At 60.3% G+C, this 57,136-nt stretch carries 48 protein-coding genes, 4 tRNA genes and 1 pseudogene; 27 read left to right on the top strand and 26 right to left on the bottom strand.

The annotated features are described in order from the left end of the window. The 3 genes from AB5Y86_RS09065 to astB all read right to left on the bottom strand — a co-directional run bounded on the left by AB5Y86_RS09065 (window position 1) and on the right by astB (window position 1,788). A tRNA-Tyr gene (locus tag AB5Y86_RS09065) sits at window positions 1-85 on the bottom strand. Between the two features lie 39 nt (window positions 86-124). Next, window positions 125-209, bottom strand: a tRNA-Tyr gene (locus tag AB5Y86_RS09070). Window positions 210-450: 241 nt separating this feature from the next. Further along, complete coding sequence (astB, locus tag AB5Y86_RS09075) at window positions 451-1,788, bottom strand: N-succinylarginine dihydrolase (protein ID WP_368192658.1); 1,338 nt, start codon at window positions 1,786-1,788, stop codon at window positions 451-453. 355 nt (window positions 1,789-2,143) lie between these two features. Between astB and topA the strand changes: the two genes are divergently transcribed. Then, window positions 2,144-4,765, top strand: a complete 2,622-nt coding sequence (topA, locus tag AB5Y86_RS09080; RefSeq protein ID WP_005362158.1) for a type I DNA topoisomerase — start codon at window positions 2,144-2,146, stop codon at window positions 4,763-4,765. 108 nt (window positions 4,766-4,873) lie between these two features. Then, complete coding sequence (locus tag AB5Y86_RS09085; protein ID WP_005334891.1) at window positions 4,874-5,038, top strand: hypothetical protein; 165 nt, start codon at window positions 4,874-4,876, stop codon at window positions 5,036-5,038. 16 nt (window positions 5,039-5,054) lie between these two features. Here AB5Y86_RS09085 and AB5Y86_RS09090 read toward each other — a convergent pair whose 3' ends face one another. The 11 genes from AB5Y86_RS09090 to AB5Y86_RS09140 all read right to left on the bottom strand — a co-directional run bounded on the left by AB5Y86_RS09090 (window position 5,055) and on the right by AB5Y86_RS09140 (window position 21,371). Further along, window positions 5,055-5,411, bottom strand: coding sequence for an MGMT family protein (locus AB5Y86_RS09090; protein WP_219264291.1), 357 nt, complete (start codon window positions 5,409-5,411; stop codon window positions 5,055-5,057). A 66-nt stretch (window positions 5,412-5,477) separates the two neighbouring features. After that, complete coding sequence (locus AB5Y86_RS09095; protein WP_236367469.1) at window positions 5,478-7,031, bottom strand: PAS domain-containing methyl-accepting chemotaxis protein; 1,554 nt, start codon at window positions 7,029-7,031, stop codon at window positions 5,478-5,480. Between the two features lie 212 nt (window positions 7,032-7,243). Then, entirely contained in the window at window positions 7,244-9,109 is a 1,866-nt protein-coding gene (locus AB5Y86_RS09100) for a beta-N-acetylhexosaminidase (protein WP_368192661.1), read from the bottom strand. Then, window positions 9,094-9,966: a BadF/BadG/BcrA/BcrD ATPase family protein gene (locus AB5Y86_RS09105; RefSeq protein ID WP_005362149.1), complete on the bottom strand. Its 873-nt coding sequence runs from the start codon at window positions 9,964-9,966 to the stop codon at window positions 9,094-9,096. The genes AB5Y86_RS09100 and AB5Y86_RS09105 overlap by 16 nt, the downstream gene beginning before the upstream one ends. After that, on the bottom strand, window positions 9,959-11,674 hold the full coding sequence (locus AB5Y86_RS09110) for a glycoside hydrolase family 9 protein (protein ID WP_201933101.1): 1,716 nt from the start codon (window positions 11,672-11,674) through the stop codon (window positions 9,959-9,961). Before AB5Y86_RS09110 ends, AB5Y86_RS09105 begins: the two co-directional genes overlap by 8 nt. A 114-nt stretch (window positions 11,675-11,788) precedes the next feature. After that, the gene (locus AB5Y86_RS09115) at window positions 11,789-12,781 is read right to left on the bottom strand and encodes an ABC transporter ATP-binding protein (protein ID WP_005353824.1); all 993 of its coding nucleotides are present in this window, start codon (window positions 12,779-12,781) and stop codon (window positions 11,789-11,791) included. Between the two features lie 11 nt (window positions 12,782-12,792). Next, complete coding sequence (locus AB5Y86_RS09120; protein ID WP_005334876.1) at window positions 12,793-13,812, bottom strand: ABC transporter ATP-binding protein; 1,020 nt, start codon at window positions 13,810-13,812, stop codon at window positions 12,793-12,795. Beyond that, window positions 13,809-14,729: an ABC transporter permease gene (locus AB5Y86_RS09125; protein ID WP_368192663.1), complete on the bottom strand. Its 921-nt coding sequence runs from the start codon at window positions 14,727-14,729 to the stop codon at window positions 13,809-13,811. The genes AB5Y86_RS09120 and AB5Y86_RS09125 overlap by 4 nt, the downstream gene beginning before the upstream one ends. 1 nt (window position 14,730) lies before the next feature. Next, window positions 14,731-15,714, bottom strand: a complete 984-nt coding sequence (locus AB5Y86_RS09130) for an ABC transporter permease (RefSeq protein ID WP_005334871.1) — start codon at window positions 15,712-15,714, stop codon at window positions 14,731-14,733. Window positions 15,715-15,832: 118 nt separating this feature from the next. Further along, entirely contained in the window at window positions 15,833-17,518 is a 1,686-nt protein-coding gene (locus AB5Y86_RS09135) for an ABC transporter substrate-binding protein (RefSeq protein ID WP_047439982.1), read from the bottom strand. A gap of 415 nt (window positions 17,519-17,933) precedes the next feature. Next, entirely contained in the window at window positions 17,934-21,371 is a 3,438-nt protein-coding gene (locus AB5Y86_RS09140; RefSeq protein ID WP_368192665.1) for an ATP-binding protein, read from the bottom strand. Between the two features lie 249 nt (window positions 21,372-21,620). On the opposite strand from AB5Y86_RS09140, the gene AB5Y86_RS09145 reads away from it, so the two are divergent. Beyond that, a tRNA-Gly gene (locus AB5Y86_RS09145) sits at window positions 21,621-21,696 on the top strand. A 57-nt stretch (window positions 21,697-21,753) separates the two neighbouring features. Next, a tRNA-Cys gene (locus AB5Y86_RS09150) sits at window positions 21,754-21,827 on the top strand. A 48-nt stretch (window positions 21,828-21,875) separates the two neighbouring features. On the opposite strand, the gene AB5Y86_RS09155 is transcribed toward AB5Y86_RS09150, so the two are convergent. Beyond that, window positions 21,876-22,169, bottom strand: coding sequence for a hypothetical protein (locus AB5Y86_RS09155; RefSeq protein WP_005347702.1), 294 nt, complete (start codon window positions 22,167-22,169; stop codon window positions 21,876-21,878). Between the two features lie 212 nt (window positions 22,170-22,381). Between AB5Y86_RS09155 and AB5Y86_RS09160 the strand changes: the two genes are divergently transcribed. From AB5Y86_RS09160 to AB5Y86_RS09205, 10 genes are all read left to right on the top strand, one after another. Beyond that, window positions 22,382-22,582 (top strand): YbfA family protein, encoded by a 201-nt coding sequence (locus AB5Y86_RS09160; RefSeq protein WP_005334863.1) that lies wholly within the window; start codon window positions 22,382-22,384, stop codon window positions 22,580-22,582. Continuing rightward, the gene (locus AB5Y86_RS09165; protein WP_368192666.1) at window positions 22,560-22,865 is read left to right on the top strand and encodes a hypothetical protein; all 306 of its coding nucleotides are present in this window, start codon (window positions 22,560-22,562) and stop codon (window positions 22,863-22,865) included. Before AB5Y86_RS09160 ends, AB5Y86_RS09165 begins: the two co-directional genes overlap by 23 nt. Before the next feature lie 153 nt (window positions 22,866-23,018). Further along, window positions 23,019-23,282, top strand: a complete 264-nt coding sequence (locus tag AB5Y86_RS09170) for a DUF2282 domain-containing protein (protein ID WP_005334862.1) — start codon at window positions 23,019-23,021, stop codon at window positions 23,280-23,282. A gap of 72 nt (window positions 23,283-23,354) precedes the next feature. Next, window positions 23,355-24,203, top strand: a complete 849-nt coding sequence (locus tag AB5Y86_RS09175; RefSeq protein WP_368192667.1) for a DUF692 domain-containing protein — start codon at window positions 23,355-23,357, stop codon at window positions 24,201-24,203. After that, complete coding sequence (locus tag AB5Y86_RS09180; protein WP_368192669.1) at window positions 24,196-24,948, top strand: putative DNA-binding domain-containing protein; 753 nt, start codon at window positions 24,196-24,198, stop codon at window positions 24,946-24,948. Before AB5Y86_RS09175 ends, AB5Y86_RS09180 begins: the two co-directional genes overlap by 8 nt. Beyond that, window positions 24,945-25,388: a DoxX family protein gene (locus AB5Y86_RS09185; RefSeq protein ID WP_144715920.1), complete on the top strand. Its 444-nt coding sequence runs from the start codon at window positions 24,945-24,947 to the stop codon at window positions 25,386-25,388. The genes AB5Y86_RS09180 and AB5Y86_RS09185 overlap by 4 nt, the downstream gene beginning before the upstream one ends. Window positions 25,389-25,485: 97 nt before the next feature. Further along, complete coding sequence (locus tag AB5Y86_RS09190) at window positions 25,486-25,965, top strand: GNAT family N-acetyltransferase (protein ID WP_144715921.1); 480 nt, start codon at window positions 25,486-25,488, stop codon at window positions 25,963-25,965. 90 nt (window positions 25,966-26,055) lie between these two features. Beyond that, a complete protein-coding gene (locus tag AB5Y86_RS09195; RefSeq protein ID WP_368192671.1) occupies window positions 26,056-27,357 on the top strand; it encodes a methyl-accepting chemotaxis protein in 1,302 nt (433 codons plus the stop codon). Window positions 27,358-27,537: 180 nt separating this feature from the next. Beyond that, window positions 27,538-28,092, top strand: coding sequence for a DUF3332 domain-containing protein (locus AB5Y86_RS09200; RefSeq protein WP_075114839.1), 555 nt, complete (start codon window positions 27,538-27,540; stop codon window positions 28,090-28,092). An 87-nt stretch (window positions 28,093-28,179) separates the two neighbouring features. Continuing rightward, a complete protein-coding gene (locus AB5Y86_RS09205; RefSeq protein ID WP_368192673.1) occupies window positions 28,180-29,553 on the top strand; it encodes an HD-GYP domain-containing protein in 1,374 nt (457 codons plus the stop codon). A 77-nt stretch (window positions 29,554-29,630) separates the two neighbouring features. Here the strand turns inward: AB5Y86_RS09205 and AB5Y86_RS09210 are convergent, their stop codons facing one another. The 6 genes from AB5Y86_RS09210 to AB5Y86_RS09235 all read right to left on the bottom strand — a co-directional run bounded on the left by AB5Y86_RS09210 (window position 29,631) and on the right by AB5Y86_RS09235 (window position 35,534). Then, a complete protein-coding gene (locus AB5Y86_RS09210) occupies window positions 29,631-30,689 on the bottom strand; it encodes an FUSC family protein (RefSeq protein WP_368192675.1) in 1,059 nt (352 codons plus the stop codon). Between the two features lie 62 nt (window positions 30,690-30,751). Beyond that, window positions 30,752-32,515, bottom strand: coding sequence for a bifunctional molybdopterin-guanine dinucleotide biosynthesis adaptor protein MobB/molybdopterin molybdotransferase MoeA (locus AB5Y86_RS09215; protein ID WP_368192677.1), 1,764 nt, complete (start codon window positions 32,513-32,515; stop codon window positions 30,752-30,754). Beyond that, window positions 32,512-33,156, bottom strand: a complete 645-nt coding sequence (gene mobA / locus AB5Y86_RS09220; RefSeq protein ID WP_368192679.1) for a molybdenum cofactor guanylyltransferase MobA — start codon at window positions 33,154-33,156, stop codon at window positions 32,512-32,514. Before mobA ends, AB5Y86_RS09215 begins: the two co-directional genes overlap by 4 nt. After that, window positions 33,128-33,823, bottom strand: a complete 696-nt coding sequence (locus AB5Y86_RS09225; protein WP_005362120.1) for an energy-coupling factor ABC transporter ATP-binding protein — start codon at window positions 33,821-33,823, stop codon at window positions 33,128-33,130. The genes mobA and AB5Y86_RS09225 overlap by 29 nt, the downstream gene beginning before the upstream one ends. A 34-nt stretch (window positions 33,824-33,857) precedes the next feature. Continuing rightward, on the bottom strand, window positions 33,858-34,565 hold the full coding sequence (locus AB5Y86_RS09230; RefSeq protein ID WP_182969491.1) for an ABC transporter permease: 708 nt from the start codon (window positions 34,563-34,565) through the stop codon (window positions 33,858-33,860). Between the two features lie 126 nt (window positions 34,566-34,691). After that, complete coding sequence (locus AB5Y86_RS09235) at window positions 34,692-35,534, bottom strand: substrate-binding domain-containing protein (protein ID WP_368192681.1); 843 nt, start codon at window positions 35,532-35,534, stop codon at window positions 34,692-34,694. Between the two features lie 255 nt (window positions 35,535-35,789). On the opposite strand from AB5Y86_RS09235, the gene AB5Y86_RS09240 reads away from it, so the two are divergent. Both AB5Y86_RS09240 and AB5Y86_RS09245 read left to right on the top strand, forming a co-directional pair. After that, window positions 35,790-37,145, top strand: coding sequence for a sigma-54 dependent transcriptional regulator (locus AB5Y86_RS09240; RefSeq protein WP_064339669.1), 1,356 nt, complete (start codon window positions 35,790-35,792; stop codon window positions 37,143-37,145). Window positions 37,146-37,170: 25 nt separating this feature from the next. Further along, window positions 37,171-39,273 carry a cache domain-containing protein gene (locus tag AB5Y86_RS09245; RefSeq protein ID WP_323930960.1) on the top strand — a complete coding sequence of 701 codons (2,103 nt, stop codon included), beginning with the start codon at window positions 37,171-37,173 and terminating at the stop codon, window positions 39,271-39,273. Between the two features lie 80 nt (window positions 39,274-39,353). Here AB5Y86_RS09245 and AB5Y86_RS09250 read toward each other — a convergent pair whose 3' ends face one another. From AB5Y86_RS09250 to AB5Y86_RS09260, 3 genes are all read right to left on the bottom strand, one after another. Next, complete coding sequence (locus tag AB5Y86_RS09250; protein WP_013723539.1) at window positions 39,354-40,220, bottom strand: helix-turn-helix transcriptional regulator; 867 nt, start codon at window positions 40,218-40,220, stop codon at window positions 39,354-39,356. Between the two features lie 15 nt (window positions 40,221-40,235). Continuing rightward, window positions 40,236-41,093, bottom strand: a complete 858-nt coding sequence (locus AB5Y86_RS09255; protein ID WP_139730745.1) for a formate dehydrogenase accessory sulfurtransferase FdhD — start codon at window positions 41,091-41,093, stop codon at window positions 40,236-40,238. Window positions 41,094-41,743: 650 nt separating this feature from the next. Further along, the gene (locus AB5Y86_RS09260; protein ID WP_368192685.1) at window positions 41,744-42,820 is read right to left on the bottom strand and encodes an AAA family ATPase; all 1,077 of its coding nucleotides are present in this window, start codon (window positions 42,818-42,820) and stop codon (window positions 41,744-41,746) included. Window positions 42,821-43,191: 371 nt separating this feature from the next. Between AB5Y86_RS09260 and AB5Y86_RS09265 the strand changes: the two genes are divergently transcribed. The 9 genes from AB5Y86_RS09265 to AB5Y86_RS09305 all read left to right on the top strand — a co-directional run bounded on the left by AB5Y86_RS09265 (window position 43,192) and on the right by AB5Y86_RS09305 (window position 52,222). Beyond that, window positions 43,192-43,746 (top strand): DUF3305 domain-containing protein, encoded by a 555-nt coding sequence (locus tag AB5Y86_RS09265; protein ID WP_323930962.1) that lies wholly within the window; start codon window positions 43,192-43,194, stop codon window positions 43,744-43,746. Then, window positions 43,739-44,332: a DUF3306 domain-containing protein gene (locus AB5Y86_RS09270; RefSeq protein ID WP_323930963.1), complete on the top strand. Its 594-nt coding sequence runs from the start codon at window positions 43,739-43,741 to the stop codon at window positions 44,330-44,332. The genes AB5Y86_RS09265 and AB5Y86_RS09270 overlap by 8 nt, the downstream gene beginning before the upstream one ends. Window positions 44,333-44,435: 103 nt before the next feature. Next, window positions 44,436-46,187 carry a 4Fe-4S binding protein gene (locus AB5Y86_RS09275; protein WP_368192687.1) on the top strand — a complete coding sequence of 584 codons (1,752 nt, stop codon included), beginning with the start codon at window positions 44,436-44,438 and terminating at the stop codon, window positions 46,185-46,187. Window positions 46,188-46,197: 10 nt separating this feature from the next. Next, window positions 46,198-46,815: a molecular chaperone gene (locus AB5Y86_RS09280; RefSeq protein WP_368192689.1), complete on the top strand. Its 618-nt coding sequence runs from the start codon at window positions 46,198-46,200 to the stop codon at window positions 46,813-46,815. Between the two features lie 101 nt (window positions 46,816-46,916). Further along, a complete protein-coding gene (locus AB5Y86_RS09285; protein ID WP_005303194.1) occupies window positions 46,917-47,120 on the top strand; it encodes a transcriptional initiation protein Tat in 204 nt (67 codons plus the stop codon). Between the two features lie 23 nt (window positions 47,121-47,143). Further along, the gene (locus AB5Y86_RS09290) at window positions 47,144-50,020 is read left to right on the top strand and encodes a formate dehydrogenase subunit alpha (protein ID WP_042082515.1); all 2,877 of its coding nucleotides are present in this window, start codon (window positions 47,144-47,146) and stop codon (window positions 50,018-50,020) included. Between the two features lie 4 nt (window positions 50,021-50,024). Next, a complete protein-coding gene (gene fdh3B / locus AB5Y86_RS09295) occupies window positions 50,025-50,684 on the top strand; it encodes a formate dehydrogenase FDH3 subunit beta (protein ID WP_005353752.1) in 660 nt (219 codons plus the stop codon). Continuing rightward, on the top strand, window positions 50,681-51,652 hold the full coding sequence (locus AB5Y86_RS09300) for a formate dehydrogenase subunit gamma (protein ID WP_323911516.1): 972 nt from the start codon (window positions 50,681-50,683) through the stop codon (window positions 51,650-51,652). Before fdh3B ends, AB5Y86_RS09300 begins: the two co-directional genes overlap by 4 nt. Window positions 51,653-51,811: 159 nt before the next feature. Beyond that, window positions 51,812-52,222: a DNA breaking-rejoining protein gene (locus tag AB5Y86_RS09305; RefSeq protein ID WP_235674998.1), complete on the top strand. Its 411-nt coding sequence runs from the start codon at window positions 51,812-51,814 to the stop codon at window positions 52,220-52,222. Window positions 52,223-52,309: 87 nt separating this feature from the next. Here the strand turns inward: AB5Y86_RS09305 and AB5Y86_RS09310 are convergent, their stop codons facing one another. Beyond that, window positions 52,310-53,074 (bottom strand): substrate-binding periplasmic protein, encoded by a 765-nt coding sequence (locus tag AB5Y86_RS09310; protein WP_368192691.1) that lies wholly within the window; start codon window positions 53,072-53,074, stop codon window positions 52,310-52,312. 274 nt (window positions 53,075-53,348) lie between these two features. Between AB5Y86_RS09310 and AB5Y86_RS09315 the strand changes: the two genes are divergently transcribed. Beyond that, window positions 53,349-55,064 (top strand): NAD-dependent malic enzyme, encoded by a 1,716-nt coding sequence (locus tag AB5Y86_RS09315; protein WP_368192694.1) that lies wholly within the window; start codon window positions 53,349-53,351, stop codon window positions 55,062-55,064. Between the two features lie 123 nt (window positions 55,065-55,187). After that, a pseudogene (locus AB5Y86_RS09320) lies at window positions 55,188-56,015 on the top strand (integrase core domain-containing protein). A 99-nt stretch (window positions 56,016-56,114) separates the two neighbouring features. Here the strand turns inward: AB5Y86_RS09320 and ompA are convergent. Beyond that, window positions 56,115-57,113, bottom strand: coding sequence for a porin OmpA (gene ompA, locus AB5Y86_RS09325; protein ID WP_368192695.1), 999 nt, complete (start codon window positions 57,111-57,113; stop codon window positions 56,115-56,117). Window positions 57,114-57,136: the final 23 nt, after the last annotated feature.

Here is a 57,136-nt window from a genome sequence, read left to right on the forward strand (position 1 = left end):
TGGTGGAGGGAGAAGGATTCGAACCTTCGAAGGCAGAGCCGTCAGATTTACAGTCTGATCCCTTTGGCCGCTCGGGAACCCCTCCACGGGGTATTTCCTGATTGTCACTACTTTTGCACTTGAATGGTGGAGGGAGAAGGATTCGAACCTTCGAAGGCAGAGCCGTCAGATTTACAGTCTGATCCCTTTGGCCGCTCGGGAACCCCTCCCCAAGTGCGAGGCGCATACTATCAGATCCAGAGGCTTTGTGAACCCCTTGATGAGGCATCTGGCAGTAAAAAATGACTGTTCGTCGATTTTTTGATACATCCAGCTCAAAATTCAAGCTTATCAGCAAGTTGTGCGCTGCTTTTCTGCACAAAACAGCATCCGTGCAAGCTGGCGAGTGCGCTGAAGATGAGGCAGATAGCAGAAGACCGCCAGCGTTGGCGGTCTTCCCGGGCATCACATCTAGCGCTGGAACGGGTAGACCGAACCCAGTTTCAGGATCTGGGTCAGCTCGTCCAGTGCGCTGCGGGACTCCTGCACCAGTGCCGGATCCCGCAGGTCATCGAGGGTCAGGCGGTCGCGGTAGTGGCGATCGACCCAGCCATCGAGGCGGGCAAACTGGCTGTCGTTGATAAGGCAGGCCGGATTGACCGCAGCGAGTTCCTGATCGTTCATGGCGACCCGCAGTCGCAGGCAGGCCGGGCCGCCACCATTACGCATGCTCTGTTTCACATCCATATAGTGGACCGCCTTGATCGGAGTCTCCTGCGTCAGCAGCTTGCCAAGATAGGCCGACACCGCCGGATTATCGCGGCACTCGGTGGGGGCGATAATGGCCATCTCGCCGCTCGGCAGGGTGAGGATCTGGGTGTTGAACAGGTAGGATTTCACCGCATCCAGCACCGATACCTCGGCGGTTGGCACTTCGATAAAGTGCAAATTCCCCTCGCCAAACTTGCCGCGGATCTCGGTCAGTACCGCTTCGGTGTTGAGGAACGCTTGCTGGTGGAAGAAGAGCACGTTCTGGTTGCCCACCGCGATCACGTCGTTATGGAATACCCCCTGATCGATCACCTCCGGGTTTTGCTGAATAAACACCACGCTCTCCTCGCCAAGGCCATGCAGGCGGGCGATGGCCTGGCTTGCCTCCAGGGTCTGGCGGGCAGGGTAGCGCTTCGGCGCCGTGCGGGAGTAGTCAAAGGCGCTGCGGCCATAGACGAACAGCTCGACCCCCGCCTCGCCATAGGCACGGCAGAGGCGGGTGTGGTTGGCCGCCCCCTCGTCGCCGAAGTGGTCATTCTCTGGCAGATGGAGGTGGTGGCTGAAGTGGCGATCATTGTTGAACACGGCTCGCAGGATACGGCCCGTGACGTCCGGCTCCAGGGAGCGGTGAAACTTGTTGGTCAGGTTGGCGGGGGTGAAGTGAATGCGGCCATCCTGGGTATCGGCACTGGGAGAGACGGTGGCGGCATTGGCGGTCCACATGCTGGAAGCCGAATAGCAGGCAGCCAGTACGGCGGGAGCCTGTTTGGCGGCCTGTTCCAGCACCCGGGCATCGTTGCCGGTGAAGCCGAGGCGGCGCAGGGTAGCGAGGTCGGGACGCTCTTGTGGCGCCAGTACCCCCTGGGTCATGCCAAGCTCGGTCAGCGCCTTCATCTTGCGCAGTCCCTGTTTGGCGGCCTCTTTCGGATTGGAAGCCTCCTGGGCATTGCTCTGGGAGGCAACATTGCCGTAGGAGAGGCCGGCATAGTTATGAGTCGGGCCGACCAGACCGTCGAAATTGACCTCGAAGTGCTTCATTGAGTACATCCTTTCGATTTTTATGATGGGTAGCGGTTCCTTCCGCGCACAATGCGTCGGGGTTGGGCCATTATAAAGAGATTTTATGTTTTTGTAACAAGCCGGTAACCAGCAGACGTTTTTATGTCGTTTCAGATATAAAAAGAGGGGCGGTATGGCAGAAAATTGAAAAAGCGGTTGCGTCCGGCCTGTTGCCTTCGCATTAATAAATAAAGAAGCAATAAAAGAAGCCGTGTGGTTCGGGCTGGTCAGGCAAATTTGCTCACAAGATTGCTTTTTCGCGCCAAATCTCTTATACAGCCCCACAAAACCGCACACCAACCCCGTCGGGTGCAATGAGGATAATAGTTACAGCATGGGCAAATCACTGGTCATAGTGGAGTCTCCGGCCAAGGCCAAGACGATCAACAAATATCTGGGCAAGGACTACGTGGTGAAATCCAGCGTTGGTCATGTTCGCGATCTGCCCACCAGCGGCAGCGCCAGCACCGAGCCCAAGAAACCTGTCATTCGCGGCATCAAGTTGAGCGAATCCGAGAAGGCTGCCAAGGATCGCAAGGCCCTGTTTGCCCGGATGGGTATCAATCCGACCGCTGGCTGGCAGGCTAATTACCAGATTTTGCCCGGCAAGGAGAAGGTGGTCAGCGAGTTGCAAAGTCTGGCCGAGAAAGCCGACACCATCTATCTCGCAACCGACTTGGATAGAGAAGGAGAAGCGATCGCCTGGCACCTGCGCGAGATCATCGGTGGCGACGACAGCCGCTACAAGCGCGTGGTGTTCAACGAGATCACCAAGAGTGCCATCAAGGAGGCGTTCGCCCAGCCGTCCGAGCTGAATATTGACCGCGTCAATGCCCAGCAGGCCCGTCGTTTCCTCGACCGCGTGGTGGGTTACATGGTCTCCCCGCTGCTGTGGAAAAAGCTGGCCCGCGGTCTCTCCGCCGGTCGGGTACAGTCCGTTGCGGTGCGTCTCATCGTCGATAAAGAGCGCGAAATCAAGGCGTTCGTTCCGGTCGAGTTCTGGGATCTCAATGCCGACCTGCTGACCGCCGACAAGAGCGATCTGCGGATGGAAGTAGTCAGCCGCAATGGTGCCGACTTCAAGCCGGTGACCCAGGCCGAGACCTTTGCCGCTGTCGCAGCCCTGGAAGGGGTCGACTACAAGGTGGTGAACCGGGAAGACAAGCCAACCGGCTCCAAACCGTCCGCGCCGTTTATCACCTCTACCCTGCAGCAGGCGGCCTCTACCCGGCTGAGCTTCGGGGTCAAGAAGACCATGATGATGGCCCAGCGTCTCTATGAAGCGGGTTACATCACCTATATGCGTACCGACTCCACCAACCTCAGCAAAGAGGCGGTTGAGGCGGTGCGTGAATATATCGGCGAGCAGTATGGCGCGGCCTATCTGCCAGCCGAGCCGAATTTGTATGGCGCCAAGGCCAATGCCCAGGAAGCGCACGAAGCGATCCGTCCCTCCAACGTACAGGTGACTGCCGAGATGCTGGAAGGGATGGAGCCGGATGCCATGCGTCTGTACGACCTCATCTGGCGTCAGTTTGTCGCCTGCCAGATGACCCCGGCTCAGTACGACTCTTCCACCCTGACCGTCAAGGCGGGTGAGTTCGAGCTCAAGGCCCGTGGCCGTACCCTGCGCTTCGCCGGTTGGACCAAGGCTCTGCCGCCTATGGGTCGCAAGGGTGAAGATAGTCAGCTGCCGGCGGTGACCGTTGGCGAGGTGCTGAAACTGGTCAAGCTGGATCCGCGCCAGCACTTCACCAAGCCGCCTGCCCGTTTCACTGAAGCTGCGCTGGTGCGCGAGCTGGAAAAACGCGGCATCGGCCGTCCGTCTACCTACGCCTCCATCATCTCCACCATCGTCGATCGCGGTTATGTGCGGGTCGAGAGCCGCCGTTTCTTCGCCGAGAAGATGGGTGAGATCGTCACCGATCGTTTGGTGGAGAACTTCGTTGAGCTGATGAACTACGAGTTCACCGCCAAGATGGAAGACAAGCTCGATGGCATCGCCGAAGGGAGCCTTGAGTGGAAGAAGGTGCTGGATGCCTTCTACGCCGAGTTTACCCAGGAGCTGGAGAAGGCCGACAAGGCGCCCGAAGAGGGCGGCATGCGTGCCAACCAGATGGTGATGACCGACATCGACTGCCCGGATTGCGGCCGCAAGATGGGCATTCGTACTGCCACCACCGGCGTGTTCCTCGGCTGCTCCGGCTATGCTTTGCCGCCCAAAGAGCGCTGCAAGAAGACCATCAACCTGGTCTCTGCCGACGAGTTTGTCTCCGCCACTGACGGCGAAGAGGCGGAAACAGAAGCGCTGCGCGCCAAGCACCGCTGCGGTGTCTGTGGCACTGCGATGGATGCCTACATCATTGATGACAGCCGCAAGCTGCACGTCTGTGGTCGCAACCCGGACTGCGATGGCTACGAGATCGAGAAGGGCCAGTTCAAGCTCAAGGGCTACGAAGGGCCGAGCATCGAGTGCGACCGTTGCGGAGCCGAGATGCAGCTCAAGAACGGCCGTTTCGGCAAGTACATGGGCTGCACCAACGAGACCTGCAAGAACACTCGCAAGATCCTGAAAAACGGTGACATCGCGCCGCCGAAAGAGGATCCGGTGCCGCTGCCGGAGCTCAAGTGCACCCAGTCCGATGCTCACTTTGTGCTGCGTGACGGGGCTGCCGGTCTGTTCCTGGCTGCCAGCAACTTCCCCAAATCCCGCGAGACCCGCGCGCCGCTGGTGGAAGAGCTCAAGCGCTTCAAGGATCGCATCTCCGCCAAGCACAAGTATCTGGCCGGTGCCCCGCTCACCGATCCGGACGGCAACCCCGCTATCGTGCGCTTCAGTCGCAAGACCAAGGAGCAGTACGTGATGAGCGAGGTCAACGGCAAGGCGACCGGTTGGACCGCTCACTACGACAACGGTACCTGGCAAGAGAGTTTGCCAAAGGCTAAAAAAGCCTGATGAAAAGAGGCCCCGACAAGGGGCCTCTTTGCTTATGGATAGCGGTATACTGAGACAGCTGCAAGGAGTGCAGCTGTCGTCAATCGCGAAGTAGACAAGGAGGTTGAGATGGAGATTAACGAGATCCGGCCGGGCATGAGCTGCATGACCCGTGAAGGGGCGGCCTATGTGCTGGAGGTTGACCGGCAGAGCCTGCTGGTGCTGCTGCAGCGAGCGGATGAGACCATACCGGTGCAGGTGCGCAGCGACGAGATCCTGGCGCCGCTGGAGTGATCCGGCTGTGATCCCCTCAAAACGGCAGTAGAAAAAGCAGCTCGGCCAGATCGGGCTGCCATTGCCACTCCTTCATTCTGACCCGCCCACCGATCACTGGCACCCCCTCTTGTTGCAATCGTCCCATCTGCTCGGCAAAGCCTGGCGATCCTTTCGGTAACGAGATGGTGCCCGCCGCGCCCAGTACCCGATGCCACGGCAGTACCTTGTCGGTTTCCCGCAGCACCTTGCCTACCAGTCTTGCCCGTCCGGGCAGCCCCGCCAGATCGGCCACCTGACCATAGCTGACCACCCGGCCTGCCGGGATCAAGGCGATGATCGCTTCGATACGGGCTGTTTTGTTCAATGGGGATGGACTTGGTTCAATGCTCATAGACCCGATTCGTCAAAAACAACAGAAGCGCCATTGTGGCGCTTCTGTCATGAGGCTGGCAATGATTCAGCCGAAGGTCTGGCTAAGCCCCTTCAGTTGCTTGGCCCGTTCCAGCAGAGCCTGACTGGAGTGATCGACATCCAGCATCTTCTGACTGTTGGCGTGGGAGTACTCGGAGATCTGGTGGATGCTGCGGCTGATCTCCTCCACGACCGCTTGTTGTTGCTCTGCAGCGGTGGCGATCTGGGTGGAGTGTTCGGTGACCAGCTCTATCTCTGCCAGCACGGTATGGAGGCTGCTGGCGCCCTGGCGGGTCATCTCGGCACATGCGCGGGTCTGTTGCAGGTTCTCCTGCATCATCCCCTTCCAGCGTCCCAGCGTGTGCTGGATCTGCTTGATGCTGACCTGGATCTGCTCGGTCGCCTTGTGGGTGCGGGTCGATAGAGTACGCACCTCGTCTGCGACCACCGCAAAACCACGGCCCTGCTCCCCGGCGCGAGCCGCTTCGATGGCAGCGTTGAGGGCCAGCAGGTTAGTCTGCTCGGCGATGCCCTGGATCTCGCCCATGACACTGCCAATCCGTTCGGATTCGCTGGCGAGCTCTACCGCCGAGTTGAACGCCAGCTCTGCCTGTTTGGCGAGTTGTTCGATCTGTTGCTCGGTCTGGTTCAACTGCTGGTTGGTTTGTTCACAACGATTGCGAGCTTCGTTGACCTGACCGTTGGAGTCCTGAATGTTGCGGGCGATTTCGTGAGCTGTGTTGGCCATTTGAGTCATAGCCGTAGCCATCTGCTGGGTCTCGGCATCTTGCTCGTTGATATCGAGACAGGCCTGATGAGAGGCCTGCTTCAGATTGATGGCCAGGGTTTGCAGAGGTGCCGTGGCATCGTTGATCCGCCCCAACACGGTTCGGATGCGGGCCTGCAGCATCTTGATATGAAAATCGGCAATGGCGCCGGGGTTGTCACCGGAGTAGACCAGTCGGGTCAGACTGTCGTATTCACGGCCCAGTTGCTGCAGATAGTGGGGCAGGGCAAAGAGCTCGCGCCAGTAGGCTCCGCCAATAAGCAACAGGGGCAGCAGCATCAGCAGGACGGTCATGGCCCCTTGGCTGGCGAAGGCCCAGCCCATCAGGCCGAGCAGCAGCAGGGTGATGGCCGGGGTGCGCACTTTGACAAGAGAGGGGAGGTTGCTGCTGTTGCCGCGCTCGGCCTTGAGCAGAGCTTGGTAGGTCTGAGCAGCGATGCGCTTGAATTGGGGCTCGGGCTTGCAGCGTACCGACTGGTAGCCGCTGATCCTGTTGCCTTCATAGATGGGGGTCACATAGGCATCTACCCAGTAGTAACGACCATCCTTGCAGCGATTCTTGACGATGCCGCGCCAGGGTTTGCCCTCCTTGAGGCGGGCCCAGAGATCGGCGAAGGCGGCCTTGGGCATGTCGGGGTGGCGTACCAGATTGTGGTTGTGACCGACCAGCTCGTCGGCGCTATAGCCGGCGATGGTGCAAAAAGCCGGATTGGCATAAGTGATCACCCCGCGCAGGTCAGTGGTGGAGACCAGTTGTACGTCGGCAGGAAACTCCACTTCGCTATCCAGGGTATGGACATCTCTGCGGGCCATAGGAATACGCTCCGATGTTCTTGTTGATAATGTTGTCGTTGTTATTGTGGCAGATCTGGAGGTGGCCGCAGGCTCGCGCCAGCAGGAGGCAGACCAGCTTCATTGGGGGCTGGATTTTGCCAATAATGGCGGATGAATGGTAGGGGGAAGTTGATGTTTTGTTGGCTAATCGTAAAAAAGGCGGCCGATTGGCCGCCAAAGTAGAGACAACATTACCTCTGTGGCATCCGGTAGCGCACCTGCAACTGATCGAGGATCTGCAGCTGACCCGGCAGGCGGGCGGCGAAGTGCTCCCAGCCCTTGTGGGCGGGATCGCTCCAGGCCACCTCGGCCGTGGCCAGCATGCGCGGGAACAACATGTAGTCGAGACGATCACGGCTGGTGATCAATTCTGACCACAAGGGGCTCAGCACCCCGAGGATGTTATCGTTGGCATGGAAATCTGCTGGGGCAGGATCGCAAGCATAAACCTGCTCCAGATTGAGGGTCCCCGCCCAGTAGAGGCCGGGTTCATGAATATCGGCGCTCCAGGCCAGATCCAGATAGAGGAACTGGGCGGGCGCCATCACCACCGGATAACCGGCTGCGGCAGCGTCCAGCCCCGCCTGAAAGCTGGTCCAGGCACAGATGGCCGCTTTGCGGCTCACTTTGTCGCCATGCAGTATTTCCTCCCAGCCAATCATCTGTTTGCCTCTGGCGGCCAGATAGCGCTGGCAGTGGCGCAGCAGATGGCCCTGCAGCTCGCGGCAGTCGGCGTAGCCCTGTTCGGTCATCAGCTGCTGGCAGGCGGGGCTGTCGGTCCAGACCCCGGTCGGCACCTCGTCACCCCCCATGTGGATCTGCGGGCCGGGGAAGAGTTCGCACACCTCGTCCAGCACCGCCTCCAGAAAGCGGTAGGTGCCGGGCAGGGCGGGGTTGAGCACGTTGTCATCGAAATGCTGGACCGAGCGGTAGCGGGAGTGATCCGCCGTTTCGATCAGCAACTCGGGCAGCGCCTTGATGGCGGCGTGGCAGTGGCCCGGGATGTCGATCTCGGGAATGACGGTGATGCCGAGCTCAATGGCATAGCTCACCAGCTCCTTCACCTCGCTCTGGGTGTAGTAGCCGCCATAGGGTTCGGCACCGCCGCTGAGCTGGGGGTCGATCGCCAGATCGTGGCCGCGCCAGGCACCCACGTCGGTCAATGCCGGGAAGGCCTTGATCTCGAGTCGCCACCCCTCGTCATCGGTCAGATGCCAGTGGAAGCGGTTGAACTTGTAGAGGCTCATCAGCTTGAGCAGGCGCTTGATGGTTGCCGGAGTGTGGAAGTGGCGGGCGCAGTCGAGAAAAATGCCGCGAAAGCCAAAGCGCGGGGCATCCTCCAGCGTGACGCAGGGCAGGCTCTCCCCATGTTGCAGATACCACTGGGCCAGCGTGACCAGCCCATAACGCCAGCCCGCTTCGTCGGCGGCGGCAATCACCACCTCCTGCGGCGTGATGGTGAGTTGATAGGCTTCGGGGGCCAGTTTGGCCTCGGTCAGCCGGATTTCAGCGTCGTGATCCTGCTCCAGCGCCAGCGACGTCAGCTCGTTGAAGTGGGCCAGCAATTTCGGTACATCGCGGGGAGCGCTGACATGAGCCCGCTCGGCCAGCCGGAAGTTCCCCTCCAGCAGTACCAGATGGGCCGGTTGTGGCACTATGCCGGGCTGGGGCTCGACATCAGGCAGGTCGGAGCGGGTTACCGGCGGGTTCTCCAGTCCGAGATCCTGCGCCGCCAGCGTCACCGGCAGCAGCTGGGCACCCGTGGTCGCCTCCGGCAGGCTGAGAAAGAAGCCCTGCGGCATGTCGGAGAGCTTCTTGATGGGCGTCTGGCGGCAGCAAAAGCGCAGCTCGCAGCTGCCAGCGTTCGGGACAATCACCTTGTAGCTGCCGCTCTGGCGCTCCAGCTCCCCCCCTTGCAAGGAGTCGGGGTCGATATGGCGAGCCAGACAGAAGTGCAGTTTCCACTTGGTATCAGGCATGAGTGAGAGGGTGAAGGTGAACCAGACATCCTCGCCGTCACGTCGGGCGACCTGGGGGTGGATCAGGGGTGTAGACATGGAAAATCCTCTGATTGGGCAAACAGGATGGCGCCATCGAGCGCATCTGCCTGGGGGGGGATCAGGTTGAGCTGGCCGAGACGGGGAGCGAGGCGGGTGCCAATCCCCCCCAGCAGGGCGATCTGTCTGGCACCGAGCTGGGTCATTCCCTCCAGCAGGATCTGCAGTTGTTCGCAAGTTTCGTCCAGCAGCTGGTTGGCGAGCTCGTCGCCATCGCTGGCGGCATCGAATACCCAGGGGGCAAAGTGGCCATAGTCGGCCGGAATGGCGCGGGCGGCCCAGCGAACCACCTCGGCTTGATCCCGCTTGAAGCGATCCATCAAGCGGATGGCGAGGGTGCTGGGGGGCAGAATGCCGTCGTGGCAGAGCAGGGATTGCTGGATGGCGCGCAGCCCCAGCCAGGCGCCGCTGCCTATGTCTGAAATGGGGAAGCCGCGGCCGGAGCAGGTGCGGATCTGCCCCTCCTGATAGACCAGCCCCACCGAGCCGGTACCGGCGATCAGGATGGCCCCCTCCCGGCCACCAAAGGCGCCGAGGCAGGCACCGAAGGCATCGGAGGTGAGCCTGACGCTGGCGAAGGGGAAGGGCATCTCGAGCAGGGCGTGATAGCAGTCGGCCAGCTCGGCGGAGGCGAGCGCCAGCCCGACCCCCATCTGCTGTTCACTCTCGATAGCGATCCCGGCGGCAAGGCGGGCGCTGGCGATGGCAGCCAGCACATTGGCGTGGGCATGGGGGATGCCCAGCTCCAGATTGGATCCTGCCGCGCGCCCCTCTCCGAGCAGCTTGCCCGCCCGATCCCGGATGCGGGCGCGGGTGTGGGTGCCACCGCCATCGACGCCGACCCAGAACTCAATCATGGCGACCTCCTGCGGCATTTTGCCAGGTGATGGCAAGGGCGAACCAGGCGGCGTGGGGGATCCACTGCTCGCCCCAGCGCCAGTTCTGATCCAGCCGATCCTGATACTCCTCCGGAATAAAAGCCACGTCGTTTTCGTCATCAAACCCGGCGGTGATGCCGTTGCAGATCCCCCCCTGCGCATTGGGATACCCTGCGGTATAGGCGGGGTTGTTGATGCCGTGGCCCGCAAGCATGCAGGCGTTGAAGGGGTTTTGCCCGAGGATCCAGTCGAGCTGGTGCTGACCATAAGTGAGCAGCGGCTGGCTCTGGCGGGAGAAGTGGCGGGCGCCAGCAAAGGCCATGGCCGCCAGCGAGGCCAAGCGGGCGTTCTCCCCCTGCCACCAGTAACCGGATTCGTTGTTGTGGGGCATAAAGAAGCTGACGTGCGGCGCTTCATCCACCCCTTTCACATATTGGCGGGCGAGGGAGAAGGGGTTGCCCGCGCGGGCGCAGAGCGCCAGCTCGGCGGCCAGCGCCTGCTCCACCACGGTTTGTACCCTAGCCTTGTATTCCTGATCCGGCTCTACGCCCAGATATTCCAGCAGCGCCAGCACCGGCAGGCCCGCCTCGGCGGCGTGGTAGTAGGGGCGCGAGCCATCCTCGTTGGCCGACCAGTAGTGACCCAGCTCCGAATGGGGGCGCTGGCGGGCACAGAGCTTGCTGGCGAGGGCTCTCGCCTCATTCAGCCACTCGTTGCCGAAGGTGCGGGTCAGCTCCACCGCTGCCAGCAGGGCGCAGTAGTCGTCGATGATGTTTTCGACCCCGTCATCCAGATAGGAGAGGTTGTGTTCACGCAGATGCAGGTAGCCGCGGCGGGCCGCCTCGGCGTAGCGGCTGGCATCGAAGTCGCCGCTGACGCTCTCGCGGGCGGCGCGGGCCAGCGCGGCGATGGCCATGCCGCCCCCTTGGCGGAAACCCGCCTGCCAGTTGGCGGACTTGATCCCCTGCTGGGTGGTATAGGCGCACAGCTCGCGCTGGGCAGGGTCCTTGCTCCACTTGTCGAACAGGGTCATGTAGAAGAAGCCCGACTCATCCTGCATCCGGCAGAGGAAATCGGCGCCGTGCAGCGCCTCGTCATTGAGCCGCTTGCAGAGGTTCACCCCGTCGATATCGCGGCGCGGGGCCAAGAGTTCCCGGCACTTGAGCAGAGCCCACACCACCATGGGGGTCTGCTGGGGGTTGAGGTAGTTGGCGTAGGAGAGGTGGCTCAGGTACTTGCTCATGTCGCCGCTGGCATCGAACCAGCCGCCGTGCACATCTTTGTGCTGGTCGGAGCCAAACAGGCGGGCGCTGCGGTCGGCCCGATCAAAGGTGCCGCTGGCGCGCTGCCCCTTGAAGTAGTGAATGACATCGGAGAGGCAGCGGCTGGCCAGCAGATCCTGGCCGATGGCAAAACGGGTCGAGCGGACTATGCCTTGGGCAGTGATCGCCTCCAGCCGATAGTGGCCGGGCTCCTTGAAGGCGGAGAAGTCGGCACGCCAGTAAGCGCGGCCCTGCCAGCCGGGGACGCTGCCAGCTGGTTGCAGTGGGGTTTCAAACAGGATCTGGCCATCATCAAGGCGTTGCAGCCTGACATAGCCGCCGAGATCAGGGGCGGGGGAGGTTTGCAACAGGGCGACCTTGTGTCCGTCGCACTCGTAGCCCACCTGATTGATCAAGAGTTCCATCAAGGTATTACTCCTGTGGTTCACCGCCGGGCGGTGAGGCACATCACGGGGCTGTGGCCGCCCCGTATCGAGGCATGGCCGGACAGGGTTGTCCGGCCGGTCTAAGGCTCACCCTCACTCGTAGAGGTAGCAGCGCACGAAGTGGTTGTCGGCAAGCTTGGTGATGGGGGGCAGCGCCTCCTTGCAGCGGGGCATCGCCTGATTGCAACGCCCAGCAAAGGGGCAACCGCAGGATTCCGGCGTCCAGAGCGGGATCTCCCCCTTGCGGCCTCCTTCCAGCTCGGCGTGGATGCTCTTCTCCGGGTCGGGCACCGCCGAGATAAGCAGCTGGGTGTAGGGGTGCTGCGGGTGGTGCAGGATCTCGTCCACCTCGCCCCACTCCACCATGTGCCCCACATACATCACCGCCAGATCTTCCGCCACATAGCGGGCGGTGGCGATGTCGTGGGTGATGTAGAGCATGGAGACGCCGAGCTCGTTCTTCATCTGCTCCATCAGGTTGAGGATGCCGATGCGAATGGAGACGTCGAGCATGGAAGTCGGCTCGTCCGCCAGCACAACCTCCGCCTCCACTGCCAGATTGCGGGCGATGTTGACCCGCTGGCGCTGGCCGCCGGAGAGCTGGTGCGGATACTTGGCCGCCGTCGCCTTGGCGGGGGTCAGGCCGACCTTCTCCAGCAGGGCGTAGACCATGTCGGGCAGCTCTTTTTTGTCGATCACCTTGCTGTGCAGCAGCAGGGGGCGGGCGATGTGGTGATAGATGGTGTGGGTCGGGTTGAGCGAACCGAACGGATCTTGCCACACCATCTGCACGCTCTGGCGATAGTCCAGCAGGGCGGTGCCTTTGTTGAACTCCTCCAGATCGTGGCCGCGATAGAGAATGCGCCCGGCACTGAGCTTGTACATCTTGGCGATGATCTTGGCGATGGTGCTCTTGCCGGAGCCCGACTCCCCGACCACCGCCAGGGCGCGGCCCCGGTGCAGGTTGAAGGTGATGTCGGAGAGCGCCCGCATCTTGCCACTCTTGATGGCATTGGAGTTGATGGGGAAGTCCTTGTAGAGGTGCTGGACTTCGATGATGGGTGCATCGGTTTTGGCGATTTGCATGACAGACATCCTTAACAGCCAGCGGCCTTGTCCAGATAGATCACGGAATCTTGTTGCAGCCCCTGCTCTTCATAGAGGTGGCAGGCGGTCTGTTGACCGGGGCGGATCTCGGCCAATCTGGTGTACTCCTGACGGCAGCGATCGTGCACCTTGCCGCAGCGGGCCTGAAAGCGGCAGCCGACCGGCACCTCCAGCAGGTTGAGCGGGGTGCCCGGGATCCCCTCCAGCACCTTCTTCGGCCCGTGCAGGGGCGGGAAGGAGTTGCCGAGCCCTCTGGTATAGGGGTGCAGCGGCGCGGTCAGGATCGCCTTGGAGGGGGCGACCTCCACCAGTTCACCGGCATACATGATGCCGATGCGATCGCAGAACTCCACCATCAGGGAGAGGTCGTGGGTGATGAACAGAATGGAGAAGTTGAACTTCTCTTTCAGGGCATAGACCTTCTGCAGGATCTCCCGCTGTACCACCACATCGAGCGCCGTGGTCGGCTCATCCATGATGAGCAGCTCGGGGTTGAGTGCCATGGCGATGGCAATCACCAGCCGCTGGCGCATGCCGCCGGAGAACTGGTGCGGGTAGTCTTTGAGCCGGCTCGGGTGGATATCGACGATGGTGAGCAGCTCCTGGGCGCGCTTGATCGCCTCGTAACGGGTCATGCCGGGGTTGTGGGCCAGCAGCACGTCGCAGAACTGCTCCTCCATCCGCAGTACAGGGTTCAGGGCGTTCATGGCGGACTGGAACACCACCGACACCTGTTGCCAGCGATAGGAGCGCAGCCGCTCGTCGTTGTAGTGGAGGATATTCTCTCCCTTGAACAGGATCTCGCCACCGCTGATGTAGGCGGGCGGCTTGTGCAGCCGGGCCACCGAGAAGGCGACGGTGGACTTGCCGCAACCCGACTCACCGGCGAGGCCGAAGATCTCGCCCTGTCTGATATCGAAGCTCACCGAGTTGACGGCGCGCACGTCGCCATTTTCGGTGATGTAGTCGACGCAAAGATTGCGTACTGACAGCAGGGGATGCTTGTTCATGCTGTCTTCTCCTGTGCTGTGGCAACCGGTGTGGTGACCGGTGTGGCCAGTTTGTTCCAGCGGTTGAGCCCTTTGTGGGAGCGCAGCTGCGGGTTGGCAATCTCGTCGATGGCGAAGTTGAGCAGGGCCAGACCGGCACCCAGGGTGGCGATGGCAAAGCAGGGGGCCAGGATCTCCCACCAGGCGCCGACCAGAATGGCGCTGGAGGTCTGGGCGTTGTAGAGCATGATGCCCCAGCTCACCACGGTCGGGTCGCCAAGCCCCAGGAACTCCAGGGTCGCTTCGGTGACGATGGCGTAAATGATGGAGCCGATGAAGCTCACCCCGATGATGGAGATGAGGTTGGGCAGGATCTCCACCAGAATGATGCGCCAGGCCGGCTCGCCCAACACTTCGGCGGCAATGACGAACTCCTTCTCGCGCAGCGCCAGGGTCTGGGCCCGGATGACCCGAGCGCCATAGGCCCAGGAGGTCAACCCTATTATCACGGCAATCACCGCCGGTGACGCCTCCCCGATAAAGCTCGCCAGCACCAGTAGCAAGGGGAGGTTGGGGATCACCAGCACCACGTTCATCAGGAAGGTGAGGCACTCATCCACCAGACCGCCGAAGTAACCGGCGGTGATGCCGATGGCGACGGCCAGGGTGCAGACCAGCAGGCCAGCGCTGAAGCCCACCATCAGTGAGATACGGGCGCCGTTGGTGAACTGGGCCCAGATATCGTGGCCCATGCGGGTTGAACCCATCACGAACTCGGCACTGGGCGGCTGGTGCGGGCGAGCCACCCGTTTGGTCGGCTCGTTGCTGGCCAGAATGGGGGCAAATATGGCCATCAGTACGAAGGCAACCACGATGGCGAGGCCACAGGCAGCCTTCTTGTTGCCCAGCAGGATTTTGAGAATGGTCGGCATACGCATCTTATTTGCCTCCTGTACGCAGACGGGGATCCAGGAAGACGTAGAGCACGTCGGCCAGGAAGTTGAAGCTGAGCATGGTGATGGTCATGATGAGCAGCTGCCCCTGAATGAGCGGGTAGTCGCGGGCCAGAATGCCCTGATAGAGGGTCAGGCCCAGGCCGGGATAGTTGAAGATAACCTCGGTGATGAGAGAGCCACCGATAACGAAACCGAGCGCCATGGAGAGGGCGGTGACGCTGGGCAGAATGGCGTTGCGGGCGCCGTAGTTGAAGATCACCCGGTTGCTGGAGAGCCCCTTGGCCTTGGCCATGGTGATGTAATCCTCGCCCAGCAGGTTAATCATGTTGTTGCGCATGGTGATAAGAAAGCCCCCCACCTGTACCACGGCCAGGGTCAGCACCGGCATGATGGCGTGGGTCATGATGCTCTTGATGTGCTCCCAGCCCCAGTCAGCCTTGATCTCCGGGCTGTAGGCGTAGCCGATGGGCAGCCACTCGAGGCTGACCCCGAACAGGAACAGGGCGAGCAGGGAGACCACCACCGGCGGAATGGCCTGCATCACCAGGGTGAGCGGGGAGAGAATGCTGTCCATCCGGCCGCCGCGATACCAGGCGGCGAAGATGCCGACGATGGAACCGAGGGAGAAGCTCAGGATGGTGGAGGTGCCGACCAGAAACAGGGTCCAGCCGATGGCACGGCCCAGCACGTCAGAGACCTGCTGCGGGTAGAAGCGCACCGAGGTGCCGAGATCCCAGGTGAAGACACTCTTCACATAGGTGAGAAACTGGGTGCCGATGGGGCCGTCGACAAAGCCGAAGGTGGCTTTGAGGGCTTCCAGGGCGGCGGGTTCCATCATGGCGCCAGCGCGGGCAAACATCACGGAGACAGGATCCCCTGGCATGGCACGGGGTAACAGGAAGTTGATGGTGGCGGCTACCAGAAAGGCAACCAGATAGAAGGAAAAGCGTCTCAGTATGAATCCCATGATAGTACCTTTTACTGCAAGTCTGCCCCGCGTCGGGTATAGCTACCCCAACCCCAGCGGTGCCGGGCAAGAAAGGGGTTAACGGGGAAGATGGCCCCCCGCAGGGGGCCGGGATTGTTTAGCTGTTTGGCTTGAGGGACAACACGTGCAGCAGACGCTCAGGGGTGTCCGGGTGGAGCTGAGGTTTGGCTACCGGGTTATCAGCACTGAACCAGCCGTTGAAGCGCTTGGTGCTGTACTCATACCAGGTCGGGTTGTTGAAGACCGGAATGATGGTCTGGTTGGCACCAACACGATCCTGGATGGCGAACATGATCTCCTTCTGCTTGGCCGCATCGGCGGTCTGGGTGAAGTCATCGATCAGCTTGTCGAGCTCGGGGTCCTTGTAACGGGGCGCGGCGAAGCGGTTGCCACGGTCACCCATGTTGCGGGAGTGGAACGCAGTCTCGAAGTACTTGTGCGGGTTGGCACCGGCAAAGTAACCCTGCAGGGCGACGTCGAAGTCACCGGTGATCAGGTTCTCGGTCCAGACGGTCGCTTCCGGGGTGGCGGTCTTGGCGTTCAGGCCCAGCGCCTGCAGCCCTTCTACACCGATCTGTACTGTGTTGACCCAGTCGGTCCAGCCGTTCGGTACCAGTACCTTGAACTCGATCTTTTTGCAGCTCGGGGTGTCGAGGAACTTGTCGCCGTCACAATCCTTGTAGCCTGCCTCTTTCAGCAGGGCCTTGGCCCCTTCCAGATCGAACTTGTTGTACTTGCCGTACTTCTTGTCCACTTCTGGGTTGTTCCAGGAGTCAAAGGCTTTGCCCAGACCTGACGGGTATTCGTTGACGGTGGGGTAGCCGTAGCCCGCGATATCCACCATGGACTGGCGGTCCATCGCCATGGAGAAGGCGCGGCGGAAGTTGATGTCGTTAAAGGCTTCGTTATTGCCCGGGTTCTTGGTCTGGAAGTTGACGTTGAACGCCACGGTACCAGAGGCCGGGAACCAGTATTTGTTGTTCTTCGGATCGTTGCCGACGTAGAGGCGCTCGATATCCGGTACGAAGGAGCCGAACCAGTCGATGTCACCCTTCATGACAGCCGCCAGCACCTGGTCGTTGGTGGCCATCTGCGGCATACGCAGACAGTCGATAGCGAGGTTGGCGTTATCCCAGTAGTGCGGGTTGCGGCACTGGGTATAGAGCTGGGCGGAGAAGTTGTCCACTTCGGTGAAGGGGCCAGTACCAACCGGCTTGTCGTTGGTGAAGGCAACCGGATCTTTCACCGATTTCCACTGATGCTCCGGCACGATAGGTACCAGCACCAGATCGTTCACCACGTTGGTGTTGACCTCGGTCAGGTCGAATTTGACCTTGTTGGGGGCCAGCTTCTCGACGCTCTTGATCTGGGTCCAGATTGAGCGCTCATCCAGCGCCTTGTTGGCCTTGACCAGATTAAAGGAGAAGATGATGTCATCGGCATCAAAGGCTTCGCCGTCAGACCACTTCACGCCGTCACGCAGATCGAAGGTGACGGATTTCAGGTCATCGCTGAACGCATAGTTGGTGGCCAGACGATAGACGGGTTTGCCCCCTTGCATATCGTTGAAGATCACCAGCGGTTCATAGATGAAGTGACGGGTGGTGTGCAGCAAGCCCGCTTGCAGGAAGGGGTTGAAGTTCTTGACCCAGGCGGTTTCCTGCTGTGCGACCATGGTCAGCACGGTTTTATTGTCTGCGGCCATGGCGTTACCGGCGGCACCGGCAAGCATCATGGTTCCCAGCATTACAGCGGTAGAGATTTTGGATACTTTGGCAAGCATATGTTTTCCTTTCTTATTTTTTGGCATTCCCGAGGGTTCGCCTTGTTTTGTGTGAGCACCGGTTTCGCATGCTGATGAAATCGGCCCTCTGTGTTGGTCAGGTGTCTAACCTTTGTCGTTCTGTTTTCCAACGCCCTAAGCAAACCAGAATTAACAGGAAAACAACAACTATTGATTTCGTTGTTTTCGTAAAAATTGACGGTGTTACGTCAATCTCGTCAAAATCGATTTTTATCTTTTTAAAATCATAACGTTGCGTTATTTGTTTTCGCGTAAAAAGTGGCTGTGTAAATGGCGTATATGACAAATTTGTGAATTGGATCTGCTCTCGGTTTCGGGGTTGTGCGGGGCTTTGTTTTGCATAAAAAGAAACCAGATTGCCAATTGTGATCCGGCGCCCGTTTAGGGCGCCGTGTCATGGCTTGCGGTTGGCGAGCTGACGCAGGGTCTGGGCGCTGTGCTGCAACTGCTGGCGCTGGTGGTCATTGAGCGGGCAGTGGCCCAGCACATACTCGGTGGTGGCCACGACCGTCTTCCAGCGTGGCGACTTGGGCAGGGTGTCCAGACTCAGGTATTTGTCGAGGGTGCGGGTCTGCGGGCTGGATCTGTCCATATAGACCCGCCACAGCTTGCTCTTCTCTGCCAGCACGATTTTGCCCTTGCCGGTCCCCTGCTGCCAGGCATCCAGGGTTAGCTGCATGGTCTCTACCAGCGCCCGGCGCAGCGGCTCGTCATCCTGCTGGCGAATGAGGTCGTCGGCCAGCGAACGGAACTCGCCACCCAGGCGGCTCAGCTCGCCCAGCAGCTGTTCATCTTCGATGATGGCTTGCCGCGAGAGGTTCTTGAGGGCGTTCTCCAGCGCCATTACCCGGTTCTCATCCTGACGCAGCTCGGTACTCAGAGTGAGGGCGAAAGCGGCCTGTCCTCCGAGCGCGATGGGCAGGGCACGGGCGTTGAGCACATCTTTTTGCCCGGCCACCAAAAATTCCAGATTGTGTTCCCGCTCGCTGGCAAGGTCGGGCCACTGCTGTTGCAGCGGGGTGGCTAGCCATTCATTGAGGGACTGCCCCTCCATGGCTTCCGGCTCCTGTCCCAGCAGGCGCGCCAGCACCCGGGAGGCAAACAGCACTGTGCCCTGCTCGTCGATAAAGATCATCGGGTCGGCCCCTTCTCCGAGCAGGGCCAGCAGCCGCTGCTGATCCTGATGCAGCCGATCCTGCAGGGTGAGGCGATGTTCGATCTCCTGCTTCAAGAGCCGGTTTTCCACCAGTGAGGCGCGTCCGGCCTTGGCCTCGAGCAGTGCCTTGACCCGGGCAAACAGCTCCTCCTTGCAGAAGGGTTTGACCAGATAGTCGTTGGCACCGGCCCCGAAGCCCTCCTCGATATCCTTGGGTTGGTTAAGGGCTGTGAGCAGCAGCACCGGCAGCTTCTCTTTGGGATGATGCTCCCGGAGCCGGCGGCAGACATCGAAGCCGGAGAGGGTCGGCATCATTACATCGAGCAGGATGAGATCCACCGGCTCCTGGGTGAGCTTGGCCAACGCATCGTGGCCATCGCTGCTGGGCAGAATGCGATAGCCGCAGGGCTGCAAGAGGTGACGCAGGATGTGCAGATTGATGGGCTCGTCATCCACCACCAGGATGAGGGGGGCACCTTCGGGCGGGGGAGGCAGATCCTCGCTCTCCCAGTCGGGCAGGATGAGCGGCTGCTGGCGCACCAGTTGCAGCTCTATCTGACGGCTGCCCTGAGTCAGCGGGGCGCTCTTGCCAGTCGCGAGCGGCAGGGTGAAGGCAAAGGTGGAGCCGACGCTTGGCTCGCTCTGCACACTCAGCTCGCCACCCATCAAGTGCACCAGCTGGCGAGTGATGGAGAGGCCAAGGCCGGCCCCCTGCTTGCTTACCTCCGGGCTCATCTGCACAAGCGGCTCGAAGATATGCTCCAGATGATCGGGGGCGATGCCGATGCCGGTATCCGTGACCTTGATGCGCAGGAAGTTGTTCTCGACGATGGCACTGAGCACCACCTTGCCCTGCGGCGTGTACTTGATGGCGTTGCCCACCAGGTTGTAAAGCACCTGTTCGAGCCGCTGCTCGTCGGCCAGCACCGGCGGCAGTTCGGCCGGGCTGATATCCACCAGAGTGAGGGGTTTGGCCTGCACCAGATGCTGGCAGAGGTCCAGCACCAGCCGGATAACCCCCTTGGATGAGACGGGCTGGGAGTGGATCTCCAGCTGGCCGTAGCGCATCTGATGGTAGTCCAGCAGATCGTCCACCAGACGGGCCAGGCCATCGGCGCTCTTGATGATGAGACCGAGCTGCTTTTGCTGCCCTTCGGTCAAATCCTGCTGGCTGGCGAGCATGGACTCGGCCATCCCCTTGATGCCGTGAATGGGGGTACGCAGCTCGTGGGAGGTGTTGGCCAGCAGTTCATCCTTGAGCTTGTCCGCCTGCTGCAGGCTGAGGTTCTGCTTGTGGGTCAGCTTGACCTGCTGTTGCAGCTCCTGGGTCTGCTGTTCGATCAGTTCGATCTTGTCCTTCACCGAGCGCTGCATATGGCGAAACGCTTCGGCCAGCCGGTCGATATCATCGCCGGTGCGCTCGATGGCGATGGGGTGATCCAGCGCGCCGTCGGCCACCTGCTCGGCTGCTTCGGTCAGGGAGCGCAGCGGCGCCGTGATGGAGTGGGAGAGCCAGCGGGAGAAGAGGATCAGCAGCAGCACCGAGCCTGCACCCAGCACAATCACCAGAGTTTCCAGCTGGCGGATGGGGGCATAGGCTTCCCGAGTGGAGATCTCGGCGATAAAGGCCCACTCGGTATCGAAAACCTTCACCTGGGTGTAGGCGGCCAGCACCTCGTCATCCTGATAGGAGTGGAACAGCCCGACCCCCTGCTCGCCGGAGAGCGTCTTGGTGATGAGGGGCGTTTGCAGTGGACGGAAGTTGGGGCTGAAGCTGTTCTCGACGCTGAACTCCGGAGCCAGCCAGGCATCGGCGCGCATCCGCTTGTCAGGGCCGATCAGGATGGTCTCGCCGGTCTCGCCCAGCCCCTCCCGCTCCGCCATGATCTGGTTGAGCTTGTCCGGCAGCAGCTCGAAAATCACCACACCGCGCACATAGTCGTACTGCATCACGGGGGCTGCCATGTAGGCGACCACCTGCCCGGTCAGCTCGTTGCGGCCAAAATCGGTGAACTCGAAGATCTGCTGCGGCTTCTGGCCACCATCAAGGCGGCGTTTGATCTTGGCGAAGGTCTGGCCCAAGCCGCTGCCCTGATAAGGTCCTGAGAGCAGATTGGTGGCAAAGTTAGGGTGCTTGGTGACCGAATAGACCACATCACCGTTGAGGTCCACCAGAAAGATGTCGCTGTAGTTGGACTTGCGCACCATGTCGGCATAGCCGCGATGAAAGCGCTGGTGCACCCGGCCATACATCTCGTCGGCGAGGATAAGCGCCGTGATGGAGGGTTCGATCTCTACTTGGCTGTCCGGTTTGCGCAGTTGATCCCAGGAACCGGGCAGATAGCGGGCCTGGGCGCGGCTGCGGGCCTCCTGCGGTGTGGTGCCCAACTTCTCGAAGGCGCCGGTAAAGCCATAGAAACGGCCGATACTGTTGCCGGCAAAATCCTGCTGGGAGAAGTTGATGATCTGCTCTTTGAGGTTGTTGAAGTAATCCTCGAGCTGACTCTTCTTGATATTACGAACGGAGACCAGATGGTTGGAGGTCTGGGTGGTGAGATCCTTGCCGTGGCTGTATAGGAAGAAGAGGGTGATGACCAAAAAGGGCACCATGCCCAACATGAAAAAAGCCAGCATTAACTGCGGCCTGAGCCCACGAAGCGTGAAGATCCATTTCATCTTGTGATTTTCAATTGAGAATCCGGTTATTAAGCCGCTCAAGTCTCGAACGAAAGCGTAATCATTTCAACGACTTTATCCCAAATTCGCTTGGTGGGTCACAGCTGGCTGGAGAAAAATGCAGCAAGGCGTTTAAACCCTGAGCAAACAGTCTGCATCAGGGCTTAAATTGCGAAAAAGGGGTTGTGCTGGCGCTCGTGGTACGTATAATGCGCCTCGTTGTCAGGCAACTGGCACGAAAGCAGTAACGCGGGAATAGCTCAGTTGGTAGAGCACGACCTTGCCAAGGTCGGGGTCGCGAGTTCGAGTCTCGTTTCCCGCTCCAATTTTCCATCACACCAACGATGGAACTCACTTTCAAGACAATCAGTCTTGTCAGCATGGCGCGTTAGCAAAGCGGTTATGCAGCGGATTGCAAATCCGTTTAGTCCGGTTCGACTCCGGAACGTGCCTCCATCTTTTCTCTGTTTATCTCAATCATCACTCTTCGAGTCTGATCCTTGGTCAGTATCCTTGCTGTACCAGTAACTGTTCGCAGCCAGCCTGTTTCCACTCGCGCTCGAGATAGTGGCTCACATCCGCCATGTTTTGCCCCCGATATTGAAACTGCACCTCGGCACTGTGCTGGTTGAGATCCGCAATCCGTTGCTTCAGTGTGCCGCATTGCCACAGGCTGACGGTGGGCACGCCCCGTTCGGCCAGCACGATGGCATCCTCCCGATTCAGTTGCCACTCCTCCAGTTGTGCCCGTGTCAGGGCAACCATCAGCACCAGCAGTGCCACTTCCGGCAGTTTCATGCGTGTCTCCCTACTGCATGTTTTTCCCCTGATAACTGTGGCAAAGCGCACGATTTTCGCAAGTTTGTTAACTGTTGGTTAATGACGTAACCCGTTTTCAGTATTTCCAGTTTTTCACCATTTTTTTATAAAAAAATGCGTTGGTGATGTAGTAATCCTACATGGAGTGGGGTAATCTTTGCTCAGTGGTCTTACCAGTAAGGAGTTACATCATGTTTCATCCCTTTTCCCTGACTCAGATTATTCTTCGTCGCATTTATGTATTGCTGGTGGGCATTCTGGCTTTCCCCGTGATGCTGTTTCGCAGCGATCGTGCCCGCTTCTACAGCTATCTGCACCGGATCTGGAACAAAACCAGCACCAAACCGGTGTGGCTCAAAATGAGCGAGCGTGGCGAGCGGATCTTCTACTAAACCCCATTCGCACCATGTGCAAAAAGAGACAGCCAAAGCTGTCTCTTTTTTTATCTGCTTGCCGCAACTCCTGGCTCCCAACCCCCCCCCCCGCTTGTTGATTTATTGTTTCTTGCAAGTTGCATCCAGCCCTGCCTGTTGGCGGGGCTTTTTTATGTCTGACGCATCTCTTTTGATGGTGGTTGTGAAGAAGATTAACGGAGTGAAAGCACCATATGGCACTTTTCTTGTTCATAAACGGGTGGTCGGCAATAAATTTTTAATGAAGAAATTGCTGTTTTAAATCAATGTCTTGTTTTTTTGGCTTTGGGTTGTTTAACTCTTTTTGTGTTTTTTTTGAAAGGGAATATCCCGTTTGCCGGTTCTATTGCAGGTACCCGGTTGCGACAAATCGGGGATATCAGCAACATCCAACGACATCAAAAGGAACATGAACATGAATGTTAAAAAAAGCACTGCTATCGCCTCCGCCATGACCGGTCTGCTGGCGCTGGGCGCCCAATTTATCGCGGCGCCAGCCATGGCTGCCGATGAAAAGGAGAAGTGCTACGGCGTGGTCAAGGCCAGCAAGAATGACTGTGCGACCAAGAGCAGCTCCTGCGCCGGTACTGCCAAGGAAGATGCTCAGGGTGATGCCTTTGTGGTGATGCCCAAAGGGCTGTGCGAGAAGCTGGTCGGCGGTTCGCTGCAACCCAAGTAAGAGACATCGGGCAGGGGATGGTCAACGGGTCGCCCCCTGCATCTTCTCTGATTGGCGAAAGCGAGTCTTGCGATGAACCCTTTGATTGGTATCGGATTACGCACTCCCCATTACGATGAGATCCGGCAAACCCTGCCGGCAGTCGGTTGGCTGGAGGTGCATAGTGAAAATTACTTCGAACGGCACAGCCAGGGTTTTCAGGTGCTCGCCGAACTGGCGCAGCACTACCCCGTCAGTCTTCACGGCGTTGGCATGTCCCTCGGTTCTGCCGACCCGCTCGATCCGCACCATCTGCAGCAGTTGTCGACACTGGCCGCGGCGATCAAACCTGTACGGATCTCCGAACATCTCAGCTGGGGCAGCATTGGCGGGCGTTACTTCAACGATCTGCTGCCGGTGCCCTATACCCGAGCCTCCCTGCGCAACATGAGCGACAAGATCCAGCAGGTACAACAGACCCTGGGTTGCCGCATGTTGATTGAAAATCCCTCCTCCTATCTGCAACTGCCCGGGGAGATGAGCGAGTGGGAATTTCTGGCCGAGCTGCAGCAGCGCAGCGAGTGCGGCATCCTGCTCGACCTCAACAATCTCTATGTCAGTGCCTTCAATCACGGTTTCTCTTGCGATGAGTATCTGGCGGCGATCGATCTCGCCACCGTCGGGGAGATCCATCTGGCCGGTTATACCGAGAAGCAGCTGCCGGAAGGCTCCCTCTATATCGATACCCACAGCGCCCCTGTGGTGGAGCCGGTCTGGGAACTCTATCGCCAGATCTGCCGCAAGCAGGCCATTCCCACCCTGATTGAGTGGGACCTCGAGATCCCGCCGCTGCCGGTCTTGCTGGCAGAGGCGGCGCAGGCCAGCGCCATTCTGGATGAGGCGCGCGCCATGAGTGCGCCACGGGAGGTGGCCCATGGCTGAACTGGCACAGCTGCAACAGCACTTTGCCGAGGGTCTGCTGGGGGCGCCTGACGCCATTTCCCCTCACATCAGCTCCCGGCTCTTTTCTGCCGAATCGGTGCTGCAGGTTTATCGCAACCACTTCATCCTGAGCCTTGGCGAGGTGCTGGCGAGCAGTTATCCCGCCGTCAAGGCTATGGTCGGGGATGACTTTTTTGCAGCGGCGGCCCGTGGCTTCGTATTGGCCGAGCCCCTCAGGGAAGGGTGCGTCATGCACTATGGTGCCGGATTTGGCCAATGGTTGGCCCGCTTGCCGACTACAACCGGGCTGCCCTGGCTGGAGGCGCTGGCGCAGTTCGAATGGCAGCTTGAGCGTGCCAGTCTGCTGCCGCTGGAATCACGCTGCTGGCCAGCCGAGCGTCTGGCCGCATTATCGCCGCAACAATGGGAGCGGCTGCGGCTGTTGCCAGCTACGGATCTGCTGCTGGTTGCCAGCGATTATCCGGTGCTGGCCCTGTGGCAGATGGCGCTGCACGGTGGTGAAGAGGTGGAGGTGCTTGATGCCCCCGTCTGGTTGGCATTGAAGAAACAGCCGGATTGCCGGGTTGCCCCCTTGCCCCTGACGGCTGGTGAGTGGGCGCTGCTACAGGGTTGTCTCGCTGGTACGGCGCTGGTCGATCTGCTGGCGGCCGACCCTGCGGCCAGTGAACATCTCACTCGCCTGATAACCCTTGGTCTGCTGGTGGATATGGAGGTAATGCCATGATGGCAAACAAATGGCTGGCGCTGGCCAGCTCGAGTGGTGATTTGCCGCGCTGGAGCAGCGCTGGTGTGCTGTTGCTGGCGCGGCTTTGGGTCGCCTCGGTTTTTTTCACTTCAGGCTGGCTCAAGCTCACAGCGTGGGATTCCACCCTCTATCTGTTTGAATCCGAGTATCAGGTGCCCCTGCTGCCCTGGTTGTGGGCTGCCTATCTGGGGACGGCGACCGAGTTGTTGCTGCCGCTTTTCCTGCTGGCGGGGCTTTTTACTCGCCCGGCTGCCTTGCTGCTGTTTGGCTTCAATATCATGGCGGTGATCTCCTATCCGACCCTCTGGGCGGGCGGCTTTTACGATCACCAGCTGTGGGGCTGGATGCTGCTGACTCTGACCATCTGGGGCGGCGGTGTGCTGAGCCTGGATTATTGGCTGACTCGTCGCAGCCATTGATTTATCAGTGATTTCCCCAATGACAAAGAGCGCCACAAGGCGCTCTTTGTCATAATGACGGCCGGCGAAATTTCCCATGAGAGAAAAGGAGCAGCCAATGATCATTCGTCAGGCAAGGGCCGCAGATATTCCCGCACTGGTGGCGCTGCGCATGGAGCTGTTTTGTGAGGTCGGTGAGCTGGTGACGCCGCAGGCAGACCCGGCCTTGTGGCAGGCCACCCTTGACTACTTTACCCGGGCGATGAGTGAAGAGAGCGCTTTATCATGGCTGGCTGAGGCCGATACGCAAGAGGGCGGCAAACAGATCGTGGCAGCAGGGACGCTGGCATTGTTTGTACGGCCCCCCTATCCCGGCAATTTGACGGGGGTGGAGGGGTACCTGCTCAACATGTATACGCGGTCACAATGGCGCCAGCAGGGGATCGCCACGGCGCTGCTCGATGCCATAACGGCCTTCGCCAGAGCGCGTCAGCTGGGCAAGGTGTGGCTCCATGCCAGCGAGCAGGGGCGCCCTCTCTATGAGCGGATCGGCTTTGTCGCCAATCCGGCCTATCTGGAGTGGGACCTGGCACCTTAATCGATAGGCCCCGTTATCTCTATGGTTTCTCGTCTAAAGTTCATGCAGATGTGACGTAGTTGTAACCAGGTAACAGAGGGGCAGGGCAAGATGTTCAACTTCAAACTCAAAGCGGAATTACAAGCGTGTCAAATGCAGTTGGCCCAGGCCCAGGCATTTATTGATGCAGTAAAAGTCGGTGTCGCTACCATCAGTTTCACTCCAAGCGGCGAGGTCCTCGAGGCGAACCCGCTGTTTCTGAGTGTGGTGGGCTATAGCGAGCAGGAGGTGATTGGTAAACACCACCGGATTTTTTGTGATGCCCACTACGTCCAGTCATCCTCCTACGCCCAGTTTTGGGAACAGCTGCGTCAGGGGCATAGCCACAGTGGCACTTACCAACGCTTTGATAAACAGGGTCGGGAGTTGTGGCTGGAGGCGACCTACTTCCCGGTCAAGCTTGACGGCAAGGTGGTCAGGGTGGTCAAGATTGCCTCCGATATTACCGAGAGTTATCAGCAGTTGAGTCGTCAGAAAGCGATCATCTCGGCACTCGATCGGGCGCTTGCCATTATCGAGTTCACCCCCAAGGGGGAGATTGTGACGGCCAATCAGAATTTCCTCTCCTGTGTCGGTTACTCCCTTTCGCAGCTCAAGGGGCAGCATCACAGGCTGTTTTGCGATGAGAGCTTCTATCGCGAGCAACCCCACTTCTGGGACGATCTGGCCCACGGCCAGCTCAAATCCGGGCTGTTCAGTCGCCGTGACAGCCACGGCAACGAGATCTGGCTGGAGGCTACCTACAACCCCATCAAGGATGAGAGCGGCAAGGTGGTCAAGGTGATCAAGTTTGCCAGTGAGGTGACAGAGCGGATCAAACGCGCCCAGGCAGTGAGCGAGGCGGCCAACATAGCCCAGACCATTTCGCAGGAGACCACCCGCTTTGCTGCGACAGGTTCTGAACTGTTGACTGCATCGGTCACTATTTCCAGCGCAATTTCTGAACAGGTGAGTCGCACTTCCGGCCTGATTGGCCAGCTCAATGAGCAGTCGAAAAGCATTGAAGCTATCGTCTCGACCATCAGCAGTATTGCCGAGCAGACCAATCTGCTGGCCCTTAACGCAGCCATCGAGGCCGCCCGGGCTGGCGATCAGGGGCGCGGCTTTGCGGTGGTGGCCGACGAGGTACGTCAGCTGGCTGCGCGCACCTCCCTCTCGACCGGCGAGATCGCCAGCGTGGTTCAGAAAAACCGCGAACTGACGGCCCAGATCACCGGCAACATCAATGAGGTGGCCACCAGTGCCCAGCGTGGCAAGGAGCAGATCGGCGAGGTGAGTGGCGTGATGTCACAGATCGAGCAGGGCGCCATCAATGTGACCGAGACAGTCTCCAATCTGGCCATCGGCTCCTGACGGTTATTGGTTGTTGAACGAGGCGCCGAATGGATGATTATTCCATCGGCGCTTATTTATTGCTCACTTGGTACGCCAATCTGAACTCTTCCTGTATCACCCCGCCATTGTGAATTGTCCTCTTCTGGCCCCTTGATTAGGCTTGCCGCCTCATTTATTTCAGAGCAGGAACAGAACACGATGGCATTACAACAGAAGGGGCGGGCAATGGCCCTGCTGGTTATGGTCGCGAGCATGGGGCTGGGCGGCTGTATGGGGCAGATGGGGCTTTCCGGCATGGTGACCAAGGGCAACCTGAGCGTGGTGGATAACCGCTACGCTCGTGCCGGGGTCTTTATGCTGCTCTCCCCTGTCTACGGTCTGGCCGCGACCGCTGACCTGTTCGTCTTCAATACCATCGAGTTCTGGTCTGGCAAAAACCCCATCACCGGCAAATCTCCGGCAGTGGTAGACATGAAAGCCGATCCGGTGATCAAGGTGAACCAGCATCTGGATCCGGCCCTCAAGACGGTGCCGTTGGCCATGCTGCCACAAGGGGTGCGTGAGGTGGAGATCAGCTACCCGGACGAGCATACCGCCCAGATGGAGGTGCACTATCTGGATGGTCGCCGCAGCATGATGCGTGGCGAGAAGCGTGGCGAGCTGATGGATATCTACTTCGATGGCCGCTTTGTATCTACCCTGAGCCGCGCAGAGCTGGAAGAGCGGGCGAATCAGGGGAAGGCTGCTGCCTAAATTCAACTGAATCCAGATCGATCCAGCTTCAGATGGGGTATACCTAATCTGCTGGCAAAATCGCCATGATGTCTAAGGGAGTAGACTATGACGGTGAATGGATTGCGATTAGCGGAGTTGATTGGTTCCCTCAGTCATGCGCTCGATATGACCGAGGGGCAACCAAGAGGACACTGCATTCGCTGCTGCTGGATAGGTTCCCGTCTAGGGGAGCGGCTGGGACTGGACGCCCGGCTGCGCCATGATCTCTACTACACGCTCCTGCTCAAGGATCTTGGGTGCAGCAGCAATGCTGCCCGCATCTGCGAGCTCTATCTCACCGACGATCTTCACTTCAAACGCGATTTCAAACTGGTAGATGGCTCCCTCTCCGAGGTAGTCAACTTCGTGCTGGGCCATACCGGCCTGCAGGCGGATCTGCTGGGACGTTTTCGCAGCCTGTTTCATATCTTTCGCAACGGCGACCAGATTGCCAACGAACTGATCCAGACCCGCTGTCATCGGGGGGCGGATATCGCTCGCCAGCTCCGTTTCAGTGATGATGTAGCCAATGGCATCCTCTCCCTTGATGAACACTGGAATGGCAAAGGTCGCCCCCTGCAACTGGCTGGCGAGGCGATCCCGCTCTTCTCGCGCATTGCTCTGCTCTGTCAGGTGGTGGATGTGTTTCACGCAGCCGCAGGCCCGGATGCAGCGCTCAAGGAGCTGCGCGAGCGCAGCGGCAGCTGGTTTGATCCGGCGCTGGTTCGGGAATTTGAAGCGCTGGCCGACGAGGAGTTCTGGCAAGGGCTGGCTGATCCCCGACTGACCGAGTGGGTGCTGGTCCACCCGGCCGGGCAGGGGGAGGTGGCGCTGGATGAAGATTATCTGGACGAAATCGCGGCGGCCTTCGGGCAGGTGGTGGACTCCAAAAGTCCCTACACCGCGGGTCACAGCGGCAGGGTGGCGCTCTATACCGACATTCTTGCCACCCAGATGGGCTTGTCCGAGTCGCGTCGACGCTGGCTCAAGCGGGGCGCCTTGCTCCATGATGTGGGCAAGCTCGGGGTGAGCAACGCCATTCTCGACAAGCCGGGCAAGCTCGATGCGCAGGAGTGGGCGGCGGTGCAGATGCATGCCGCCTATACCGAGGAGATCCTGAGCCGTATCGGCGCCTTCGAGGAGCTGGCACAAGTGGCGGGCGCCCACCATGAGCGACTCGATGGCAAGGGCTACCCCAAGGGACTTAAGGGGGACGAGATTACCCTTGAGACGCGCATCATCACCACAGCCGACATCTTCGATGCCATCACCGCCAAGCGCCCCTATCGCGGCGCCATCCCTGTGCCGCAGGCGCTGGAGATGATGGCGGAGAATCTGGGCACCGCAATAGACCCCGACTGTTTTGCCGCCCTGCAGGCGGGCATTCAGGATTTCTCCCTCTACCTCACCACCGAGCAGCCGCTGGCCAATGCCAGTTAAGATTTGCTGCCTTCATGGCCTAAACGGCCAGTCAGACAGCAAAACGCCCCGCAACAGCGGGGCGTTTTGCATTGGGTCTAGTCCGGCTGCTTGCGATGGGGCGGGGTGAGGATCAGCCCCAGCAGGCGGCGCAGGTGGGTGAGCTGTTCGGTCAGCTGGACGTTGAGCCAGAGGTAACCATTGATGGCTGCCTCTGCGTTGGGCGGCAGCGATACCTGGGTCGCCACCTCGTGCAGGCGGGCGATGGCGGCATCGGCCCCGCGACCGTCGCCGGTTAGCATCATCAGGGCAAGCTGGTTGATCGCCTCCTCGGTGGCCAGATGGCAGGCTTGCAGCGCAGCCGTGCTCTGCATCAGGAAGTGGCTCTCCCGATCGTTCCAGTAGGTGTTGGCCAGCATCTCAAGAGTGCAGAGGGTGTTGCGCATGGTGACCTGCACCGCATCAAACAGGGCGACGCTGTGGCGCGTCTCCTTGGCCGCCGGGGCCAGCAGGGCCCGCAGTTTGCCGGTTTGGGCCAGCAGTTGGGAGAGATTGTGCTTGAGGCGCGGGCGCTCCAGCACATTGGGGGAGAGGTGGGTGTGATAGAGCCGCCCCGACTGCTGCAGGATCTGGTGCAGTTGCAGCCGCCAGTGGCTGTAGGCCCGCTGGGGATAGATGCTGCAAAAGAGCAGTGCCAGCAGGGAGCCCAGGATCACGTCGGCACTGCGCCACAGCGCCGTCTCTATATCCCCCGGCATGGCCCCCATGGTAACCCCCAGGGTGATGCCGATCAGCAACCCCACATAGGGGCGCTTGCCGAGGGCCAGATAGCCGCAGAGAAACATGATGCATCCGCACCAGATCAGGGTGAGTGGCAGGGAGTAGATCTCGAGATAAAGTGCCACTACCCCGCAACTGGCGCCGAAGATGGTGCCCACCACCCGCTGCAGGGCGCGGGAGAGCACATTGCCCCAAAACGAGATGGGGCCCATCACCACCACCAAGGTTATCAGCGGCCAGGTGCTCTCCGGCAGTTTCAGTTCGCGGGTCAGCAGAAAGGTGAGCATAAAGGCGAGCGCAATGCGCAGGCCATGGACGATCCGGTAGCGGCCATAGACCAGCAGATCGAGTCGGGAGAGGGGGGCATCAAGACGCACGGTCTGCCTCCTGTCAGGTGGGGGATGGGGCGCCGTGCATCCGGCCGACGCCCCGTCGGGATTTAGGCCAGTCGTCCCTGCAGGGGATGGATCCAGACCCGCTCGCCAACGGCGATCCCGGGTTGATCCGGTACGATTTCAATCAGGCAGTTGGCATCGGCCATGGAGCTGAGAATACCCGAGCCCTGCGGCCCCGTGGTACGCACCCGCAGCTGGCCGTTACGGTCCTGATGAAAGATGCCGCGCAGAAACTCGGTGCGTCCCGGGCGGCTCTTCATCTTCTCGTCTGCCAGTGCCGAGAGGCGCAGCGGCTGCCACCGCTTGCCTTGCAAGCGGGCGATGGCGGGCTCGACAAACTGCAGCACGCAGATCATCGCCGCCACCGGATTGCCCGGCAGGCCGAAGAAGGGGGTCTGCCCCAGCTTGCCAAAGGCGAGCGGGCGGCCCGGCCGCATCTGGATGCGCCAGAAATCGATCTGGCCGAGCTCCGCCAGCACCAGCTTGATAAAGTCGGCATTGCCCACCGAGACCCCGCCCGAGCTCAGCACCAGATCGGCGCTGGCGGCGGCCTGCTCCAGTTGCTGGCGCAGAATGGTCTTGTCATCGGGAATGATGCCAAGGTCCATCACCTCGCAACCGGCGGCGCGAATAAGGGCCATCAGGGTGAAGCGGTTGCTGTCGAAGATATGGCCGGGGGTGAGCTGCTCGCCCGGGGCCTGCACCTCGTCACCGGTACTGAACAGCGCCACTTTCAGCGGGGTGCGCACAGTGAGACTGGCTTGACCGAGCGACGCTGCCAGCCCCAGCTGGGGGGCGCCAAGCCAGGTACCGGCCGGGATGGCGACCGCACCTTTGGCGAGATCTTCGCCGGCGAGGCGCACATTCTGCCCTGCGCGAATGGGGGCGGTGACGGTGACCCACTCACCTTCAATCAGCGTCTCTTCCCGCATCACCACGGTATCGACACCGGGGGGCAGCGGGGCACCGGTCATGATCTGCACCGCCTGACCGGCCAGCACAGGCTCGTGGCGCTGCTGGCCCGCCAGTACTTCCCCCACCAGTTGCCAGCGACCGGCGGCGAGATCGTCGCTGCGAAGGCCAATGCCATCCATCGCCGAGTTGGCGTGGGGGGGCACATTGATGGGGCTTATCAGATCGGCGGCCAGCACGGCGCCGTGGCACTGGGCCAGCGGTTTGTCGCTGCAGGCCGTGCTCGGGGTGAGGGCCGCCAGAATGGCATTGCGGGCCGCCTCTACCGAGAGAAAGCCCTTGCCCGCCTCCGGCTCCTTGCTCTGGCAGCCGTCAAGCCAGCTGCAGACGAAGTCGGCGATAGCCGCCAGATCGTTGATATCGAGTCGGGGCAGGCTTGTCTGCTGTTGTTCGCCACTCTGTTGGGGCTGATCGCTGGCCAGCGCGATGATGTCGCCGTCTTCGGGGAAGAGCAGCGGCTTGCCAATCTCGGCGCGGTGCAGCTCGATTTTCGGGAAGTGTTCGTGCTTGAACCCCTCGACCAGCAGCAGATCGAGCTCTGTTTGATCGAAGCTTGCCAGCAGCTGGCGAAAGTCCGCTTCGGCCAGCTCGGTTTCAATGATACGAGCGTGGCGACAGCGGGAAGCCACCATCATCTGCTGGGCACCTGCCTTGCGCAGGCGGTAGCTGTCCTTGCCCGGCTGGTCGATATCAAAGTCGTGGTGGGCGTGCTTGAGCACCCCGATGCGCAGGCCGCGATCCACCAGCAGGGGGATCAACTGCTCCAGCAAGGTGGTCTTGCCGGTGCCGCTCCAGGCGGCGAAGCCGAGCAGGGGAAGAGTGGGGGCCGGGGTCATGAGGTGACTCCTTGTTGGGGGTCGATAGCCGGGGCAAGCAGACGGGCCTCGTAGGCGGCTAGCTCGTCCGGGCTATTGAGATTGATAAAGGCATCCGGCTGATCGGCAAAGCTCACCACCGCCATATGGTGGCGGGCAAACCAGATATCGATTTTGCGCTCCCCCTCTGCCAGTGCGGCGGTGAGGGAGGGGAGCAGGGATTTGTGCAGCAGGGCGACCACGGGTTGCAACCAGTCGCCGTCGTGGGCCACTACCAGCTTGGTCTGTGGGGTCAGGGCGGCGCGAAAGCGGCTCATCAGATCCAGCGGCAGGGCGGGGCCGTCGCAGGGGACAAACAGCACCCAGTCATGACGGGCGGCGGCAAGGCCAGCCTGCATGCCCGCCAGCGGGCCGAGATAGTCGTTGTTGTCATCGCTGATGACCGGGGCCAGCGCCTGATAGCGGGCCTGACTGCGGTTGGCATTGATCAGCACCTCATCCACCTGGGGGCGCAGGCGCGCCAAAACATGGTCGATAAGAGGGCGTCCCGCCAGTGCTACCCATCCCTTGTCTTCGCCCCCCATCCGGGTGGCGCGGCCTCCTGCCAGGATCACTGCTGATACGGCAACGGGATCAGAGTGGCTGTCGCTTTTTGAAGTCATGTCGCTCGATGATTTTTAAAGGGGTCGTCTCTTGCAGCTGGCCACGGGCGAGGGTCCATTGCCGCTCGCACAGGTCGGTCAGGGCGTTGCTCTGGTGGCTGATGACGACCAGGCCGCTGCCATGTTCCCGCAGATCTTGCGCCAATGCGGCCATCAGGGCAACCGAATGTGTGTCCAGATTGGCGGTGGGCTCATCCATCAGCAGAAAGGCTGGTTGCAGTGCCCAGGCGCGGGCCATCGCCAGCCGTTGCCGTTCGCCACCCGAGAGAATGCTGATGTGCTCCCGCGCCAGTCCCTCAAGCTCGACCCGGCGCAGCGCCTCGAACACCCGGATCTCGCTGCCGAGCTGTTTATCGAGCGCCCAGGCGACGTTGTCGTGCACCGTGCGATCGAACAGATAGGGGGTCTGGTGCAGATAGGTGACCCGGCCCGGCCCCAGATCCCGCTTGAGCAACCGGTTGAGCCGCTGTTGCCAGCGCCCCGGCAGATTGGTGTGGCCGCGGGTGGGTGCCAGCAGCCCCGCCAGGATTTTGAGCAGAGTGGTTTTGCCCACCCCGTTGGCTCCATGCAGCCAGATGGCATCCCCCGGTGCGATGGCGAGCCGGTCAATCTCGAACAGTTGGCGCTCGCCAAAGCGCATCGTTAGCTGGTGGGCGGTCAGGGCCATGGGGTACTCCTGTTGATACACAGTGGGGGCATGGTCAGTTCTTCAGATAGCTGTGGCCGCGACAGGCCGTCAGCAGCAGGTTGAGCAAGAGGGCGAGGGTGAGCAGCACTATGCCGAGCGCCACCCCCTGGGTGAAGGCCCCTTTCTGGGTCTCCAGCGCGATGGCGGTGGGGATATTGCGGGTGAAGTGCAGGATATTGCCCCCCACCATCATGGAGCAGCCCACCTCGGTGACGATGCGGCTGAAGGCGCCGATGATGGCGGCCAGCAGGCCAAAGCGGCACTCGTGCATCAGGCCGATCAGCGCCTTGGGCCAGGAGACCCCCAGGGTCAGGGCGGTTTCCCAGGCACGCCGGTCACTCTGGACAAACGCCGCGTGAGCCATGGTGGCGATCACCGGAAAGGCGATCAGCATCTGCCCCACCACCATGGCCTGCTGGGTAAAGAGCAGCTTCCAGTCGCCAAAGGGGCCAGCCCGTGACAGCAGCATATAGAGCAAGAGGCCAATCACCACGGTCGGCACCGATTGCAGGGTATTGATGCAGGAGAGCCAGAGCCAGAGCCAGCGGCCGGGCAGCGGCAGATAGGCCAGCGCAAAGCCCAGCAGCAAGGCGGGCAGCAGCACCAGCAGCAGGGCGATGCAGGAGACGGAGAAGGAGACCCCCACCACCTGCCACAGTTCGGTGTCACCACTGAACAGCAGGGCGAGGGCCGCTAATGTCGTGTCGATCAATGTCGGCATCAGACCTCTCTCTCATAGTGCAGGGCGAGGGCCGCCAACGTAGTATCGAGCAGGGTCGGCATCAGGCACCTCCCTCAGTGAACCGGGGGAGGGCCATTAACGTTATCGCAGGGGTCAGGGTTGCCATTATTTCCCGTTGGCATCCGCTACGAACAGCGCCTGACCGGCTACCTTGAAGTCGCCGATCAGCTTCTGGCCATGCTCGGAGACCAGCCAGTTCTTCAGGGTGCGGGCCCCTTCGGTGTTGAGATCCGGGTAGCGCTTGGGGTTGACCAGGATCACCTGATAGGGGTTGAACAGGCGCTTGTCACCCTCCAGCAGTACGGCGAGATCCAGCTTGCTCTGGTAGGCGAGCCAGGTGCCGCGGTCGGTCAGGGTGTAGGCACCGAGCTCCGAGGCCATGGTCAGGGTCGGCCCCATCCCCTGGCCGATGGATTTGTAACCGGCAAACTCGGGTTTGACGTCTGCGGCTTGCCACAGGGTCTTCTCCTTGATGTGGGTACCGGACTCGTCACCGCGGGAGATAAAGGTCTGGCCCTGCGCCTTGATGGCCAGCAGCCCCTTGGCCGCGTCGTGCAGCTTGGCCAGACCCGCCGGGTCTTTGGCCGGGCCGACGATAACGAAGTCGTTGTACATCAGGTGTACCGGCTCGATGCCAAAGCCCGCATCGACGAACTTCTTCTCGGCAGAGGGGGCGTGGGTCATCACCAGATCCGCGTCGCCATTCTCACCCATCTTCAGGCTCTGGCCGGTACCGGCCGCCATCACCTGCACCGGATAACCGGTCTCCTTGGTGAACTGGGGCAGCAACCAGCCCAGCAGACCGGACTGCTCGGTGCTGGTGGTGGTGGCGAGGCGGATCGGCGCTTTTGTGGCATTAGTATCCGCTTCGGCATGGGCAGCACCGGCGATCAGCAGGCTGGCGGCGAGGGAGAGGGCAAAACGTTTGAGGTTGGTTTTTATCGTCATCGTGATGCAACTTTTTTCAGGGTGGATGAGGAGAGGGCAAGAGTAAGCAAGCAGGGTGCCAAACTGTTCCTTTGCCGCTGCATTCACGGTTTGCCTTTTAAAAACAGAAGCTTATTAGAATCAATTAGGTGAGCTTGTTATCGCTTTTAATAATTGGTGTTGGTGCTTTTGATACGGTAAGGACAAAATGTCCCACTAAGGTTCCGGTTATCGGGACATTCACCGACCGTACGTGCATCCGAGGTACTTTTTTCCATGACACTCCCTCCCAGCCGCTGGTCTGCCCTCTCCCTGCTTATCGTTGACGATGAGCCCGGCATGCGCAGCTTTCTGGCCAAGGCGCTGGCCAAGCGTTTTGCCCAGATTGAGACTGCCGCCAGCGTGGAGGAGGCGGAAGCCCTGCGCTGCCGCCTTCACTTTGACCTTATCATCGCCGACATCCGGCTGCCTGGGCGCTCCGGCATCGAGTGGCACGAGGCCATAGACCCCGCTACCCGCCGCAGCGACATCATCTTCATGACCGGTTTTGGCGATATGGAGACCGCCCTCAAGGCGCTGCGCCTCGGCGCCAGCGACTTTATCCTCAAGCCCTTCAACCTCGATCAGATGGTGCAGGCGGTGGACAGAGTCATCGAGCGCCGCCAGATGGAGCGGGAGAACCTGCTGCTGCGCCGGGAGGTGAGCAAGCTGTTCCCGCCCACCCTGATTGGCGACAGTGCCAAGACCCGCGAGCTCAAGACGCTCATCGCCAGAGTGGCCCCCTCCAATGCCGCCGTATTGGTGGAGGGGGAGTCCGGCACCGGTAAGGAGCTGGTGGCCCGCGCCCTGCATCAACTTTCCGGCCGGATGGGGGCCTTTGTGCCCCTCAACTGCGCCTCCATCGCGCCGGAGCTGCTGGAAAGCGAGCTGTTCGGCCACGTGCAGGGTGCCTTTACCGGCGCCCGCAAGGGGCGTGACGGCCTGTTCCGGGTCGCCCATCAGGGCACGCTCTTTTTGGACGAGATCGGCGAGATGCCGCTCGCCATGCAGGCTTCCCTGCTGCGGGCGCTGGAGCAGAAAGCCATCCGCCCGGTGGGGGCCGAGCGCGAATTGGCGGTGGATGTACGCATCGTTGCCGCCACCAACCGCAACCTCAAGGCCGAGGTGGAGGCGGGCCGCTTTCGCGAAGATCTCTTCTATCGCCTCAACGTGGTGGCGCTACCGGTTGCCCCGCTGCGCGAGCGGATCGACGACATCCCCGCGCTGGTCCATCACTTCACTCGCCAGCTCACCGCCGAGATGGGGATGGGCTCCTTAAGCTGGACCCATGAGGACGTGGTGGCGATGCAGGCTTACCCCTGGCCCGGCAACGTGCGGGAACTGCGCAACCTCATCGAGCGCTGCCTGCTGCTGGGCAAGCCCCCGGCGGATTACTGGCAGAGCAGCAAGCCCGCCGAACCGGGCACGAGCGAGGAGGGCTACCCGCTGGCATGGCCGCTGGCGGAGGTGGAGAAGGCCCACATCCTGCAAGTGGTGGCGAGCCATGATGGCAACAAGTCTGCCGCCTCCCGGGTGCTCGGGGTGGCGCGCAAGACGCTGGATCGCAAATTCAAGGAGTGGGCTATCGAATGAGGAAGGCTGACTGGATGGGGTGGCGATGAAACTGACCCTGCTCTCCCGCTGCATGCGCGCCCTGTTGCCCCGTTGCGTGCGCACCAAAGTGCGCTGGCGCCTGCTGCTGCTCACCTCGGTGCCTATCATGCTCACCCTGGTGGGCATGATCGCGCTCACCCTCTACTGGACCCTCACCTACAGCTGGCAAAACCTGCTCACCACGGTGCGCAGCGATCTCGGGGTGGCCCATCACGCCATCACGGTGCAGCAGCAGCGCCAGACCGAGCATCTCGAGCATCTGCGCGATGCCTGGGCCTTTCAGCTGCGGCTGCGGGAATCGCCGGATCAGCTGCATGACTGGGTGATGCCGCTGGCGGCCAACTATGGTCTCGATTTTCTGCGCTTGCGCCGCGGCCCCGAGCTGGATCAGCTGACGGCGCAGGAGCGGGCCGCCCTCACGGCCGGGCGCAGCGTCAGCCACTTCGTGGTCTGGTCGCAGCAGGAGATGCTCGCTCTCTCCCCGCAACTGGCCAAGCGAGCTGTGTTGTGGCAACGGGATGGCACCAGGGTGGTGGAGGACAGGGGGCTGATCAGCTTGTCACTGACGCCGGTGATGGGCCGTGACGGCTCCCTTTGGGCCGTGCTGGAGGGGGGCGAGCTTGTCAACGGCAGCACCCGGCTGGTGGATGAGCTCAAGGGTCAGGTGTTTGCCAAAAACACCCTGCCGGATGGCAGCGTTGGCACCGTCACCCTGTTTCTCGACGATCTGCGGGTGAGCACCAACGTACCGGTCAGCAGTAGCCGTCAGGTGGGTCGGGCGGTGGGCACCCGGGTCTCGCCGCCAGTGCGCGATCAGGTGCTGGGACGGGGGGAGATGTGGGTTGACCGCGCCTTCGTCCACGACGCCTGGTATGTCTCTGGCTACGAGCCGCTGTTGGGAGCCAGGGGCGAGCGGCTCGGCATGCTCTATGTGGGCTTTCTCGAGTGGCCCATCATCCGCACCTATCTCACCAATCTGGTGGAGCTGGGCTCCGGCGTGGTGCTGCTGTTGCTGCTCTCCGGCCTGCTGGTCTATCGCGGCGCGCGGGATCTCTTCTCCCCCATCGAGCGGATGCACAAGGTGGTGCGGCAGGTGCAGGCCGGGGAGTCGGCCCGTATCGGCCCCCTGGCCCTCGACCCTGACCACGAGCTGGCCCAGCTCGGTCGTCAGTTTGACGCCATGCTGGACAGGCAGGAGGCGCACCAGCAGCAGATGGCTCGCAGCGCCGATGAGCTGGAGCAGAAGGTGGCCGAGCGTACCCAAAGCCTTGAGCTCAAGACCGCCGAGCTGGAAGATCATATCCATATGCTGACCGAGGCGCGCCAGCAGCTGCTTATCAGCGAGAAGCTGGCGGCCCTTGGCGAGCTCTCCGCCGGGGTGGCCCACGAGATCAACAACCCGCTGGCGGTGATCCTCGGCAATGTGGAGCTGATGAAGCTGGAGCTGGGGGAGGCGGCCGAGCCGGTCAGCGAGGAGCTGGCACTGGTGCTGGCACAGATCGAGCGCATTCGTGCCATCACCCGCAGCTTGTTGCAATACTCTCGCCCTGGCGATTACGAGACGGCGCCGGTGTGGCAGCACCTCAATCCCATCATCGAGGAGAGCCTGACCCTGGTGCGCTCCGCCCTGCGCCAGCAGCAGGTGGAGCTGGTGGCCGATCTCAGGGCCCAGCAGCCCATCGAGGCGGATCGCCAGCAGTTGTTGCAGGTGCTGATCAACCTCCTGGTCAACGCCAGCCACGCGCTGGGGGAGCAGGGGGAGATCCGGGTCGAGAGCCGCGACTGGGTCGATGAACTGGGTCAGCTGCGCGGGGCCGAGGTGCGGGTGATCGATAACGGCAGCGGCATCGAGGCGGCCATTATCGACAAGATCTTCGACCCCTTCTTCACCACTCGCGCCACCGGCACCGGTCTGGGGCTGGCCCTGAGCCACCGCATCATCAGTCGCTGGGGTGGGGAGCTCTTGGTGGACTCCACCCCGGGGCAGGGGAGCTGCTTTACCGTGCGGCTGCGCAGCCACGCCCTGCTGCCCAGCGGTAGCGAGCCCGCGAAACTGGAAGGGTGGCGCATCGCCCTCAATGCCGAGGGGCGTGAGACAGGCGATTGATCCCGTTATAAAAAGGCCCGTGATAAAAACAGCCCGTCAACATGGTTGACGGGCTGTTTTGTCGGTGGGTGAGTGGTTATTTACTGCGGGCTCCACACCAGCTTGCCGCTCTGGGTCAGGTCATAGCCGCCGAGGCGGGCCGCCAACTCGCGCCCCTCGGGGGATTGCAGCCAGCCGATCAGCTGTTGCAGCAGGGTGCGAAAGAAGACCCCCTGCGGCATCACCAGATCGAAGCACTCCTGCGACAAGGGCATAAAGCCGAGGCCAAACTCGGTGGCGGTGCTCTGGGCGCCGGGCCCGACATCCGCATCGCCGCGGCTGATGGCGGCGGCCAGCTCCCGCTCGCTGTTGACCTCGAGGGTGCGCTCCAACCGGGTCAGCGACTCCCCCTGGGTTTGCAGCCACTCCTGCAGGGCGCGCTGGCTGCCGGCCCCCTCCTGACGCATGGCCCAGCGCCAGTCGAGTGCTTCTTTCGCCTCTTTGGGTTGCAACCCCTGCCGCAGCACCAGTCCCTGCACCCGGCGAAATCCATGAACGATCACCCATTGCCGGTGGCCCTGATACTGCTGCACCAGCGCCGGATGGCGCAGGTGGGCCTCTTCGGCCTGCCCCCAGTGAATGGCGCAGAGATCCACATGGCCGCGCGCCAGCATCGCCAGCCCCTGACGGGTGCCGCACGGGGTGTAGCCCACCAGTGCCTGGGTGCCGAGCTGCTGTGCCAAGCGGCTGCTGGCGTAGTGCAGCAGCACATCGTCCGAGCCTGCCAGCAGCAGCCGGTCGTTCATCACCCCCTCGTGGCAACTGCCGAGCAGCCAGCGGTCGAGCAGGGAGCGGGGAAACAGCCACTTGCCGGTCGCCTTGGTGGCGGGGATGCGCGCCTCGTTGGCGAGCTGGTAGACCTTCTTCTCGTTGAGATCGAGGTATTCCGCCACCTGCTTCACGTTCATAAACTCGTTCATGAGTTAATCCCGCATCCCGCGACCGGCCGGACTGGGCGCCAGCACCGGCGGCTTCTCGTCCAGCACCATATGGTCGTGACCGCTAAAGACCTCGAAGTGGCGCCCCTTGGCGCGGGCAATCATGGTGATGCCGAGCTGGCGGGCGAGATCCAGTCCCATCTGGGTGACGCCGGAGCGCGACAGCAGCACCGGAATGCCCATCTGCGCCACCTTGATCACCATCTCCGAGGTGAGCCGCCCCGTGGTGTAGAAGATCTTGTCGTGGCCAGCCTCGCCGCGCATCCAGAGCTCGCCCGCCAGGGTATCCACCGCATTGTGGCGCCCCACGTCCTCGACAAAGGAGAGGATTTCGCTGCCGCGACAGATGGCGCAGCCATGGACTGCACCGGCCATCTTGTAGGTTTCGTTATGGGCCGACAGGGCTTTCAGCAGGGCGTAGAGGGTGCTCTGTTTAAGCTCAGGCGCCGCCAAGACCACCCCTTCGAGCTTCTTCATCACGCTGCCATACATGGTGCCCTGACCGCAGCCGGAGGTGACCGTCTTCTTCTCCAGCGATTTGTCGAGATCGTCGGCCTGCTGGCTGCTCACCACGGCGGCGGCCTCGCTCTCCCAGTCGACGATCACCGACTCGATGGCCGAAATATCCTCGATAAAACCCTGATTTTTCAGATAACCCAGCACCAGCGCCTCGGGGCGGGCCCCCAGCGTCATCAGGGTTACTATCTCCTTCCAGTTGAGGTAGACCGTCAGTGGCCGCTCGCAGGCGATTTGGCGGGTATTCATTGTGCCCTGCTCATCCATCACCTCGACGGCCATGGTGAGCTGGGCGGCAGCATTGCTTTTGATAAAGGTCGGTGTCATGGGCCCCTCGCGACCGGTTGCCGGGATCTAAGGGGAGGGATACAGCAAGTTTTGTTCCAGATTACTTTTGGTTTAGGTTCTCTTCTTATGGAGTTGAGTAGGTTCGAATAGCAAAGCGTATTCGAACAATCGCGATATTCGTGGCATTGAAATTGTGCGAATTGCGTCGGGTAGTAACACAATGTGTGGCTTTACGGCTATCAAAGGAAAACGGGATGGCAAATTGGCAACGAGCAAGGCAGCCCAGTGTAATTTGGTTCTTTACCGTTAACCTCCTGAAACGGCGCGAAAACCGGTTGCTGGTGACGCAGATCGGTTGCGCCATGTCGTTGCCAAGGTGAAATAGGCTCGCCCTACCTGACTATCTTCATTGAATTCTCTCCTTACCAGAGGGGGAGATTGATTTTCCTCTGCGTTGGCGGTTGATAAAAAGTTACTTCTCTTGTGTCTTGCCACTATAGATTTACGTAGTTAGACCCGGCTGCGACATTGCGAACGGGGTATTTGGCTGCGTAATTATTGGGAGCATTTTATTCGGGCTGAAGAGGATTGCCGTCGCCATATGGATTATGTCCATCGTAATCCACTTAAGCATGGCCATGCAATCCTCTTAATGTTTTTTGTCGCTCTTGTCTAACCTATGGCCTTGATTATAGGTCTGAGACTGTTAGTACTTGCAGTAAAGTGTCATCGTAAATTTCGATTTCAGATAAGCGAATAGCTTGATTTAATAGCATGGATTCAAATAAATTTCTGGCAAGACGGCCATTTGCGAACATATCAGTTGAGTTTCTATAGTTTGAAAACTTATCAATCAATGCGATTTCTAGTTCCTTCTCTAATGTGTAGTCATTTCTTTCAGCCATTCTTTTTACGATGCTGACCAATTCTTCATTGCTGTAGTCTTCGAACTCAATAAAAAAGTTAAAGCGAGATTTAAGGCCAGGGTTTGCATTCAAAAATTGCTCCATTTCGTTTTTATAGCCTGCGACAATAATTACAATGTCATCACGGTAATTCTCCATGGCAACCATAAGAGTTTCTATTACTACCTTGCCAAAGTCATTATCATCACCAGCTAAAGCATATGCCTCATCAATAAAAAGAACACCACCTTTGGCTTCTTCAAGAATCTTGTTAGTAATTATCTCTGACTTTCCAATATATTCTCCAACAAGGTCTGAACGCTTGACTTCTCTAAATCCCCCTTGACTAACCAATCCATAAGCTTTAAATAATTTACCAATAATCCTAGCTACAGTGGTTTTGCCTGTTCCTGGGTTACCAGTAAATACAATATGTCTTCCAACTGAAACGGACTGTAAGCCTAATTTTTTCCTTTTCTGTTGAATTGTACTAAAAGCAATAAGCTCTTTTATTTTTCTCTTAACACTAGACAAACCTACTATGTCGTTTAGTTCATTCTGAATGGAAGATATTTCATTGCACACAATGTTAGTGGTTTTCTTTAAGTTTGTTTGCGCCCCGCAAAGATTACAGATTGATGTTATAGAGGCCTGTTTTCCATTGTATTTAATATTGAGTGTTGAACATATCATTTTAATGTCATGATATGTAAGGCAATTTAGAATTTGCGACATGTGCAATGACGTGAGGGCTCGATTAATTAATTCGCTTTTGCATCCAGTACCACTTAAACCGTTTTCCCTAAGGACCATCTGCAAATCATATTTATAGAGCTGATTTAAAATATCGAAAGGTTTCATTATGTATCTCATTGTTTTCAATGGTTATTAGAAATTTGAAATTCGAAACCCATACATATTTAGTGGGTTCGATTGATACACATTACTGTCTGTGATTACGCTTTTCAATAACAGAGGAAAAAATTGAGAGATAAGAGCTTGGATTGATATTCTCCTGTTGGGAATTGTTCGAATGGCGAAGCGTATTCGAACGGTAGTGTATTGGAATTGCTGCGTCCCCTGTCCGCCTTGATGGAACACTCCATCCTGCCTTGGCCCCACTCTTGCTATGTCTTATCCCATTGATGGCCGTGGCTGCCATGAATCTCCTGCCATGATCCGCCCCGAACGGGGTGGTTCAAGGGGGAGGGCGGCCCGGCAGAGACCTTCTAATGGGAGCCGTGACAGTGCAAGAGACAACCAATACCTTGCCCCCGCAGCGCTGGCTGCAACTGGAGTTAAAGGCCATCGACAGCCAGGTTGGCCGCTGGCAGAGCCGCCGTTTCGAGATTGCTGCGCTCCACCCCGCCGAACCTGAGGCAGCCGGTGCCTTGCCCCTTACCCTGTTTCGTGACGAGCGGGGGGATTATCGCTTCAATTTGAGCTCCGGCTCGCCCCGCCTTTTTGTGACCGGAAGCCGCGTGGACAGTGGCTTTGTGGCCGATGGCCTGACTCTGAGCCAGACCGTGGCCGCCGCCTATATGGATGGCGAGCGGCAGGTGCTCTCCTGTCCGCTGCCCGAGGCGCTGCAAGCCTGGGTGGAGGCCTTTATCGGCCGCCACGGCGAGCTGCTGGAGGCCCGCCGCAAGGGCAAGAAGGGCAAGGGGCGGGCGCAGGATCAGCTGGGAGTCGATAGCCAGGATCAAGCCAGCTGTGGCGCCGTTAAAGCCACCGGCCCCGATGGCAGCGAGCGTGGTAGCCACAGCGGAAACAGCGCCCATGAGTGAGTTCCTCAAACGCTGGTCATCTCGCAAGAGTGAGGCGCGCAAGCATCAGGTATTGCAGCCACGGGAAGAGGCCATTCCCGAGGCGGTTGCCGCCCCCATCGAAGGCAGTGGCGAAGCTGAAACACCAGATACATCGCTGGATAGCCCCGTAGTCAGCACTGACAAGGGGAGCAGTGAACCCCTTGCCGTTGAGGGGGCTGGGAGTGGCGAACCGCCGCTAACAACAGCCCAGCCGGGCAAGCCAAAACTTCCTGACAAGGAGGCGCTGCGGGCCATGTTTCGCAGCCATAAACCGGATGGGCTCGACGACTACACCCAGGATTTCAGCCAGCCCCAATTGCTGCCCGCGGCCCTGACCGCCGGGCTGCGCAACTGGCTGGTGGATCAGGTGATCGCTCCTGACCGCGAATCGGCCAATCCGGCCAGCGGATCCGCCGAACCTGTGGCGGTTGCCAGCGAACCTGCCGCCGACGAGCTGGCTGATAACCATTCTCAAACCCACACTGACGATCGGGACATTTTGGTTTCCTCTGGTGGACAAAATGTCCCAACCAAAGGTGGGGGGATGGAACCCTCAGGATCCTGACTCCCTGTCAGTCACTTTTTTTCCGGGGGAGTTGGCTCGCCTCTTGCTCTCTCGGCTTACCAACAAGCGCCCATCCCATGAGGTGGCGCGCACAGGAGCGTATGTGAGCACTGAACAAACATTGCCAAATCTGGCCCCAAATCTAGTCTCCAATCTTGCCCATGGGGCGGGGGCGGCCGAGCATAACGCGCGCGCTCGCGCCTATGCCCTGCAGCATACGGTCAAGACCGATAACCTGATCCCGGCCACTGTCTCTTATCAGAGTCAGGGGCGCCTGCTGCTGGTCGGCCCGGAAGATCGCATTCGCCGCGCAGCCAGCCTGCTGCCCGCCGGGGTGAAGCCCACCCTGCTGGTGACCGAAGCGGTCCACGATGCCGAGGCGGCAGATCTCGAAGCCATTTTCGATGCCACCGCATCCCTCGCGGCCCTGACCCTGCGCGAGTCGAGCCTGACAGGGTATCTTGGCCAATTTCAGCTCACCGGCCTCAATGGGCAGGGTGAGCGGGTAAATCTGGCGGCGCTTTGCTTCCCACAACAAGCGGCTGCTGTTAGTGAACAGCCACGCGAGCCTCGCTTCGATCTGGTGGCCGATCTGGGCCGCGCCCCGCTCTTTGCGCTGGAGCGCCCGCCGGTCGGTTATCTGCATCTGGCTGATGACACAGACTTGGCTGAACGGCTCGCCGAGCTCTGTGCACTGACCGGTATTTTCGATAAACCGCGCTATTTTCGCCTCGACCCCGAGGCCTGCGCCTTTACCGCCCGCGGCGTGCCCGGTTGCAGCCGCTGTCTCGATGTCTGCCCGACCGATGCCCTCAAGCCCATCAATGGTCGCATCCAGATCGATCCCCATCTCTGTCAGGGCTTTGGCAGCTGTGCCTCTGCCTGTCCGACCGGGGCGATTGCCTATCATCAGCCCGATGCCAACACCAGCGGCGACTACCTGTTCCGATTGCTCAAGCACTACCGGGAGGCGGGCGGCGAAGCGCCTCGACTGCTGATCGCCGGTGAAAACGAGCGCGAATGGGTGGAAGCCGAGCTCACCCGCTTGCCCGCCAACTGGCTGCCGGTCTGGGTGGAGGAGAGCGCGAGTTTGGGTATCGAGAGCTGGTTCGCGGCACTCGCCTACGGTGCCAGCACGGTGCGCATTGCGCTGGGTGACGATGCCCCCGAAAGCGTCCGTGCGCTGGTTGAGCGGGAGCTGGCGAGCGCCGCCGTGCTGCTGGCGGGCGCTGGGCTTGCTACCGATCGCATTGCTCTGTTTGACGCAGATGCTGGTGAGCCTGTTTCCGGCCAGCCAACCGTTGCCCTGCTGGAGAAGCCGCTCAAAGGGGACAAACGGGAGAACCTGTTTGCCGCCTTCGATGCCCTCTGGCAGGCCAACGAGGGGAGCCGCAAGCCGCTGGCGGTGCCCCACGGCGCCCCTTACGGCAGTGTGGAACTCAAAGAGTCTGACTGCACCCTCTGCATGGGCTGCGTGGCGGTCTGCCCGAGCCGTGCCCTGCATGCGGTGGGGCACACGCCGGGTCTCAACTTTATCGAGCAGGACTGCATCCAGTGCGGCATGTGCGAAAAGGCGTGCCCCGAGCAGGCCATCGTACTGGTGCCCCGCCTGCAACCCGTGCCCGAGGCGCGTCGCGCCGTGCAGAGCCTGAAAGCCGAAGAGGCCGCCTGCTGCATTCGCTGCTCCAAGCCGTTCGCGCCCGCCTCGATGATCCGCCGCATCCAGCAAAAACTGGCCGGTCACTCCCACTTCCAAAATGAGGCCGCCCAGCGGCTGCTGATGTGCGAGGACTGTCGGGTCAAGGATGTGTTTGCGGCGCTGGCGGCGGATCCCGTCTCCCAGCTCAAGGTATGAGGGGCCAGTGATGAGTGAACAACATAACGAAAAGGCTGGCGAACTGACCATGACCGAACTGGAACAGAGCAGCGCCGATCTCTACGCCCTGCTGGCGAGTCTCTGGCGCGCCGCTCCCCGTGGCGAACAGCTCGCCTGGCTGCAAGGGTTGCAGCCGATGCCGGGCTCCTTTGCCAGAGGGCTGGGGCTGGTGCAGCTGGCGGCCAGTAGCCACCACGAAAACGAGCTTGCCGAGGAGTATCAGGATCTCTTTATCGGGCTGGGGCGCGGGGAGATTGTGCCGTTTGCCTCCTGGTATCTCACCGGCTCATTGATGGAGCTGCCGCTGGCGGTGCTGCGTGCAGATCTGCAGTCCCTCGGTTTCGAGCGCCAGAGCGGAGTGTGCGAGCCGGAAGATCATCTGGCCGCCCTCTGTGAGGTGATGGCGGTACTGATTGCCGAGCAGCACCCTGAGCGCAACCGCTTCTATGAGCGCCACCTTGCCCCCTGGGTACTCGCTTGCTGCCGCGATCAGCAACAGGCGAAAGGGGGCAGCTTCTACCGGGCGGTCGGTGCCCTTGCCGAAGATTTCTTCAAGCTGGAAAACGAATTGCGCCTGCCGTTTGGCGCCTGCGTGGTGCCGGGCTGAATGCCCCGAACCACCCACAACAAAACGAACAGACGAGATATCCCATTGGACGCGAAGCTGGCGCGCAAGCGCTGGCAAGAATAACAACAGAGGTCACAAGAATGAGCGATGAACAGCTGAAAGACCCGTCCCGCCGCAATCTGATCAAGGGAGTTGGCGTGGTCGCCACCATAGGCGTATTGGCCGGTGCCACCGGCCGGGTGGTGGGCAAAGAGGTGCTGACCCACGACACCGAGCCTGACAAGGGCTATCGGGAGACCCCCCATGTTCACGACTTTTATCGCACCCTGCGCGGCACCGACTGAGCCGGATCAGTGAAGGAGAACTCATGAAACTGACAAAACGTGCCGAGCAGCCCCAGGCGGGCGAGCAGGGCAATGAGGCCATTCGCGGTCAGGGGCTGACCCGCCGCGCCTTTATGGTCAACTCCGGTCTGGTGGCCGGTGGCGCCGTGGCCGCCGGTTGGCTGGCGCCAGCCATGATGCAGCGGGCCGAGGCCAAAACCGTGGCGGCCGAGGTGCCGGTCGAGGTGAAGCGCACCATCTGTTCCCACTGCTCGGTGGGCTGCGGCGTCTATGCCGAGGTGCAAAACGGCGTCTGGACCGGTCAGGAGCCGGCCTTTGATCACCCCTTCAACTTGGGCGGTCACTGCGCCAAGGGGGCGGCCCTGCGCGAGCACGGCCACGGTGAGCGTCGCCTCAAGTACCCGATGAAGCTGGTGGGCGGCAAGTGGCAGCGCATCAGCTGGGATCAGGCCATCGAAGAGGTGGGCAACGAAGTGCTGCGCCTGCGCAAGGAGTCCGGCCCCGACAGCGTCTACTGGCTCGGCTCCGCCAAGCACTCCAACGAGCAGGCCTACCTGTTTCGCAAGATGGCCTCCCTGTGGGGCACCAACAACGTGGATCACCAGGCGCGGATCTGCCACTCCACCACGGTCGCTGGGGTCGCCAACACCTGGGGCTACGGCGCCATGACCAATAGCCTGAACGACATGCACAACAGCAAGTCGATCATGTTTATCGGCTCCAACCCGGCGGAGGCCCACCCGGTCGCCATGCAGCACATCCTGCTGGCCAAAGAGCGCAACGGCTGCAAGATCCTGGTGGTCGACCCGCGCCGCACCCGCACTGCCGCCAAGGCGGACATGTACCTCTCATTGCGTCCGGGTACCGACGTCGCCTTTATCTGGGGCATGCTCTGGCACATCTTCAAGAACGGCTGGGAAGATAAAGAGTTCATCCGCACCCGTGTCTACGGTATGGACGAGGTGCAAAAAGAGGTGGCGCGCTGGACTCCGGCCGAAGTAGAGCGGGTGACCGGCCTCAACGAGCAGCAGGTCTATGGCGCCGCCAAACTGCTGGCCGACAACCGCCCCGGCTGCGTGGTCTGGTGCATGGGCGGCACCCAGCACACCACAGGCAACAACAACACCCGCGCTTACTGCATCCTCGAACTGGCCCTCGGCAACGTGGGCAAGAGCGGGGCGGGCACCAACATCTTCCGCGGTCACGACAACGTGCAGGGAGCCACCGACTTTGGCGTCACCTCCGACTCCCTGCCCGGATACTACGGGCTGGAAGAGGGCTCCTGGAAGCACTGGGCCCGGGTGTGGGACGTGGATTACGAGTGGATCAAGGCCCGCTTTGACAACAAGGCCTACAACGGCAAGCTGCCGATGAACAACAACGGCATTCCGGTCTCCCGCTGGGTGGACGGGGTGCTGGAGAATGCCGACCTTATCGAGCAGGGCTCCAACATCCGCGCCATGTTCTACTGGGGCCATGCGGTCAACTCCCAGACCCGCGGCCCGGAAATGAAGAAGGCGATGCAAAAGCTCGACATGATGGTGATTGTCGACCCGTATCCCACCGTCGCCTCGGTGATGAACGATCGCACCGACGGCGTCTACCTGCTGCCGGCCACCACCCAGTTCGAAACCTATGGTTCCGTCACCGCCACCAACCGCTCCATGCAGTGGCGCGACAAGGTGATCGAACCCCTGTTCGAATCCAAGGTCGACCACGAGATCATGTATCTCTTGAGCAAGAAGCTCGGCTTTGCCGACCAGCTGTTCAAGCACATCAAGGTAGAGAACAACCAGCCACTGTTGGAAGACATCACCCGCGAATATAACCGCGGCATGTGGAGTGTGGGCTACACCGGCCAGAGCCCGGAGCGGCTCAAGGCGCACCAGCAGAACTGGCACACCTTCCACAAGACCAACCTCAAGGCCGAGGGCGGCCCGGTCAGTGGCGAAGTGTACGGTCTGCCGTGGCCCTGCTGGGGTACCCCTGAGATGAAACACCCCGGCAGCCACATCCTCTACGACACCAGCATTCCGGTGTCGGAAGGGGGCGGTGGTTTCCGCGCCCGCTTCGGCATCGAGTATCAGGGAGTCTCGCTGCTCGCCGAAGACTCCTGGCCGAAAGGGAGCGAGGTGGAAGACGGTTATCCCGAGATCACTGCCGACCTGATGAAACAGCTCGGCTGGTGGGATGAGCTGACCGAGGCCGAGAAGAAAGAGGCCGAGGGCAAGAACTGGAAGACCGATCTCTCTGGCGGCATTCAGCGCGTCGCCATCAAGCACGGCTTTGTGCCGTATGGCAACGCCAAGGCGCGCTGCGTGGTGTGGACCTTCCCGGATCAGGTGCCCAAGCACCGCGAGCCGCTCTACACCCCGCGCCGCGACTTGCTGGCCGACTACGCCACCTGGCCTGATTCGAAGAGCCTGTGGCGCCTGCCGACCCAGTACGCCTCGGTGCAGGAGAAGGATGTCAGCAAGGAGTTCCCGATCATCCTCACCTCCGGCCGTCTGGTGGAGTACGAGGGGGGCGGCGACGAGACCCGTTCCAACCCTTGGCTGGCTGAATTGCAGCAGGAGATGTTTGTCGAGATGAACCCGGCGGATGCCAACGATGTCGGCGTGCGCGACGGTCAGGATGTGTGGGTCGAGGGGCCGGAAGGGGGGCGGGTCAAGGTGAAGGCACTGGTGACCCCGCGGGTCAAACCGGGGCTCGCCTTTATGCCGTTCCACTTCGGCGGCCACTTCGAGGGCAAGGATCTGCGATCCAAATATCCGGAAGGGTCTGACCCCTATGTGCTGGGGGAGTCGGTCAACATAGTCACCACCTATGGTTATGACCCGGTCACCCAGATGCAGGAGACCAAGGTCACCCTGTGCCGTTTTCGCAAAGTAGGAGCCTGATCCCATGGCCAGAATGAAATTCATGTGTGACACCAAGCGTTGCATCGAGTGCAACGGCTGTGTGACGGCGTGCAAGAACGAGAACGACGATGCCCTGGAGTGGGGCATCCAGCGCCGCCGGGTGGTGACCCTCAACGACGGCCTGCCGGGGGAGACTTCCATCTCGGTCGCCTGCATGCACTGCACCGACGCCCCCTGCATGGCGGTCTGCCCGGCCGACTGCTTCTATCACACCGACGACGGCATCGTGCTGCACAACAAGGATCTCTGCATCGGTTGTGGCTACTGCCTGTTTGCCTGCCCGTTCGGGGCGCCCCAGTTCCCGAAGACCGCCGCCTTTGGCGATCGGGGCAAGATGGACAAGTGCACCTTCTGTGCCGGCGGCCCGGAAGAGGATCACAGCGAGGCGGAGCGCCAGAAGTACGGTGCCAACCGCATCGCCGAGGGCAAGCTGCCCATGTGTGCCGAGCTCTGCTCCACCAAGGCACTGCTGGCGGGGGATGCGCAGGTGATCTCCGACATCTTCCGCGAGCGGGTTGCCTATCGCGGCGCCCCTCATGCAGCTTGGGGGGCTGATGAACAGGCGCTCTATCGTGACGCCAGCAAACCTCACGATGGCAGAGGCAAGGGGCTCAAGCTTGGCAAGCAGGAGGATGGCCAATGAGACACTGGCTGACAGCGCTGCTGACGGCCTTGCTGCTGTTCAGCGCGCCCGGCTTCGCTGATGCGCAGAAAGAGGCGGTTGGCTTTGCCGGCGCCGATTACTGGCGGGCGGTGAAGGATGGGCAGGAGGGGGTGACCACCTCCCGCTCGCCGGAGCACGGAGTGCTTATCTCGGTGCCGGGCCAGCTCTGGTTCGAGGTGAAGACCAAGTGGGTGTCGCCACTCGGTGCCATCGCTATCTTTGGATCCTTGGCCATGTGCGGCCTGATGTACCTGGTGGTGGGGCAGACCAAGCTCTCCAAACCGCGCACCGGGCGCAAGCTCAAGCGCTGGAGCCGGCTGGATCGGGCGCTGCACTGGACCACGGCGGCCATGTTCCTGACCCTCTCCGGGTCGGGGCTGGCCATCATCTACGGCAAGTACTTCATCAAGCCGGTGGTGAACCTCGGGGTGTGGGAGAACTGGATCTGGTTTGCCAAGGTGTTCCACAACTACGTGGGGCCGCTCTTCTTCCTCTGCCTGATGGGGGTGCTCATCAAGTGGTTCCGCCACAACATCGTCAACATGGTGGATGTGCAGTGGTTCATGAAGTTTGGTGGCATGCTCGGCAAGCACAAGGGAAGCCATCCTTCGGCGGGCTTCTCCAACGGCGGCGAGAAGGCGATCTTCTGGCTGCTGATCTGGTTTGGCGGCATCGTCGTGGCGACCGGGCTGTTCCTCGACTTCCCCATCTTCGGCCAGCTGCGCCGCCAGATGGAGTGGGCCAGCTTCATCCATATCGTAGGCGCCTTGATCCTCATCTGCGGCTTTATCTTCCATATCTACATGGGCCTGTTCCAGCTGGAAGGGGCGCTGGAGGGGATGGTGACCGGCGAGGTGGACGAGACCTGGGCCAAGGAGCACCACGACCTCTGGTATGAAGAGGTGAAGCACACTCTCGATGAGCCCAAGGCGGGCAAATCAAGCTGATGGTCGACAAAGAGTAAAGAGAAGGGGCGCTGCGGCGCCCCTTCTGATGGCGGGTCGATCGTGATGGCAAATTGATTGAGCGATGCTACAAACGGCGATGGTTTTTTGGGCCACCTTGAGCAACAGTAACAGGGGTTCCATTCACACAAGGGATGACAAATGATGAGAAAAGCATGGCTGGCAGCGGTATGTGCATCTGCGCTCTTCGGTGGTATTGCGGGCGTGGCGCAGGCGGCTGACGGGATCAAGACCCAGCAGGTGCAGTTCAAGAAGGGGGAGTCAGGGGCAACCATCAACGGCACCATTCAAGGTAGCCAGACCCTCGATTACAAGCTGACGGCCAACAAGGGCCAGAGCATGGTGGTGATCCTGACCGGCAAGCCCTACTTCAATATTCTGCCGCCGGGCAGCAAGGGGGAGGCGATTTTTATCGGTTCTACCGAAGGGAACAACTTTGAGGCGACCCTGCCCGCCAAGGGCACTTATACCATTCGGGTCTACCAGATGGGGGCGGCCGAGAGCAGCAAGGCCAAGACGCCGTTCAAGCTGGAGGTGGGCATCAGCGGCTAATGCCTGCAGCTGACAAGGATCACAGAGGTGGCGGCCACAAAGGGCCGCCACCGTTGTTTTATCCCCTCTGTTTTTGCCTCGCCAAGGTCAATAGTCCCCCCGGGAAAGCTGTTCGAAGTAGCGCTTATAACGTCCGCTGGCGATGGCCTGCTGCAACTGCTGATTGAACTGATCCCGCAGTTTGGCTGAATCCGGCATCTTGCGCGGGAACATCACGAAGCTGTCGTTGCGCAGAAAAGGGGTCTGACTGTGGGTGATGAGTGCCGCGCTGGCGGGATCGAGCTGGCTCTGCAACTCGGCCAAACCGACTCGCAGCTCTTGCGGATAGAGGTCGATCCGTCCGCGCAGCAGCTTGCCGAAATTCTGTTTCACGTCGGTGACTTTCTGTTGGGTTACCTTGCCATCGGCCACCATCTTGTCCAGCTCGGGCCCGTAGCTGTAGGCGATATCGCCCCCCAACCGCATGCCGATGATCTGCTCAAGGCGCTCGGCCCGCAGCTGCCGTGATTTGAGGGAGAAGAAGACAAACTGCTCCTGCAGCACCGCTTCGCTGAACAGAAAATCCTGCTCCCGCTCCGGTTTGTGCATCCAGACGGCGGTGGCGTCGTAGAGCTGGCTGTTGGCCGCCAGCGAATAGACCCGACCCCAGGGAGCGAAGTGGAACTTCACCTCATAGCCCGCCTCCTTGAACAGATCGCTGATGAGGTGGGCCACTGGCCCGTGCTGTTTTGACTGCTCGGAGACGAAAGGGGGCCATTCACCCACGATGATGTTGAGTACCCGGCCCGGTGCGGCGAGAGCCGACTGGCAGGTCAGAAACAGCCACAGAGCAAGCAGCGGGATCAGGCGCATGGCTGAAAGAAGGGGACGCAGGCTGGCAGAGGCGAGGGCATCAGATCACTCCCGGCTGTGATGCGGTGAAAGGGGCTGGGTTGCCCGCAATGCTAACATGAGTCTCATTCCTTGCCGTGGATATTTGTCTCGCCGGGGTCGCCGGGCGCCTATTTTGGCCGCAGGGTATGCCCAAGCTCACAAAACCGATCGAGTAAACGTCATATGATTGATTTCATTATGAGTCTTGCTCTCCTGCCGAACGGCAATTTCACGTAAATCAAAGAGAATGACTATGGCTACCGGACAATATCTGCTGTGGAAAGATGCACAGGGACAGGATTTTCGCCCCGTTGCACTGACCGGCACTGATCTGCTTAACAATCGATACCTCAACAAGGGCACGGCCTTCACCGAACAGGAGCGGGCCGATTTTGATCTCGATGGTTTGCTGCCGCCTCAGGTGCAAACTTTTGAAGCCCAGCTCGAGCGAGTGTATGAGGGGTTCAAGAGCGCTTGCAGCGATATCGAGAAGTACCAGAACCTGCGTGCCCTGCAGGATCGCAACGAAACCCTGTTTTATGCCCTGTTGTCACGCCATGTGGAGGAGATGACTCCCTACATCTATACCCCGACCGTGGGCAAGGCGTGTCAGGAGTTCAGCCACCGCTTCCAGAAGCCGCGCGGCCTCTACATCACCCCGGACAACGTGGATGACATGGGCAGTCAGGCCCGTCACTTCGATGCCAAATCGATCCGCATCATAGTCGTCACCGACAGCCAGGGCATTCTGGGGATCGGCGACCAGGGGGTCGGCGGCATGGGTATCCCCATCGGCAAGCTGGCGCTCTATACCCTGGGTGCCGGTATTCACCCCGCCTGCTGCATGCCCATCGCGCTGGATGTGGGCACCGACAACCAGAAACTGCTCGATGACCCCATGTATCTGGGCCGCCCCCACAAGCGGATTCGCGGCAAGGAGTATGAAGAGTTCATCGACAAGTTCGTGCAGGGGGTCAAGCGCCACTTCCCCAACGCCGTGCTGCAGTGGGAAGACTTCAGCAAATCCAACGCCTTCAACAATCTGGCCCGCTACCAGCAGGCACTGCCGTCATTCAACGATGATATTCAGGGTACCGGTGCCGTGGTGCTGGCCGGTATCATAGGCGCGGTCAAGGTCAAGGGGGAGACCCTGGGCCAGCAGAACTATTTGGTCTATGGTGCCGGCGCTGGCGGGGTTGGCGTCGCGGATCAGATCTGCGCGGGGATGATCCGCGAGGGGATGGATCCGCAGGCGGCCCGCGATCGCATCTACATTCTGGATACCCAGGGGCTGGTGTGCGACAACCGGGACGGGCTCGACGAGTACAAGCGTCGCTACGCCAAACCGGGGTTGCTGCTGGCGGGCTGGGATACCGAGGTGCCCGGCAAGGCCAATCTGGCCGATGTGCTGCGTCATGTGTCCATTACCGTGTTGCTGGGTACCAGCGGCTCGGGCGGTGCCTTCCAGGAAGAGCATATCCAGCTGATGCTGCAGCATTGCGAGCGCCCCATGGTGTTCCCGCTCTCCAACCCGACCGCCAACTGTGAAGCGCTGCCGGAAGATATCTACCGTTGGAGCAATGGCAAAGCCATTGTTGCGACTGGCAGCCCGTTCAAGGATGTGAGCTACGAGGGGCAGGAGTTCCGAGTCGGGCAGGGCAATAACGTCTTTATCTTCCCCGGTGTAGGTCTGGCGGCCATCGTCAGCCAGCTCCGCGAGATCACACCCGATGTCTTCACTACAGCCGCCTTTGCGCTGGCCGAGTGCGTGAGTGAGGTGGACCTGGCGAAAGGGGCCGTCTATCCCCGCATTCGCGAGCTGCGCAGCATCTCGGTGCATGTGGCGACCGCCGTGCTCAAGGATATCGTGCGCCGGGATCCCTCCCACCCGCTGATCGGTCAGGATCTGCAGCAGCATATCCTCAATCACATGTGGGAGCCGGTTTACCTGCCCTATCGTCGGGTATAGGTTACTCACTGGTTTGAATAACATATTGATAACAAAGGGGGGGTATGGCCATCCCCCTTTTTTACCGCAGTGTTCCGTCTTGAATATGGTTTACACCTTTTCCCCACATAAATGGAGAACCCGATGGGACAAGGTGTGAAACGGACACAACGCGATTACTCGCTGGCGCAGGTCGAGCAGATTGAAAAAGGTGAGCTGACTTGTCAGCAGGCACAAGCCAGATATGGTATTCAGGGCAACCCGACCATTCTTGTATGGTTGCGTAAACATGGTCGACAGGACTGGAGCCATACGGATTCTCTGTGTGCGCCTGCAGGAGTATCATCATGCCTAACCCCGCCCGAACAACGTATTAAAACGCTCGAGCAGCGGCTGGCGCTGATGAGCCAAAAAGCCCAGTTCTTTGAGGCTGTCGTTGGTGCGTTGAAGAGCGACTTGGTGCCGCCCAAGCAGGCGTATTACAAGACCTCCCACAGTTTTCACCGCTTCGACCGTCATCCCAAATTGCTCAAGGCGGGGCAAGAGCAGGTCACGCCGGTGGCACTGGAGCAAGTGTGGATCGCCGACATTACTTATCTGCCAGATAGAACCTGACCCTGGTGACGGGTGTTTATTTCACGCAAGATAGTGAGCCACCTCGTGCTGCCCAAAGGGATACACGCCGAGTCGGTGTCCATTATGTCTAAAGAAGCACTGAAGCAACGGCGTGGCGGCGAGTAGCTCATCCAACACTCAGACTGAGGAGTGCAGTAATTGCTCGAAGCTGTATCAGTCATTGCATTAATGGTACGGGGTGAGATGTTCGATGACGGATGGGCATGACAGTTACCAGAATGCGCTGGCAGATCGGGTGAACGGGATATTCAAAGGAGAGTTGCTGTTGCAAAGCTAGCAGAACCTGGCGCAAGCGGGGCGATGATGCGTGAGGCGGTGGATATTTACAACGTGTAGCGACCGTATCATGCGTTGAAATATAGAACCCCGATGCGATACATCGGGGATTCTGAGTAGAGAAATGCTAGCCGAAATCAGGACTCGACAACGACAGGATTACTGTTTGACTTGCTGAACGCCGGTGACGCGTACTTCTACACGGCGATCCGGCGCCAGGCAGGAGATCAGCTGAGCCTTGCCCTTGACGCTGTTGCACTGGGTGCCGGTGACCGGATTGGCTTCACCGCGACCTTCGATGGCAACTTTGCCAGCCGGAAGACCTTTGCCAACCAGGAAGTCGGCCACGGTACGGGCACGCGCTTCGGAGAGTTTCAGGTTGTAGGCGTCAGAGCCGATACGGTCGGTGTAACCGACGACCACGGCGCTGCCATCTTTCGGCTGAACATCAACGATCTGCTGATACAGGGTGTTGAGCGCTGCGACACCTTCTGGCTTGAGGGTGGATTTGCCAAAGGCAAACAGCACGTCTGAGCTCAGGGCGAAGTTCTTGTCGACCAGTACCGGCTCGGGAACCGGCTCAGGCGCAGGGGCGGCAACCGGGGCAACATAAGAGGTGCGGTTCGGGTGCATCACCAGCTCCAGGGTCGCGACGCTCATGTCGCTCTCCCAGGTTTTCTGCTCGTTACCCAGATTCCACAGATAGCGGTAGCGTGCCTGCACATCGATAAGGTCGGAGAGCTTGGCAGTCAGACCCAGGCCCGCCAGCGGTGCAGTGCCGTTGTCGCTGTTGCCATTGCCGTTGACATGATTGAAGTAGGCACCGCCTTCAGCAAACACCGAGAAGATGTCGCCCAGCGGCAGGCGGGCGATACCGGAGAGGGTTGCTCCCTGGGTTTTGAAATCGGCACCGTCAACGCCCGCTTTACCGGCGTAGAGGTAGCCCAGTTCAGCTGCGTAGTAGTCGTTGAAGTTGTAACCGCCGAACAGGCTCAGCGCAGTGGCGTCTTTGTCAGTGTCTTTGCCAAAATCATCCAGACCGTGGGCATATGCCCAACCTGCACCAACACCGGTGTACCAGTCATCGGCAGCCTGAGCTGTGGTGCCTGCGGCGGCAAGCGCCAGTGCAATCAGGGTAGGAGCCATTTTGAGTTTCATCGGTTTATCCTCGTTGTGTTAGC

The sequence above is a fragment of the Aeromonas sp. s8 genome (assembly GCF_040907785.1).
GTDB classification, from domain to species: Bacteria; Pseudomonadota; Gammaproteobacteria; order Enterobacterales; family Aeromonadaceae; genus Aeromonas; species Aeromonas veronii.

Bases quoted from the DNA above. Each gene is read 5' to 3' on its own strand.
- astB (WP_368192658.1), bottom strand. From the start codon at position 1,788: ATGAAGCACTTCGAGGTCAATTTCGACGGTCTGGTCGGCCCGACTCAT.
- topA (WP_005362158.1), top strand. From the start codon at position 2,144: ATGGGCAAATCACTGGTCATAGTGGAGTCTCCGGCCAAGGCCAAGACG.
- AB5Y86_RS09085 (WP_005334891.1), top strand. From the start codon at position 4,874: ATGGAGATTAACGAGATCCGGCCGGGCATGAGCTGCATGACCCGTGAA.
- AB5Y86_RS09090 (WP_219264291.1), bottom strand. From the start codon at position 5,411: ATGAGCATTGAACCAAGTCCATCCCCATTGAACAAAACAGCCCGTATC.
- AB5Y86_RS09095 (WP_236367469.1), bottom strand. From the start codon at position 7,031: ATGGCCCGCAGAGATGTCCATACCCTGGATAGCGAAGTGGAGTTTCCT.
- AB5Y86_RS09100 (WP_368192661.1), bottom strand. From the start codon at position 9,109: ATGTCTACACCCCTGATCCACCCCCAGGTCGCCCGACGTGACGGCGAG.
- AB5Y86_RS09105 (WP_005362149.1), bottom strand. From the start codon at position 9,966: ATGATTGAGTTCTGGGTCGGCGTCGATGGCGGTGGCACCCACACCCGC.
- AB5Y86_RS09110 (WP_201933101.1), bottom strand. From the start codon at position 11,674: ATGGAACTCTTGATCAATCAGGTGGGCTACGAGTGCGACGGACACAAG.
- AB5Y86_RS09115 (WP_005353824.1), bottom strand. From the start codon at position 12,781: ATGCAAATCGCCAAAACCGATGCACCCATCATCGAAGTCCAGCACCTC.
- AB5Y86_RS09120 (WP_005334876.1), bottom strand. From the start codon at position 13,812: ATGAACAAGCATCCCCTGCTGTCAGTACGCAATCTTTGCGTCGACTAC.
- AB5Y86_RS09125 (WP_368192663.1), bottom strand. From the start codon at position 14,729: ATGCGTATGCCGACCATTCTCAAAATCCTGCTGGGCAACAAGAAGGCT.
- AB5Y86_RS09130 (WP_005334871.1), bottom strand. From the start codon at position 15,714: ATGGGATTCATACTGAGACGCTTTTCCTTCTATCTGGTTGCCTTTCTG.
- AB5Y86_RS09135 (WP_047439982.1), bottom strand. From the start codon at position 17,518: ATGCTTGCCAAAGTATCCAAAATCTCTACCGCTGTAATGCTGGGAACC.
- AB5Y86_RS09140 (WP_368192665.1), bottom strand. From the start codon at position 21,371: ATGAAATGGATCTTCACGCTTCGTGGGCTCAGGCCGCAGTTAATGCTG.
- AB5Y86_RS09155 (WP_005347702.1), bottom strand. From the start codon at position 22,169: ATGAAACTGCCGGAAGTGGCACTGCTGGTGCTGATGGTTGCCCTGACA.
- AB5Y86_RS09160 (WP_005334863.1), top strand. From the start codon at position 22,382: ATGTTTCATCCCTTTTCCCTGACTCAGATTATTCTTCGTCGCATTTAT.
- AB5Y86_RS09170 (WP_005334862.1), top strand. From the start codon at position 23,019: ATGAATGTTAAAAAAAGCACTGCTATCGCCTCCGCCATGACCGGTCTG.
- AB5Y86_RS09175 (WP_368192667.1), top strand. From the start codon at position 23,355: ATGAACCCTTTGATTGGTATCGGATTACGCACTCCCCATTACGATGAG.
- AB5Y86_RS09180 (WP_368192669.1), top strand. From the start codon at position 24,196: ATGGCTGAACTGGCACAGCTGCAACAGCACTTTGCCGAGGGTCTGCTG.
- AB5Y86_RS09185 (WP_144715920.1), top strand. From the start codon at position 24,945: ATGATGGCAAACAAATGGCTGGCGCTGGCCAGCTCGAGTGGTGATTTG.
- AB5Y86_RS09190 (WP_144715921.1), top strand. From the start codon at position 25,486: ATGATCATTCGTCAGGCAAGGGCCGCAGATATTCCCGCACTGGTGGCG.
- AB5Y86_RS09195 (WP_368192671.1), top strand. From the start codon at position 26,056: ATGTTCAACTTCAAACTCAAAGCGGAATTACAAGCGTGTCAAATGCAG.
- AB5Y86_RS09200 (WP_075114839.1), top strand. From the start codon at position 27,538: ATGGCATTACAACAGAAGGGGCGGGCAATGGCCCTGCTGGTTATGGTC.
- AB5Y86_RS09205 (WP_368192673.1), top strand. From the start codon at position 28,180: ATGACGGTGAATGGATTGCGATTAGCGGAGTTGATTGGTTCCCTCAGT.
- AB5Y86_RS09215 (WP_368192677.1), bottom strand. From the start codon at position 32,515: ATGACCCCGGCCCCCACTCTTCCCCTGCTCGGCTTCGCCGCCTGGAGC.
- mobA (WP_368192679.1), bottom strand. From the start codon at position 33,156: ATGACTTCAAAAAGCGACAGCCACTCTGATCCCGTTGCCGTATCAGCA.
- AB5Y86_RS09225 (WP_005362120.1), bottom strand. From the start codon at position 33,823: ATGGCCCTGACCGCCCACCAGCTAACGATGCGCTTTGGCGAGCGCCAA.
- AB5Y86_RS09230 (WP_182969491.1), bottom strand. From the start codon at position 34,565: ATGCCGACATTGATCGACACGACATTAGCGGCCCTCGCCCTGCTGTTC.
- AB5Y86_RS09235 (WP_368192681.1), bottom strand. From the start codon at position 35,534: ATGACGATAAAAACCAACCTCAAACGTTTTGCCCTCTCCCTCGCCGCC.
- AB5Y86_RS09240 (WP_064339669.1), top strand. From the start codon at position 35,790: ATGACACTCCCTCCCAGCCGCTGGTCTGCCCTCTCCCTGCTTATCGTT.
- AB5Y86_RS09245 (WP_323930960.1), top strand. From the start codon at position 37,171: ATGAAACTGACCCTGCTCTCCCGCTGCATGCGCGCCCTGTTGCCCCGT.
- AB5Y86_RS09250 (WP_013723539.1), bottom strand. From the start codon at position 40,220: ATGAACGTGAAGCAGGTGGCGGAATACCTCGATCTCAACGAGAAGAAG.
- AB5Y86_RS09255 (WP_139730745.1), bottom strand. From the start codon at position 41,093: ATGACACCGACCTTTATCAAAAGCAATGCTGCCGCCCAGCTCACCATG.
- AB5Y86_RS09260 (WP_368192685.1), bottom strand. From the start codon at position 42,820: ATGAAACCTTTCGATATTTTAAATCAGCTCTATAAATATGATTTGCAG.
- AB5Y86_RS09265 (WP_323930962.1), top strand. From the start codon at position 43,192: ATGGGAGCCGTGACAGTGCAAGAGACAACCAATACCTTGCCCCCGCAG.
- AB5Y86_RS09270 (WP_323930963.1), top strand. From the start codon at position 43,739: ATGAGTGAGTTCCTCAAACGCTGGTCATCTCGCAAGAGTGAGGCGCGC.
- AB5Y86_RS09280 (WP_368192689.1), top strand. From the start codon at position 46,198: ATGAGTGAACAACATAACGAAAAGGCTGGCGAACTGACCATGACCGAA.
- AB5Y86_RS09285 (WP_005303194.1), top strand. From the start codon at position 46,917: ATGAGCGATGAACAGCTGAAAGACCCGTCCCGCCGCAATCTGATCAAG.
- AB5Y86_RS09290 (WP_042082515.1), top strand. From the start codon at position 47,144: ATGAAACTGACAAAACGTGCCGAGCAGCCCCAGGCGGGCGAGCAGGGC.
- fdh3B (WP_005353752.1), top strand. From the start codon at position 50,025: ATGGCCAGAATGAAATTCATGTGTGACACCAAGCGTTGCATCGAGTGC.
- AB5Y86_RS09300 (WP_323911516.1), top strand. From the start codon at position 50,681: ATGAGACACTGGCTGACAGCGCTGCTGACGGCCTTGCTGCTGTTCAGC.
- AB5Y86_RS09305 (WP_235674998.1), top strand. From the start codon at position 51,812: ATGATGAGAAAAGCATGGCTGGCAGCGGTATGTGCATCTGCGCTCTTC.
- AB5Y86_RS09310 (WP_368192691.1), bottom strand. From the start codon at position 53,074: ATGCGCCTGATCCCGCTGCTTGCTCTGTGGCTGTTTCTGACCTGCCAG.
- AB5Y86_RS09315 (WP_368192694.1), top strand. From the start codon at position 53,349: ATGGCTACCGGACAATATCTGCTGTGGAAAGATGCACAGGGACAGGAT.
- ompA (WP_368192695.1), bottom strand. From the start codon at position 57,113: ATGAAACTCAAAATGGCTCCTACCCTGATTGCACTGGCGCTTGCCGCC.